Consider the following 45,501-nt stretch of genomic DNA (forward strand, 5'->3'; position numbering starts at 1 on the left):
CCCCCGCCCAGCCCCCCTCTGCGACCCCGGCGGCACCCGCCGCTCAGGCAGCCCCCCAAAAAGCCGCGCCCGCCCCGGCCCGGTCCACCGCTGCCCGCACGCGCCCCAAACGCCTGCCGGTGGCGCAGCGCAAGCTGTTCGTGCTGGACACCAATGTGCTGCTGCACGATTCCTCGTCCCTGTTCCGTTTTGCCGAACATGACGTCTTTCTGCCCATGATCGTCCTCGAAGAACTCGATCACCAGAAAAAAGGTATGTCCGAAGTCGCGCGCAACGCCCGTCAGGTCAGCCGCTACCTGGATCAGTTGATCGGCACGGCCGATCTGTCCAAGGGCGTGCCGCTGGACGCGCTGGGCAATACCGACGCCCTGGGCTCGCTGTACTTCCAGACCCGGCCCACCGACATGAGCCTGCCCCTGGAACTGCCCATGGGCAAGGCGGACAACGTCATCCTGGGCATCGTCCACGGGCTGTGCCAGGAAAACCCGAAGCGCGAGGTCGTGCTGGTGTCCAAGGACATCAACATGCGCCTGAAGGCCCGGGCGCTGGGTCTGCCGGCCGAGGACTACCTGAACGACCATGTCCTGGACGATTCCGACCTGCTTTATGACGGCGTCATGCCCTTGCCGGAAAATTTCTGGAACAAGCATGGCAAGGACATCGAATCCTGGCAGCAGAACGGCCTGACCTGGTACCGCGTGCGTGGCCCGCTGTGCAGCCAGTTCATCGTCAACGAATTCGTCTACTACGAAGGCGAAATGCCGCTGTACGCCCAGGTGCGCGAAGTCACGGGCAAGAACGCCGTGTTGTCCACCCTGCGCGACTTCAGCCACGCCAAGAACAGCGTCTGGGGCATCACCACGCGCAACCGCGAACAGAACTTCGCCATGAACCTGCTGATGAACCCGGACATCGACTTCGTGTCGCTGCTGGGCCAGGCGGGTACCGGCAAGACCCTGCTGGCCCTGGCCAGCGGCCTGGCCCAGACCTTCGAGACCAAGCGCTACACCGAAATCATCATCACCCGCGCCACCGTGCCGGTGGGCGATGACATCGGCTTTCTGCCCGGCACGGAAGAAGAAAAGATGCTGCCCTGGATGGGGGCGCTGGAGGACAACCTGGAAGTCCTGCACCAGGGCGCGGCTGGCGCGCTCGGCACCCCTGGCAGCAGCAACGGCCAGGACTGGATCAAAACGCCCGCCATGGATCTGATCCGTTCCCGCATCAAGGTCAAATCCATGAACTTCATGCGCGGTCGCACATTCCTCAACAAGCTCCTGATCATCGACGAGGCCCAGAACCTGACGCCCAAGCAGATGAAGACCCTGGTCACCCGCGCAGGCCCTGGCACCAAGATCGTCTGCCTGGGCAATATCGCCCAGATCGACACGCCCTACCTGACCGAGGGCAGTTCGGGCTTGACCTACGTGGTGGACCGCTTCAAGGGCTGGCCGCACGCCGGCCACATCACCCTGCAGCGCGGCGAACGGTCCCGGCTGGCCGACTATGCCAGCGACGCCCTCTGATCCCGCGCCGGCGCCCGTCGGCGCGCCTCTGGCCTTCACGCTGGGGGACGCCGCAGGGATCGGCCCGGAACTGATCGTCCGCCTGTTCGCGGAAGGCCTGCCCCACCCCGCCGTGGTCTACGGCGACGCGGGTGCCCTGCGGCGCGCCTGCTCCGTCCTGGGCCTGACGGACCTGCAGGTGCAACCGCTGGATGCGCCGGGCGCGGGCACGGTCGGTGGCGTGATCGGCGTGCTGAATCGCTGGAATGCGCTGCCGGACGACCTGCCCTGGGGGCAGGAAGATCCGCGCGCCGGACGCGGCGCCTACGAATACCTGTGCCATGCCATCGACGACGCCCAGGCCGGCCGGGTGCGGGCACTGGTGACGGCACCGCTGCACAAGGGCGCATTGCACGCAGGCGGCATCGATTTCCCCGGTCACACCGAAATCCTGGCGCAGCGCACCGGCACGGCGGACTACGCCATGATGCTGGCCAACGACGAACTGCGCGTGCTGCTGGTGACCATCCACATCGCCCTGTCCCGGGTTCCTGCAGCACTCAGCCCGGCGGCCGAACTGCGTGCCATCCGCCTGGCACAGCGAGCCTGCCGTCAGGCGGGTATCACCCGGCCGCGCATCGCCGTGGCGGGCCTGAACCCGCACGCAGGCGAAGGGGGCGCCTTTGGCGACGAAGAAGCCCGCCATATCGTGCCGGCCATCGCTCAGGCCCGCGCAGAAGGCCTGGACGCCAGCGGCCCCTGGCCGGGCGACACCGTGTTCATGCGCGCCCGCCAGGGGGCATTCGACATCGTGGTCGCCCAGTATCACGATCAGGGCCTGATCCCGGTGAAATACCTGGGTCTGGATGAAGGGGTGAACGTGACCGTGGGCCTGCCCTTCGTACGCACCAGCGTGGACCACGGCACGGCCTTCGACATTGCCGGACAGGGGATCGCCGACCCGGCCTCGCTGCGCGCGGCCGTGCGGATGGCGTTGCGCATGACGAGCCATGCGCCCGGTCGCGCGCCGGTCGCGCCGAGCGGACCCCCACGCAATCGCGACAGCTAATCCGCTTTGCGCTTGTCGGCAAGAAACGAAAACCGCCTCAGCGTCCGTTCCCTGGCGCGCGCATGGTCCACGATGGGCGGCGGATAGTCGATGCCCAGTCGCAGACCACAGGCTGAGAGCGCCGCCGGTTTCATGGCGGCGGGATAGTGGATGTGCGCATCCGGCACACGCGCCAGTTCGGGCAGATACCGCCGGATGAAGCGACCCTCCGGGTCGAAGCGCTGCGATTGGGTCACCGGGTTGAATATCCTGAACCAGGGCTGCGCATCGCACCCGGTGGAGGCCGCCCACTGCCACCCGCCATTGTTCGCCGCCAGGTCATAGTCGTTCAGATGCTGGGCGAAGAACCGCTCACCACGGCGCCAATCGATCCCGAGATCCTTGGTCAGGAAACTGGCCACCACCATGCGCAGGCGGTTGTGCATATAGCCGGTATGCAGCAACTGCCGCATGGCGGCATCCACCAGCGGGTAGCCGGTACGCGCTTCGCACCAGGCCTGCCAGGCATCGGGCGCCTCATCCCACTGAACCTGATCGAGCTCCGGCCTGAACGACTGTGTGGTCACCCGCGGGTGATGCCACAGAATCATGAAATAGAAGTCCCGCCACGCCAGTTCTGAAAGCCAGGTCTGCGCACCTGGGCACCCGCCGGCCGCCTGCCGGGCAGCCAGCGACGCCAATCGACGAATCGACACGGTGCCAAAGCGAAGGTGGACCGAGAGGTACGAGACCCCCTTGCGACCTGGATAATCGCGAGCCTCATGATAGGCCCCCATGCGCGGCACGAAGTCCTGCAACAATTGCCGCGCCCCGCTGATCCCCGGGGGCAGGGGCAATTCTTGCAGATTCGTCGGAACGAACCCCAGTTGCGACAGCGCGGGGAGCGACTCGCCCCGCGGCGGCGGGGCCAGGTGGCCGGCATGGCGCTCGACCGGGTAGGACTCGAGCTGGAATCCGTCGAGCTTCTCGAGCCAGGCGCGCTTGTAGGGCGTGAATACGCTGTAAGGCCGGCCTTGCCGGGTCAGCACTTCATCCCGATCGAGCAGTACCTGATCCTTATGGTCGCTGAAAGCGATGCCCTGTGCGCGCAAGGCCTCGGCCACACGCTGGTCGCGTGCGATGGTCTGGGGTTCATAATCGCGATTCGCCAGCACTTCGCGGACACCGAGCGCCAGGGCCAGTTGAACGATGCAGGCCGCCGCCAGACCATGGCGCACGATGAGTCCGCCGCCGGGCGCACCGCTTAACGCTGCCAACCGCCGCAAGGCCTCGTCGAGTTCCAGCACGCTGGCATGAATGAACTCCACGCGTCGATCATGCCGGGTGGGCAGCGCGTCCAGAATATCGGTATCGAACACGAATGCACAATAAACACGCCCGTACTTGCGCAGTGCATGATAGAGCGCGGCATGGTCGTCGCAACGCAGGTCCCGGCGAAACCAGACGAGCGCACCGGGAGGATGAACAGCGGCGGTCAAGTCTTTCATTTGGCGGAGAGCGTTTTGCGCAGCCAGCGCATCAGTCGGCCGAGCACGGGCAATTTTTCATACAGTTCCTCTGCCGCGTCCCAATAATCGCGGTGACAGGACACAAGGCCCTGGGCATCGAAACTCACCCAGGTGGCGCCATGGATGCACTGGTCCGCTCCGGCGCGCCACCGCCGCATGCGATAGTGGAGCTCCCAGCACAGAAAGGCCTGATCCCCCTGCGAGCATTGCTGTGTGACCACAAATCGCGGCTGATCCAGTATGGCGAACATGTGCGCAAAGATCCGGGTGATCGCCGGCACGCCGCGCACCTCGTTGAATGGATCTTTGAATCGCGCATCCGGCGCATAGCAGTGTTCAATCTGCGCCAGGCGGTCGGGCGTGAGGTGCTCATAGAGCCACACCAGGCGAGCCAACGCGGCCCGGGTATCGGTGGAAACGTCAGAGTCAGGGGATTTCATGCGCGTCAAAGACCTGTCATGCGATGAACGAGTGCAAAATACCAGCGGTAGGGAAGGATGCGCAGCAGTTTGAGCCAGCACGTGAAACGGCGCGGAAAATGCACCTCGAAACTGCCGCAGGCCCAACCTCGCAGCATGGCCTGTGCCGCTTGCGCCGGTGTGAGCAACGCAGGCATGACGAAATCATTCTGGCTGGTCAAGGGCGTATCGACGAACCCGGGATTCACGATACTGACGCCGATGCCATGAGGCCGCAAATCCAGGAACAGCGTCTCGGCCAGATTGATGAGCGCCGCTTTGGTCGGACCATAGGCCAGCCCTTGCGGCAAACCACGCCAGCCGGCCACACTGGCCACCAGGCTCAGGTGCGGCGCGCATCCGGCCCGCGCCGACTCCAGCAGTCCCGGCACCACGGCGGCGATCACATGCAACGCCCCCGTCAGATTGACCTGCTGGTGCTTCAGCAGCTCGGGCAGCGCCAGCGAATCCGCCCGCATGGGCCGATAGTAGCCGGCGCAATAGCAGACCAGATCCAGAGGGCCTTCGGACCGCAGGCACACGGCGGCTTCCTGCACGGCCTGTGCGTCGGTCACGTCCAGAGCCACCGCCTCGCTTCCCGGGTGGGCCTCGACGAACGCCTGCAGCAAAGGCTGCTGGCGCGCCGACACGATGACCTGGGCACCACGGGCATGCAATTGTTCGGCCACCGCCAGGCCAATGCCGCTGGACGCGCCCACCAGCCACACGCGCTTGCCGCGCCAGTCCGTCAATGAAGGGTTGAGAGACACCGCGCTATTCCTTTGTGAATGACAGCAGCACTTCACCCAGCGTGATGCCGAACTTGCTCATGGTGGCCCGGTTGAGCATCACCTGCTCATCGACGAGGAACATCCAGTCATCGAATTGCACCTCATATTCCTTGCCGTCCACCGGCAGACGCAAGGTGTAGTTCCAGCGGAAGGCATTGCCGGATTCCTGGCCCCGGGCCTCCCCGACCACGTCATCGGCGCGTCCCACGTAGCGCCCGCCGTCGAGCTTGGTCAAATGCCAGACACGACGCTGCGTCGTGCCATCCGAATAGGTGAAGGCCTCGTCGAGCACCCCCTGATTGCCCTCCCAGCGGCAATCCATGATCACGGTGAACCGGCGGGCCACTTCCCCGCTGCGCTTCTGAAAAATGCCATGGGCCCTGACACGGCCATTGAAATAGCGGTCCAGCTCCAGTCTGGGCCGTTGTTCCGCATAGTCGACCACTTTGGGGCCGGCGCATCCCGCCAGCACGGCGGGTCCCGCGATCAGGGCACAAAGAACATGGCGGCGTGTGGTCATGATGTCATCCTTCGGTAGAATGAGAGGCAATGAACAGCCGGTGCAGCAGCCAGGCGGCGCCCAGCTTGAGTACGCAAGGCAAAAGACCGTAGATCCAGGCCAGAAGCTGCAGCGCGTGGGGATCCCGGCTGCCGGGCGCATAGCCCAGCCATTGCAGCAGGGGCAGCGTCACCCCGGCGGCCAGCGCAAGATTGAGTTTGGTGGCCAGATTCCACCATCCCAAGTACGCGCCGTCGCGCATGCCTTGGGCGCCATGGCGTTCGATCAGCAAGGCCAGCATCGCGCCCGGCACGACCAGATCGGCTCCCAGCGCGGCGCCCGAGAGCACGCAGATGATGGAAAAAGCCGCCACCTGACCGCTGTCCAGGCCCGCCACCCAGCCAAAACAGACCACTGCCAGCAGCATGCCGGCGCGCCATGTCCGCTCCAGGCCGAGGCGACGCACGACCCGCACCCAGAGCGGCATGGAAAGCGCTCCGCTGACGAAGTAGAGCACCAGGAAAAGCGCGACCTGGGACGAACCGGCCAGCAGCCGATCCTGCGCGAAGAACAGCATCAGCGCAGCCGGAATGGCGCCGGCAATGCCATTGAAAAGAAACACGGACAGCAGGCGCCGGAATGGCCGCTCCTTGAGCGGCTGCCAGAGTAGAACCGCACCGGCGGCTTTCCCCGCCGGCGACAGGGTCCGCGCCATCGCCGGCGGCCGCGGGGCGTGCCACAACGCGAGCCAGGCGAACAGCAGCGCCAGGGCCAGAACCTTCAGCGTGTTGTGGGGGCTCCCATTCACAGCGATCGCGCTGGCCGTGATCACGCCCACCAGACCCAGGCCCTCGCGCCAGGCGACGATGCGGCTGCGCTGAACGGCATCCCCTCCGAGACGCACCCCCCAGGCCTGATGCGAAATGATCAGCTGGCTGTGGGCCAGACAAGTGAACAGAAGACCTGCGACCATCCAGGCCGCCAGGGGCGCCTCCCCCTGCGTCTGGGGGAAAAAGAGCCCCGTCATGCCCAGCCCCAGCAGCAGCGCCGAGGCGCCCGCCACCCACAACACGGCCAGGATGCCGTGACGATACAAGTGATCGCTCAAACGCCCCAGCAGGGGTTCGACGCCCGCGTCCATCAGGCGCACGAGCAGCAGCAGCGCACCCACCAGCGCCAACGGCAGCCCAAGATCACTGGCGTAATAATGGGGCATCACCACATAGATCGGGATCGCGGCAAAAGCCAGGGGCAGCCCCATCAGACCGTAGGCCAGGCCATCGCTTGGCGCCATGGATCGCGCCGGTTCCAGGACTGCGGGGCGGCTCATGGCCTGGCCTCCGTCAGGCGGGCCAGCAAGGCGCTGCGCAACGCCGGCTCGGACGTTCGGGGGGACAGCCAGATGCCAAAAAACCTCAGCGCCAGTTCGGCGTCCTCGATCGAACCAAGCTGCCGCGACCCCTGCCAGACCGTCATCCCGCGTCCGGGCCGATACAGCCCCGTGAGGCGGTCCCCGGGCTGCACATCGGGCAGCAACCCGGCCAGTTCCGTGCGCCAGCGCAGCGCCTGGCCGGGCGTCAGGCCGCCCTGATGTCCGATCTCCTCGATGGATCGTTTCGCGATGTCGGCGCCGGCGAAAGCCCGGTGATAAGTCAGTTCCAGGGCCAAAGGATAGGCGCCGAAATTGTCCGCTTCGAACCGCCGCCCCACCCACAGGCGGGCATCGTAGATGCGCAGCCCGAAAAAGCGCAGCCGCCACTCCCCCGCCAGTGCCGCGTCGGGCAGCACCCGTCGCACGAAAACCGGCGGGTCGCCCGCCGCGCCTGCCGTCCGGTCCGGCTCAGCGGCCACATCCGTGGCCGCCAGGGCCAGGCCGCAGAAGAGCAGACGGCGTCTCAGCGGGGAGTGCCCGGACGGGGCCGGGCGGCCAGCGGGCATGGGTATCGGTCGTGAGGGCATCGTGTGTTCAATCTTTCACCAGCGTGTACTGGACCACGTCGATGTTGCCGGTATCGAACGCCGCCTCGCAGTAGGCAAGATAGAATTCCCAGGTTCGCAGAAAACCAGCATCGAACCCCTGGGCCAGCACCTCGGCGCGATGTTGCGTGAAACGCTGGCGCCAGCGGCGCAAGGTTTCCGCATAGTCGGTGCCGAAGGCAAATTCATCGGTCACGCGCAGGCCCGCCTGTCGGGCTTGCGCACGAAAATGCGCCGGACTGGGCAGGCAGCCGCCCGGGAAGACATACTGCTGAATGAAGTCGGTGCCCTGCACATAACGTTCGAACAGCGCATCGTCGATGACGATGCTCTGCACGCAGGCCTTGCCGCCCGGTTTCAACAAGCGCGCCAGGGCGCCAAAATAGTCGGGCCAATAGGATTGGCCTACCGCTTCGATCATTTCAATGGAGCAGATCGCATCGAACGGCTCGTCCTGGATATCGCGATAGTCCTGCAGGCGCAAGTCGGCCCGGGACGCGAGCCCGGCGCGCAGCATCCGCTCCCGGGCCCAGGCCAATTGTTCGGAGGACAGGGTGACGCCCGTGACATGGGCCTGGAACTCGCCCGCCGCCATGTCGGCCAGCGCTCCCCAGCCACAGCCGATCTCCAATACACGGCTGCCGGGCCGCACTTCGGCGCATCGCAGTGCGCGGCCGATCTTCGCGCGCTGGGCATGGGCCAGATCGCCCGACGGATCCCCCTGAAACCAGGCGGCGGAGTAATTCATGCCCGGATCGAGCCACAGCTGGTAGAAGTCATTGCCCAGATCGTAATGGGCCTGGATGTTGCGCCGGCTCCCGGGTCGGGTATTGCGATGCATCAAGTGACGCAAGCGATAGAGCAGCCGCCCCCACCAGCTGCCGTACACCAGCGTTTCCAGCGTGTTGCGGTTGGCCACCAGCAGGCGCAGCAGGTCGGCCAGATGCGGCGTGCTCCAGTCGCCCGCGATATACCCTTGCGCCAGACCGATGTCGCCCGAGCGCAGCACGGAGTCGAACACGCGCCAGTCGCGCAGACGCAAGCTGGCGTGAGGCTGCCCCCCCTGGCCCAGCGGCAGCATGCGGCCGTCGGGGGCTTCCAGGTGGAGCGTGCCATGTTGCAGGTGCTGCAACCAGCGCAGGCAGGTGCGCGCGGCGGCCGGCATGTCGGCGGAAAACCCAGATGGAAATGAGGAAGACGTTTTAATGCTCATTGCCAGTCGTCCGAGGGAAAGGAACGGGAAACGGGCTGCGCCGGCGCTTCGGGTTTCGCGTGAACCGGCACCCGTTTCAACCAGAGCAGAAAGGCATTCCAGAGAATGCGGGCCATGACGCCCAGCGTCAGCAGGGGGTAGCGCCAAAGGGCGCGGCGACGGCTGGCGGCAGTCAGCGGTTCGAGTCGACCCGCCACGCCTGTCAGCAGCACGGGACCTGCACTGTCGTGATAATCGATTTTCACCCGGACCGATCGCAGCCCCTGAGGTCCTCTGCGGCGGAATTCGAAGCGGTAGCCGCCTTCCAGGGCACAGAACGGCGAGACATGGAAGACTTTCCGCGCCTGCAGCACCTGACCATAGCGGGCATGGTCCAGCACGTAGACATGCCGTTCGCCGAACGTATTGTTCACCTCGGCCACGATGACGCGCAAACTGTCATCGCACCGGTGGCAATACCAGAAGCTGACCGGCTTGAAGGCGTATCCCAGCACGCGGGGATAGCATTGCAGCCAGATCTCGCCCTGCGCATCGTGGATGCCTTCGGCACTCAACAGTGTCTCCAGCCAGGCCAGCGCCCCCCCCTGCTGCGGACCGCGTCCATCGCCATGGTCGGTGTCCCGAAAAGAAAGCGCACCGTTTCGGTTCAACGCCAGAGGATCCGCCGATTGCGGCTGCCGACGCAAGGTACGCATGGGCAGCATGAGAAAAAACGTCGGCGCGACGAAACGATGGAGGCGCGGACGCAACCGGGCATGCCAGACATGGCCGAAACCGATATACGGCCGATTGGCCGGCGGAACAGGATGATCGAGGCTCAGGTTCATGCCGCCTCCCGGCGCCGCCATTGCGCCAGCAGCAGATCCGCGGCGCGGTAGCCCGACTGCAGGCCATCCTCATGAAAGCCATAGCCGGCCCAGGCGCCTGCATACCAGGTATGCCATACCCCCTGCAACTGCGGCAGACGCCGCTGCGCCGCCATGGCCCCGATATCGAATACCGGATGATCGTAATCAAACTCGCCCAGTACCCGCATGGGATTGATGTCGCGGACCGGATTGAGAGACACCAGCACGGGCTGGGCGAACGGCAGCGGTTGCAGACGATTGAGCCAGTAGTGAAGACAGACGCGGGCAGACTCGCGAACACCATCCGCGGAACGCTCATAGTTCCATGCGGCCCAGGCGGCGCGATGCCGCGGCAACACGGCGGTGTCGGTATGCAGGATGGCGCGATTCGCCTGGTAGCGGATGGCCCCCAGCACCGCCTGCTCTTGCACGGTGGGATGCTCCAGCATGCGCAGAGCCTGATCGCTATGCACCGCCAGCACCACGGCATCGAAACGCTCGGTTTCACCCGCCGCATGAATGTATACGCTGGCCTCGTCGCGCCGGACCCGCTCGACAGGTGTCGCCAGGCGGGCATCCAGGCCCTGGAGCATCCTGGCCACATACTGGTGCGCGCCACCGGTCACGGTATGCCATTGCGGCCGGTCCTGGACCTGGAGGAGCCCATGGTTGTGACAGAATCGCACCATGGTGGCCAGGGGAAATTTCAGCATCTGATCGGTGGGACAGCTCCAGATGCAGCCCAGCATGGGGAGGAAATACCAGTGCCGGAAGGCCTCGCTGAAGCCATGATGATCCAGAAAATCGCCCAGCGGCTGGACCAGGGCGGCATCGTCTGCCCGGGTGGCGAGACGGGTGCACAAGCGGTTGAAGCGCAGCAGCTCGCAGAGCATCCCCAGAAAGCGCGGGCGCAGCAGATTGCGCCGCTGGGCGAACACCGTGCCCAGGCTGGAGCCGCTCCATTCGAGGGCGTGGGCGCCCCCCGGGCCGGCGCCTGGCACCTGGACGGAGAACGACATGTCGGAAGGCGCGGTAGCCACGCGCAACTCCTGGAACAGAGCAATGAGCCCGGGATACGTCCGTTCATTGAAAACCAGGAACCCCGTGTCGACCGCATGAGAGACCCGACGGCCATGGACATCCGGCAAGTCGACCCGCACAGAGTGGGTGTGGCCACCGAAATAGCCTCCCGCCTCGAACAGCGTCACCCGCGCGTGACCTTTCAGGCGGTGAGCAGCCGCCAAGCCTGAAATGCCCGATCCAATGACAGCGACTTTCATGGTTTTTCCGATTCATCGTCACGCACGGGCATCTCCCCGCACGCTACACTGAGGACGTAATATACTAGACAAAACTAGTTTTGTCTTAGACAATTCGATCGACCCATTCTTCAGCCCATCATGAGCCAGATCGCTTCCAACCTCAGCGACACACAGCCTTCCGCGGACGATGCCGGCTTGTCGATCGCCACCGTCGCACGCGAAACAGGCCTGGCCAAAGACACGCTGCGCGTCTGGGAGAAACGCTATGGTTTTCCGAGACCTGACAGGGATGCGTCCGGCGACAGGCGCTACAGCGCCGCGCAGGTTCAACGACTCAAACTGATCGCGCGGCTATTGGATGCCGGCATGCGGCCCGGAAAGGTCGTCGGGCTGGAGATTGAACGGCTGCACGACATGCTGGCGCGGCGTACGACTGACGCCACTTCTGATTTGTCCAAGACAAAACAGAAACATCATGCGACTGACCCATTGATCGAGGAACTGCTCGAGGCCATCGCCGCGCATGATCCGCGGACCCTGCGGCATGGGCTCGGGCATGCCCAGATGCGCATGGGCCTGGCGCCTTTCGTGACCGATCTGGTCGCTCCGCTGACCACCGCCGTCGGCGATGCCTGGTCGCAAGGCCGCTTCGAGATTTACGAAGAACACCTGTACACCGAGATCATTACCGGCGTGCTGCGTCACGCCATCGCATCGCTGACGCCCCAGCCGATTGCGCAGGGCCCCAAGGTATTGCTCACGACGGTGCCGCAGGAGCAGCATGGCCTCGGTCTGCTGATGGTCGAAGCCTTGCTGGTGCTGGAAGGCTGCGCCTGTGTCTCTCTGGGCACGCAGACCCCCGTGACCGATATCGTCCAGGCCGCACAGGCCCACCAGGCCGATGTGGTGGCCCTCAGCTTCAGCAATGTGCACAAAGCCGCGGAGGTGCGCACCCACTTGCGCGAGCTTCGCGCCCAATTGCCCGCCGCGACGGCGCTATGGGTCGGCGGCTCATGCGCGGCCCTGTACCAATGGTCCATGCCCGGCGTCAGCGCCATCCGGCATCTGTCCGGCCTGCAGCCGCTGGTGGCCCAATGGCGGCACGCCCACTGAATCGATCAAGGACATCATGCGCCCGTTTTCCGACATGCTCCGCACCCTGTTCGCAGGCCTTTCCCGCCAGCAAAGGCGGGCGCTTCCCGCCCTGCTGGCCGCCAGCTGCGCGCTGCTGCTGGCGGGTTGCGCCAGCACCCGGCCCCCGCCCGGGGTGACCGCCGTCACCCCATTCGATCTGCAGCGTTACCTGGGGCGCTGGTACGAACTGGCCCGGCTCGATCATTCTTTCGAGCGGGGCATGACCGATGTCTCGGCCGCCTATACGCCGCTGCCAGATGGCGGCGTGCGCGTGGTGAATCGCGGCTTTCTCCCCGCCAAGGACCAATGGCGCGAAGCGGTCGGCCGTGCGCGATTCATCGGTTCACCCACGACGGGCTCACTCAAAGTCTCTTTCTTCTGGCCATTCTACGGTGGCTACCACGTGGCCGCGCTCGATCCCGACTACCGGTGGTCGCTGGTAATCGGACCGGATACAGGCTATGCCTGGATCCTCGCTCGCGACAAACAGCTCGACGCCGGGCAACGCGAAGCCATTCTGGCCCGCGCCCAGGCGCTGGGCGTCGATACTTCGGCACTGATCTGGGTGCCCCAGACGCGCCGGGACCCGGCATCGTAACGAGGGGAAAACACCATGCGCATTCTGCTCACCGGCGGCACCGGCCTGATCGGCCGGGCGCTCTGCCAATACTGGCGGCCACAGGGGCACCAACTGTGGGTCTGGAGCCGCAATCCGCTCCAGGTTCCCGAACTGTGCAGTGGCGCGCGGGGTATTGCGCGGCTGCAGGATCTCGATGACGCCGGCCCCATGGACGCCGTCATCAACCTGGCGGGCGCTCCCATTGTCGACCGCCCCTGGACCGAAGCCCGCCGCACCGTGTTGTGGCGCAGCCGTGTGGATCTCACGCGTACGCTGGTGGACTGGATGGGCCGGCAGACCGTTCCGCCCCGTATCCTGCTGTCGGGCTCGGCGGTCGGCTGGTATGGCGACCGGGGCGATGAATGGCTGAACGAGGACAGCGAGCCGGGACAAAGCGATTTCGGCAACCGCCTGTGCGTCGCCTGGGAGCAGGAGGCGCAACGCGCGAGTCAGTGGGGTGTCCGGGTGGCGCTGCTGCGCACCGCGCCCGTGCTGGCTGCGCAAGGCGGCATGCTGACACGGCTGCTGCCCGTCTTTCGCCTTGGGCTGGGCGGACGGCTGGGTGACGGCCGGCAATGGATGCCCTGGATCCACATCGACGACCAGGTGGCACTGATCGACCACCTGCTGCGGCACGAATGCAGCGGAGCGTTCAATGCCTGCGCGCCCGAGGCCGTGCGCAACAGCGACTTCACCCGGAGGCTGGCTCGAACGTTGCGGCGCCCCGCGATTCTGCCCGCTCCGGCCTGGGCGCTGCGCCTGGCCCTGGGCGAAATGTCCGTGCTGCTGCTCGGCGGCCAAAGACTGGCCCCCGTACGGACGGAAGCGTCCGGGTTTGCCTGGATATATCCCGAGCTGGGCACGGCGCTGATGCAACTGCTGCACGCGCCGCAAGTCCCATCGGCGTCTTGATCTGCGAGGCTCAGGGCTCAGTCCGCCCTCGGCCGCAACGGATCAGAACCCTGGCGCCGCCGAGAAATTCAGGAAGCGGGTGCTGGCCCCCTGGAAGGTCAGGCGCACCGTACCGATAGGGCCGTTACGCTGCTTGCCGATGATGATCTCGGCCGTACCCTTATCCGGCGAATCGGGGTTGTAGACCTCGTCGCGGTAGATGAAGATGATCACGTCGGCGTCCTGCTCGATGGCGCCGGATTCGCGCAAGTCGCTCATGACGGGCCGCTTGTTCGGACGCTGCTCCAGACTGCGGTTGAGCTGCGACAGAGCGATCAACGGGCAGTTCAGTTCCTTGGCCAGGCCCTTGAGCGAACGGCTGATCTCTGAAATTTCGGTGGCGCGGTTCTCGCCGCCGCTGCCGGACATGAGCTGGATATAGTCGATGATGATCAGGCCCAACTGCCCGCACTGGCGTGCCAGGCGCCGCGCCCGTGCCCGCAGTTCCATGGCCGTCAGCGCAGGCGTTTCGTCGATGTAGATCTGGGCTTCCTCGACCTTCTGCACGGCGTGCGTCAGGCGCGGCCAGTCATCCTGGGTCAGTTTGCCGGTCCGCATGCGATGCTGGTCCAGCATGCCGACCGAGCCGATCATCCGCATGGCCAGTTGCACCGCGCCCATTTCCATGGAGAATACGGCCACCGGCAGACCCTGCTCGATGGCGACGTGTTCACCGATGTTCATGGAAAACGAGGTCTTGCCCATGGACGGCCGCCCGGCCACGATGACCAGATCGCCGGCCTGCAGGCCCGAGGTCATGCGGTCCAGGTCGTCGAAACCAGTCGGCACCCCGGTCACATCGGAATCGCCCTCGCGGTGATACAGCTCGTCGATGCGCTCGACCACCTGGGCCAGCAGAGGCCGGATTTCCTGGAACCCGGCCATGCCGCGCGCGCCTTCCTGGGCGATCTGGAAGACGCGGGATTCGGCCTCGTCGAGGATTTCCCGGGCTTCCTTGCCCTGAGGGTTGAACGCGGCGGAGGAAATCTCGTCGGCAATCGAGACCAGCTTGCGCAGCATGGACCGTTCACGCACGATTTCCGCATAGCGGCGGATATTCGCAGCCGAAGGCGTATTGTGCGCCAGCGCGTTCAGATACGGCAGGCCGCCACATTCACCGGACTTGCCGGCCGTGGTCAGGGATTCGTGTACGGTGACGACGTCGGCCGGCCGCGCCAGCCCCACCAGCCGGGTGATGTGTTGCCAGATCAGGCGGTGATCGAAGCGATAAAAGTCGTCCTCGACCAGGACGTCCGCCACGCGGTCGAAAGCGGCGTTGTCCAGCAACAGACCACCCAGCACCGATTGCTCGGCCTCGATGGAGTGCGGCGGCACACGCAGATAATCCAGTTGCGCGTCGGCTTCGATTTCCAAACCTGAACTCCTGAAAAAAAGGCCTCCACGCTGCGCAAGTGGACGCTTGCGTGTCGCCCGCCGGCCATCTGAAGACGGATGGCGGCAAAAGAAAAGGCCGGCAATTACGCCGGCCTTTTTCAGCGACGCCGCGCCATCCCTACATTACCACGAGGCAGGGGGCGCGGCCTTGCAATGGCTTAGGCCATTTCGCCTTGCACGGTGACCGAGATGTCGGCCACCACGTCGGCGTGCAGTGCGACCTGCAGCGGGAACTCGCCCACGGTCTTGATGGCGCCGTCCGGCATGCGGACTTGAGCCTTGTGCACGTCGGCGAAGCCGGCGGCCTGCAGTCCGGCGGCCACGTCCATCGTGGTGACCGAGCCGAACAGACGGCCGTCGACGCCAGCCTTCTGGCTCAGGACCAGCACGTAGCCGGACAGCTTTTCGCCCACGGCCTGAGCCGCGGCCAGCTTGTCAGCCTGGTGCTTTTCGAGTTCGGCGCGACGGGCCTCGAATTCCTTCAGGGCGGCGTCGGTCGCACGGCGGGCGATCTTCTGGGGGATCAGGTAGTTGCGGGCATAGCCGTCGCGCACGCGGACCACATCACCCAGGTTGCCGAGATTGATGACTTTTTCAAGCAGAATGACTTGCATGACAGGAAACCTCGGATCAGTTGTGGTTGTCGGTGTACGGCAACAGGGCCAGGAAGCGCGCGCGCTTGACGGCGGTGTCCAGCTGGCGCTGGTAGTGCGCCTTGGTGCCGGTCAGGCGGGCCGGGATGATCTTGCCGTTTTCCTGGATGAAATCGCGCAGGGTGTCCAGATCCTTGTAGTCGATCTCTTCGACCTTGGCGACGGTGAAGCGGCAGAACTTGCGGCGCTTGAACAGCGGATTCTGTTGCCCGAACTTGCGCTTTTCCTTGGTTTTCTTGAAGTAAGCCATGATGGTTGCCTTTCTCTGTGGCCGGGCCTCTGCCCGGCATGTTCATTTCAGTGTGCCTGCGCGATCCGCTGGATGTGGAACACCAGCCGGTCCGAACCCTGCCGCAACGGCGCCAGGAATCCGATGGCCTGGATCAGTGCGCCGATCGGCGCTGCTGCCAGTTCCTGGGCTACGTCTCCCAGTGCGACCGCCTGCAATTCCATGCGGACGATGCGAAGAGAGCCGGCCTCGAGGACCTCGGATTCGTGTGCCATCCGGAGCCGCAACACCGGCGTACCTGCCGGCGTGTGGCGCAGCGGCTCGGCCTCGGCCAGACGCGCTGCGATTTCGACCCGGTTCACGGAACGCGCAAACTCCGGATCAGGAATTCGTGGACTCGGTGGCGGTCGCCTTGCGGGCTTCCTCGCGCTCGACCGACTTCATCATGATGGACGGTTCGGTGTGAGCGTGCTTGGTCTTGACGAACAGGTGGCGCAGGATCGCGTCGTTGTAGCGGAACGAGTGCTCGAGTTCGTCCAGGGCGGTCTGGCCGCACTCGATGTTGAAGCACACGTAGTGGGCCTTGACGAGCTTCTGGATCGGGTAGGCCAGTTGGCGGCGGCCCCAGTCCTCGACGCGATGGATCTGGCCGCCATTGCTGGTGACCATGGCCTGGTAGCGCTCGATCATGGCGGGCACTTGCTCGCTCTGATCGGGGTGCACGATGAACACTACTTCGTAGTGGCGCATGTAAAGACTCCTTGTGGATATCTGTGGTGTTGACAGACAGCCCGCCGGCACGATGCAGCCCCCTTCCTGGGAAACCACGGACGCGCCAAAAAACGGCGCGCCACAAGCACGGTCGAGCAAGTAACCCGGCATTCTAGCACATCGACCTGATTTAAGGCTAAGACGCTGACTGGCCATTGACTAAAGTCCTGGCCAGCCTCCTGGCGTCAGGTCCGGGCCGAGGATCGGGGCGCCAGTGTTCGAGCTGCCCTGATCTCCCCTATTTTGGGGACGAAATCAAAAACAAGGTTCAGTAGCATATTCCTTCTGATAGCGGGGCCGCTGATGGATGCGAGTCCGGCAGATTCTCAGCACATCGGGGGGGATACATGATGCATGAACATAATGATCGTGGCGGGTGGCTGCGGTCGGTCGGACTGGCTGTATCCGGTGTGGCGCTGGCCCTGTTGGGCGGTTGCGCCACCCATGTGGCCAATCTGCCTGCCGAGATGAACCCCCAGCCCGTCGCGCATCAGATGCAGATGCCGGAAGGCGCCATTGTCAGCATCCAGTTTCCGCTGGTCACCTCACCGGAGGCGCTGGCCCAGCTCAAGGAAAAATATGCCTGCCGATACAACGATTTCCTGAACCATCCGTTCAGCAGTTGCGGCAACTCGTCTTTTAGCAGCCGCTATGTGCCCTTGCTGGCCGAGCAATCCACGTATTACGCAGCCGAGCTGAAGACCATTCTGGGTCGCTACATGGATATCGACCGGGTCCGGCTGGAGCCTTTCGTGCTGGACTACGCCCAAGGCCGCTTCGTCAATCGCCCCGTGCTGGCAGCACCCGGCGTTTCGACGCTGATCATCGAGCTGTACGACCTGCCCAGCGCGTTGACGGCAACTGCCGGATCGGGCTACACGCCCACCTTCAACATCCGCACCGCTGCGTCGCAATCCCCGGCAACCTGCGGCAATCTGGTCATGGTGGCGGGGCATCACCAATTTTACAAACCACAGGCCGAGGACTGCCGGAACCTGGCAGTGCGCGACGCGCCCGCGTTTGCGCCGCTGCATTATTACTCCGCCAAAACCACCCCGTTGACGGACTATCCCAAGCATAAAAAGGCCTTGCAGGCGGGCTTCGTCACCACCTCAGAAAGTGTGTGGGAGAAAAACCAGGACATGTACCTGAAACGGAGTATCGAGGAAGGTTTCACGGTGACATCCGACACTATCCAGAATGACACCTCGGACTGGATCGCGCGCATGGCGGTCCATGCGCTGGGGCAGATCGACCTGCCTGCGGTGTACCGGCAGAGCCTGACCGGATACGTGCACCGCTACGACCCGGCGCTGGCCGAGCGGGTCGCAAACCAGACGCCCCAGCCCAATGACGCGCGCAACCTTGCCATCATCGAAAAGCTGCTGAGCGCGGAAAACGATTGGCTGCTCGCGCAGGACAATGCCCTGCAGCAATCCATCCTCAATGGCAATTACGGCAAGAGCTTCCGCCAAAGCCGACGCCTGTTGGCCGATGGCTACGACAAAGCACAAGGGCTGGGCTGGATGAAGGTCGGTGCCGTGCTGGCGGGCGGTTTCAGCTCCGGCCTGTTTGGCGGCGCAGGGGCTTACAACCCGACGGCCTTGACCAGTCATGTGCTGAATACCGAAGCGCTGTTTGACCAAAGAACCGAGGCTCTGTCGCAAGCCCTGCTGCAAGAGCTGGTGCCCGGCGCTGAACTGCGTGCCAAAGCCATCGACGTGACGATCGAGGGGATGAAAACCACAATCAGCGGTGAAAGCCAGGATGATATTTATCGCCAATTGCAGACGATTTATAAAAAATTGCGTACATGACGCCGCTCAAAATGACGCTGCTCAATACGGTCTGCGTGTCTACGAGACACCCGGAGGTCGCCCGGCGAGGGGGCCCCGCCCCACCCCGGCGATTGCGCTGCACGGCCACAGGACCGGCGGCTGTCGTTCTGGCCCTGTCCGGTGCCCTGGCCGGGTACAGTACGCCGGCCTCAGCGGCCCCGGCTGCCTCGACGGCCTCATGCGAGGCATCGCAGAAAGAGTTTGCGCTGCTGGCGTCCATGGGCATGCGTGACGAGGCCGCCAGCGCCTGGAAAGCCTTGCCTGCATCCTGCCGCAAGGCGCTTGGGAAAACCGGCAAGCCGCCCGCCGCGAATGCCGCCGCCGGTGCGATCCTGCACTATGGTGCGCAACTGCATGCGCAGTATAAAAATCAGCACCTGCGCCAACTGCAGCAGCCGCTGGCCACGATCGAAGTCCCCGAGGTCAATCAGTCAGCCCTGGCGGGCTTGGGTCCGGACAATATGGCACGGGCCATCGGCGGCATGGTGCTGGATCTGGCAGCCACCGGACTGTCCTCCCATCAGCAGCACGACCTGTCCAAGGCCGCAGCCCAACTGGGCGATGCCGTCCGGGGCGACGAGCAACGCTGGTGGGATAATCCGCAATCATCGGGCGTCGGCCATGGCGCGCCAGGCCAGGGAGGCGCCGATGGCGCGCCGGTTTCCCGGATTCCCCTGCCCGCCGGGATGTCCTCGGCGTCGTGCCGGGGGACCTTCGCTTTTCTGGCGCCTGCCATGCATGATTTTCCCGACGCGACCTTGCGTCAAGCCCGCACGGACCTGCTCGCCCAAAGCATTCCCGATACCTTTCAGCAGATCCGCAGGCAGGTCCCCAATAAGAATCAGGCGATGCAGGCCCTGAAAACGCAGCTCGCCAGCATCGAAGCGACCGTCGCGAGGGCCAAAGCGCAGGCAGACGAGAGCGACGGACGGGGCGACCAGGTCAGCACACGCGAAGTCGAAAACAACAAGATCGGCTTTGCCCTGCAATGCACACCCGGCGTGGCCACCATCCACATGGGCGGGGTGTGTGACTACATCTTGTGGCGCTGGCAGAGCCTGATCTATCGGGCGATGATCGACCTGTATCCGCGCTGCTGAGGCGCTCCCATCCGTTCCCCAAGCCCTTGGCTGGACATCCGGCCACGGGCCGGTCCCTGTGTTTACCCTAGTATCCTGGCTGTCCTGTTGGATGAAACATGAAGCGATGCCTTGATGCAAGCCGCCGCGCAGGTCAACGCGTCCTATCTCTGCGTCACCACGCAAAACGAACCGACCAAACAGCTTGATGTGCTGGAGCCGATCCAGTTACCGCAAAGCACGGTCGACACCTGTCTCAAGGATTTTCAGGCGCTCAACCCCAGCAATCTGTTGCACGTCATGCCTCAGGAAGGGGTGGAATATCTGGACTGGGACGCTGTGTGTAGCGATCCCGCTGGGAAAAAGCGGATCCGCTGCCCAACTGCGATCCATCGAGGAATCCACCGTGCGCTCACACGTCAAATCCATTTCCCGCAAAATGCACGTGCACAGACAGCACGATCTGGCGCGCCTGCTGACGGAACTGGCTACGGTGAAAAGCCCTGATCAACCTCGGCGCACGCATCGTCCCGCCGGGAATTGAGGCGTCAGCGTGCTGATGACTGCTGTTCTAGTGGCTGCTGACCACCGCGTAGGCGGAGTGGTTGTGGATGGACTCGAAATTTTCCGCCGTGACCCGATAGGACGCCACCCCGGGCAGGCGTTGCAGCATCACGGCCACGTCGCGCACCAGATCCTCGACGAATTTCGGGTTCTCGTAGGCGCGCTCGGTGACGAATTTTTCGTCGGGCCGTTTCAGCAGGCCCCACAGCTCGCACGAGGCCTGGGATTCCACACCGCGGATCAGGGCATCCAGATCGACGGCCTGGACCGCATCGTATTCCAGGTCTACGGAAACGTGCGAACGCTGGTTATGGGCGCCGTATTCCGAGATCGCCTTCGAGCAGGGGCACAAGCTGGTCACCGGCACCTGGACGGACAGGGAAAAGCGCGGCGTCTCGCCCCGGCGGGCGTGGACGGACCAGCGCACCTGGTAGTCCATCAGGCTGCGCACGCCGGACACCGGCGCGGCCTTGTCGATGAAATAAGGAAAGTCGGCCGCAAGATCGCCGGCATCCGCATGCAGCAGGTCCAGCATGGATTGCCCCAGTTCACACAGGGCGGCGGGCGTCATCGGCTGGACGCGATGCGATTCCAGCAGCGCGATGAAGCGCGACATGTGCGTGCCTTTTTCCTCGGCTGGCAGGGCCACGGTCATTTCCCACAGGGCAATCGTGGCCTGGGGTTGACCAGTGCCGGTCGCCACCAGGAGGGGATGACGCACACCGCGCACCCCCACTCGCTGGATGGCGATCCGACGCGTATCCGGTCCGCTTTGCACGTCTGGCATCGCCGTCGCGACCGGATCCAGCAGGGTGTTCATGACGCATTCCTTTTCAAGCGTTGACGGATCGACGCCTCGATTCCGTCAGCATTCAGACCGAGACCGGCCAGGATGGCCTTCTGGTCCCCGTGATCGATGAATTCATCCGGCAAGCCCAGTTGCAGCATCGGCCGGATGATCGCTTCCCGGTTCAGCCACTCGGCCACGGCGCTGCCTGCGCCACCCATGATGGCGCCCTCCTCGATCGTGACGAGCAGTTCGTGGGTGTCGGCCAGACGCCGCAGCAGCGCCTCGTCCAGCGGTTTGACAAAACGCATGTCCACCAGCGTGGCATCCAGTGATTCGGCCGCGCGCGCGGCCTCGGGCAGCAAAGTGCCGAAGACCAGCAGCGCGATGCCCCGGCCCTCGCGGCGCACCACGGCGCAGCCCAGTTCGACCGGGTCCAGGCTGTCGCCCGGCTCGGCACCGCAACCGGCGCCACGCGGGTAGCGGACCGAGGCGGGGCCGTCGTGCAGGAAGCAGGTGTTGAGCAGCAGCCGGGCCTCGCGTTCGTCCGAGGGCGTGGCGATCACCATGTTCGGGATGCAGCGCAGGTAGGCAATGTCGTAGTTGCCGGCGTGAGTCGCCCCATCGGCACCGACGATGCCGGCCCGATCCAGGGCGAAGGTCACATCCAGGTTCTGCAAGGCCACGTCGTGGATCAACTGGTCGTAGCCGCGCTGCAGGAAAGTGGAGTAGATCGCCACCACGGGCTTGCAACCCTCGCAGGCCAACCCTGCGGCAAAGGTCACCGCATGCTGTTCGGCGATGCCGACGTCGAAATAACGCTGCGGAAAGCGGCGCTCGAATTCGACCATGCCGCTGCCCTCGCGCATGGCGGGCGTGATGCCCACCAGACGGGTGTCGGCGGCGGCCATGTCGCACAGCCAATCACCGAAGACCTGGGTGAAGGACCGGCGCGCGGGAGCGGTGGGTTTCTGGATGCCGACCGAGGGATCGAATTTCCCCGGGCCGTGATACAGGACCGGATCGGCCTCGGCCAGCTTGTAGCCCTGGCCCTTGCGCGTCACGACGTGCAGGAACTGCAGGCCGCCGAGCCGGCGTACGTTTTCCAGGGTGGGGATCAGCACGTCCAGGTCGTGACCGTCGATCGGCCCCATGTAGTTGAAGCCCAGTTCCTCGAACAGCGTGGCCGGCGACAGCATGCCCTTGGCGTGGCCTTCCAGCTTGCGCGCCAGCGCCAGCACGGGCGGCACGTGTTGCAGCACGGCCCGCCCCATGTTCTTGGCGTGTGCATAGAACTGGCCCGACAGCAGGCGGGCAAAGTAATAGTTCAGCGCCCCCACCGGCGGCGAAATCGACATGTCGTTATCGTTCAGCACCACCAGCAGGTTCACGTCGGACGTGACGCCGGCGTTGTTCAGAGCCTCGAAGGCCATGCCGGCCGTCATGGCCCCGTCGCCGATGACGGCGATGTGCTGGCGGTCGATACCGGCGTTGCGCGACGCCACCGCCATGCCCAGCGCGGCGGAGATCGAGGTCGAGGAATGCGCCGTGCCAAAAGCGTCGTACGGTGATTCGGTGCGCTTCGGAAACCCGGAGATGCCGCCGTGCTGGCGCAGGCCGGACATGGCCTCGCGGCGCCCGGTCAGGATCTTGTGCGGATAGGATTGATGGCCCACATCCCAGATCACCCGATCATCGGGCGTGTTGAACGCATAGTGCAGCGCCAGAGTCAGTTCCACCGTCCCCAGGTTCGAGGACAGGTGCCCCCCGGTGCGCGATACGGAATCCAGCACGAACGCCCGCAGCTCGGCGGCCAGTTCCTTGAGATCCCGACGGTCCAGCCGACGCAGATCTGCCGGCGATTGGATGTCTTCCAGTAGTCTAGTCATGATGCTTTGAATCCAGGGCCTGTCCACGCTAATGGGACCGCCCGATGATATAGTCGGCCAGTTCGCGCAGACGGCCCGCAGACGGCCCCAGCGGCAGCAGCGCGATGTACGCCTGTTCGCGCAGGCTGTCCAGCAGTTCACGCGAACCCTCGAGCCCCATGATGGAGACGTAGGTCGGCTTGCCCTGGGCGGCGTCCTTGCCGGCGGTCTTGCCTAGCGTGACCGAATCGGCGGTCACGTCCAGGATGTCGTCCACTACCTGGAAAGCCAGCCCCATGGCCGCAGCGTAGGATTCCAGGCCGGCACGCGCCGTGCTGCTGGCCCCCGCCACTACCCCGCCCAACAAGACGCTGGCTTCCAGCAGGGCACCGGTCTTCATGCGATGCATGTGCTGCAGCGCCTCGATCGGCAGCGCCTGGCCGACGCTGGCGCAGTCGATGGCCTGACCGCCCACCATGCCATCGCTGCCGGCCGCGCGGGCCAACAGTTGAACGGCCTGAACGGTCAGGGCCGGCGCAATCGGCATCTGCGCCAGACAGTCGAAGGCCAGCGGCTGCAAGGCATCCCCGGCCAGCATGGCCAGGGCCTCGTCGTCGAACTGGCGATGGACCGTGGGTCGGCCGCGCCGCAGGTCGTCGTCGTCCATGCAGGGCAGATCATCGTGGATCAGCGAATAGGCGTGGATCAATTCCACCGCGGCAGCGGCGGCGTCCAGCGCCAGATCCTGGGCGGCGGCCGTCCCGGCTGCACGACTGGCCTCGCCGGCCGCGTAGACCAGGGCGGCGCGGACCCGTTTTCCCGGCCCCAGGACGGCGTAGCGCATGGCCTCGTGCAGGCGCGCGGGGTCGTCCTGAACTGGCGGCAGCAGGTCGTCGAGCACTGCTGCGACGTGATCCACCCGGCCGCCGAGCCAGGCGTCGAAATTTCCTGGTACAGCGCTCATGTCGCGTCCCGCGCCGTCGCGTCGTCGTCGAAAGGCTGGAGCAACTGGCCCTGCAACACCTGGACCTGCTGTTCCACCGTTTCCAGCCGCCGCTGGCACACCTGAGCCAGCGCCACGCCACGCTGATACAAGGCAATGGATTCGTCCAGGCCCAGATTGCCGTCGTTCATACGGCCGGCCAGGCCTTCGAGTTCGGCCAGCGCCGTTTCGAAGTCCTGGGGCAATGGATCGGCGGGCCGGAGCGTGGAGTCCGGCGAGGTTTGATCGTTGACCATGGGTTTCATCTGAGCATTCCAGACTGAATTGTACGGGAACCCCGCCGGACCACGAAACCGCCCCCGCCCCCGCTGGCGGGGGTGGGGTACAATTTCGGCCCCTGCCCCGGGCCGCGCCACGCGCCGGGCCGGGGAGCCCGGACGGCGCTCCGGACAGTCTCATTCTTGCGGGGGGAACCAATGACCAACCCTTATATCCCTTCCGACACGGATCTGGCCAGCCAGCTTCCGGTCCAGCACTATTTCGACCCGGCCATCCTGGCCCGGGAACGCAGCCACATCTTCGAACGCAGCGCGCGCTACGTAGGGCACGAAAAAATGGTGCCCGACCCCGGCGACTGGCGCACCCTGACGCATGAAGGGAACGGACGCGTCCTGCTGCGCGACCGCACTGACGTGCGCCTGCTGTCGAACGTCTGCCGTCACCGTCAGGCCCTGATGCTGGGCGGCCAGACCGGGCGGGACGCGGACTGTGCAACGGGAAATCTGTGCAGCACGGGTGGGCGCATTCTGTGCCCCATCCACCAATGGAGCTACGACACGCAAGGCCGCCTGCTGAACGCCCCGCTGTTCCCGGAAAAACCGGACCTGCGGTTGCGGGACTTCCCGCTGCGCGACTGCCACGGCCTGCTGTTCGAAGGCGCACGCGACCCCCTGGCCGACATCGGCAGCCTGTTCGAGCGGCCTGAATTCGATTTTTCAGACTACGTGCTCGATCACGTGGAAGTCCACCCCTGTCATTACAACTGGAAAACCTTCATCGAGGTCTACCTGGAGGACTACCACGTCGGCCCCTTCCACCCAGGACTGGGACGCTTCGTCACCTGCGACGACCTGGAATGGGAGTTCGGAGAATTCCACAGCATGCAGAAGGTCGGCGTGCACCAGGCCCTGGGTCAGCCAGGCACCGAGGTCTATCGCCAATGGCACGACCGCCTGCTGCAATACCGGTCTGGCTCAACGCCCGAGTTCGGCGCGATCTGGGTCACGTATTTTCCCACCCACATGATCGAACTCTATCCCCACGTCCTGGTGCTGTCCACGCTGCACCCCGTCAGCCCCCAGGAAACCGTCAACGTGATCGAGTTCTACTACCCCGAGGAAATCGTCGCCTTCGAGCGCGAATTCATCGAAGCCCAGCGCGCAGCCTATCTGGAAACCGCGATCGAGGATGATGAGATCGGCGAGCGCATGGATGCCGGCCGCCGCGCCCTGATGGCGCGCGGCGAGAGCGAATGCGGCCCGTACCAGAGCCCTCTGGAGGACGGCATGGCACATTTCCATGCCTGGTACCGGCGGATGATGAGCCCGGACAGGGATCAGTCCCCTACGGACTGATCCCTGCCAGGCGAATCGGAGCGCCTTGCAAGGCGCGAGGCGGGGGATCGCCCGCAGGTTCAGTCGCCTTTCGCGACCGGCCGGGCCGCATCCGCGCACCATTCGCTCCAGGAACCCGGATACAGGGCCGAACCGCGCAGGCCGGCCAGTTCCATGGCAAACAGATTATGGCAAGCGGTGATGCCCGAGCCGCACTGGTGGACGATGCCATGGTCCAGGCGGTGGCCCAGTTGAGACTCAAATTCCGCGCGCAGTTCGCTGGCCGGCTTGAAGCGCCCATCCTCCCCCAGATTGCGGGCGAAGGGCCGGTTCAGGGCCCCCGGGATGTGACCGCCCACCGGATCCATGGGTTCGACCGCGCCGCTGAAGCGCTCGGGCGCACGCGCGTCCAGCACCGTAAAACGCGGTTCGTCCAGATTGGCCAGGACGGCGCGGGCGTCGACGACGGGCATGGTCGGCTTGCCCGCAGGCGTCAGACCCTGGATTGCCTGGGCCTCGCTGAGAGACGGTGCGCGCACACCGGTCTCGGCCGCCCCGCCTGCCGCCTGCCAGGCAGCCCAGCCCCCGTCCAGCACCGAGACAGCATCGTGTCCCAGCCAGCGCAGCATCCACCACAGATGCGCCGCGAACATGGCATTGCCGGCGTCATAGACCACCACTTCGGTGCGGGCCGTCAGGCCCTGGGCACGCATCAGGGCGGCAAAATCGGCGCGATCCGGCAAGGGATGGCGGCCGTTGCGCCCGGTCTTGAGGGCGCACAACTGGGTTTCATGGTCCAGGAACAGGGCCCCGGGCACGTGACCCGCTTCGTAGGCCCGTCGGCCCGCCTGATGGTCCGCCAGATCGTGGCGCACGTCGAAGACCAGGCAACCCGGCCGGGCCAGGCGGTCGCGCAGGGCATCGGGCTGTATCAACAATGCGGTCATGACGGGTTTACCTCCTTCGTGGGAATGCCTGCGCCTTCGGGCCGCGCCGCACCATCTCCCCGCAGAGCGCGGGCCTCGGTGTACGTGCGCCAGACCGACAGCAGGCCGGAACCGATGATCAGCGCCATGCCTGCCCAGGCCAGCGGCGTCGGCCGATCGCCCCAGAACAGGACGCCGATCAGGGCGGCAAAGATGATGGTCATGTACTGCAGCGCCGCCGTCAACAGGGTAGACCCCAAGCCGAAGGCCCGGGTCATGGCCAACTGGCCCACCAGCCCGGCAGAACCCAGGCCGATCAGGGCCAGCAAGACCAGCGGATCGCTCGTGCGCCAGCCCTGCAGCGCGATGCCGACCACACCGCTGAAGCAAACCCCCAGCGAAAACAGCAGCACCGTGCGCCATTCAGGTTCGCCGATCTGTCCCAGTTGGCGGATCTGCATCATGGCGATCGCCGCCAGCCCGCCTGCCCCCAGTCCCATCAGGGCCGCGAGCCACTGGTCGTGTTCGATGCTGGGACGCAGCACGCCCAGTACCCCCAGGAAACCGGCCAGCACCGCCAGCACGCGCATCGGATCGCGCTGAGCACCGCCGAAAAACAGCAGCCAGCCCGCGATGAACAGCGGCGCAGTGTAGTTCAGGCTGACAGCCGTGGGCAGGGCCAGATGGGCCAGTGCGAAGAAGCCCAGCCACATGGATGTGATGCCGCTGAGATTGCGCCAGATGTGCAGGCGCCAACTGGACGGGCGTATCGTGCGCCGCGTGTAACGCGCCCAGCCATACAGCACCAGGACGGAAGGAATCCCCCGAAACAGGACGATTTCCGGCAGCGTGGCGCCAAGGTCGGCGGAAACCTTCACGAAGGCCCCCATCATGGCGAACATGGCGCAGGCCAGCAACATCCACAAAGACTGCATGCGTCACCAAAGACAGGGATACGAGCCGAAAGCCAATACTATACACTTTGAGACATCATCACCCTCTTCCTTGTCATCCCTTCTGCGGAGCCCCGCCCCCATGAAACGCATCATCCTGTTCCTCGTGACCAATATGGCGGTCATGCTGGTACTCAACATCACCATGAACCTGCTGGGCGTCGGCCGCTACCTGACCGCCAACGGCATCGATCCGGTCGCGCTGCTGGTGTTCGCCGCAGTACTGGGCTTCACGGGTTCGTTCATCTCGCTGCTGATGAGCAAATGGATGGCCAAGTCCAGCACCGGCGCCCGGGTCATCGACCCGCAGCGGCCCGCCGACCAGCGCGAGGCCTGGCTGGTCAACACCGTGCACCAGTTGGCCGACCGGGCCGGCATCGGCCGCCCCGAGGTCGCCATCTACGAAGGCGCGCCCAACGCGTTCGCCACCGGCGCCTTCCGCAACGATTCCCTGGTGGCCGTCTCCACCGGCCTGCTCTCGTCCATGACCGAGGAAGAAGTCGCCGCCGTGCTGGGCCACGAGGTTTCGCACATCGCCAACGGCGACATGGTGACTCTCACCCTGATCCAGGGCGTGGTCAACACCTTCGTCATCTTCCTGTCGCGCCTGGTCGGCTATTTCATCGACCGTGCCGTGCTGAAAAACGAGCGTGGCGTGGGCATGGGCTACTACGCCAGCGTCTTCATCTGTGAAATCCTCTTCGGCGTGCTTGCCTCGATCATCGTGGCCTGGTTCTCCCGCCAGCGCGAATTCCGCGCCGACGCGGGTGCGGCCCACCTGATGGGTGCGCGCGAACCGATGATCCGCGCCCTTGCCCGTCTGGGCGGCGTAGAGGCCGGCGAACTGCCCAAGTCCTTCGCAGCCTCGGGCATCGCAGGCGGCGCCATCGGCGCCCTGTTCGCCTCACACCCGCCCATCGAGCAACGCATCGAGGCCCTGCGCCGCCAGTCGGCCTGAAACGAACGGTCCGGATGTGCGTGAACTCCAGGTCCTGATCGCCTTCGGTGGCTACGTCGCTCTGCTGCTGTGGGGCGTCCATATGGTGCAGACCGGGGTGCAGCGGGCCTTCGGCAAGACGCTGGGCCTGTGGATGGGACGCGCCATGGGCTCGTCCCCGCGCGCTTTCGGCACGGGCTTGCTGATCACCGCCGCCATCCAGAGCAGCACGGCCACCGGCCTGATGATCACCGGCTTCGCCCTGGACGGCCTGGTGCCCCTGGTGCCGGGCCTGGCAGCCATGCTGGGCGCCAACGTCGGCACCACGCTGATTGTCCAGGCGCTGTCCTTCGACCCGACGGCCCTGGCGCCCGGTCTGGTGCTCGTGGGCGTCTGGATGTTTCGCCACTACGAGCCGGGCCGCGCCCGCGACCTGGGACGGGCACTGATCGGCCTGGGCTTGCTGCTGCTGGCCCTGCACCAGTTGGTGACCCTGTTCGAGCCGCTGCAGAACGCACCGCTGCTGGGCAGCGCCCTGCAGGCCCTGGCCGGCGCGCCGGTCATCGCCCTGGCGGTCAGCGCAGCGCTGACCTGGGCCTCGCATTCCAGCGTGGCCGTGGTCGTGCTGATCATGTCGCTGGCCCATCATGACCTGGTCTCGCCGGAACTGGCCTATACGCTGGTCCTGGGCGCCAACCTGGGCACCGCCATCAATCCGGTCCTGGAAGGCGGCGGCGACGGCAATCCGGCTTCCCGCCGCGTGCCCATGGGCAATCTGGGCACCCGCGTCGCCGGCTGCCTGCTGGGCATGGCCCTGCTGCCCTGGGCCGGAACCATCATGGCGGCGCTGGGCGATGCCTCACACGGCGTGGCGAACTTCCACCTGCTGTTCAATCTGGTGGTAGCCGCCTGCTTCATGCCGGCGCTGCAGCCCTATGCCCGGCTGCTGCAGCGGCTGCTGCCGATGCGCGTCGACCCCCACGACCCGGCCCGCCCCCAGTATCTGGACGAATCCGCCCGCGAAGTCCCGGCCGTAGCCCTGGGCCAGGCCGCCCGCGAAGCCCTGCGACTGACGGACTTGCTGCGCGAGTCGCTGCAACTGACCGGACAGGCCCTGCTGCGCGAGGACCCCAGGGCCACCAGCCAGGCGCGCTACCTGAACGGAGCCATCAGCCAGCTCGACCGTTCGGTGACCACCTATCTGGCAACCCAGGATCAGGAAAGCCTCAGTGCCGATGACGAGCAGTACCTGAAGTCCATCCTGGCCTTTTCCATGAACATCGCCTATGCCGCCGACGTGTCCGGCATGGGCCTGCTGGGCCACGCCGGCAAACTGCACAAGAAGCACTGGGCACTGGACGCCGAGCAGCAGGCTGAACTGGCCGAGGTCCTGGAACGGCTGCAGCGCAACCTGCGCCAGGCCGCCGCCCTGCTCGTCTCGGGCGACCGCGCCACAGCCCGCGCCCTGGCGTTTGAAAAGGAACACTTCCGCGCCCTGGAGAGCCGGGCGGCCGAGCGTCACCTGAACCGCATCAAGACCGGCCGCCTCGAAGTCGCCGAAGTCGGCGCTTTCTACCTGGAAATCCTGCGCGACGCAGGCGGGGTGAACGCCTGCCTGGTCAACGCGGCGGCCTACCCCATCCTGGACCGCCACGGCGAACTGCGCCCCAACCGGCTGCGCGAATCGGAGTAGGCTCCCGCACTCAGTGCGCGGCGCCCCAGTCGGGACCGACTCCGACCTCGGCGACCAGCGGCACCGCCAGTTCCGCCACCCCTGCCATCAGCGCCGGCACCCGTTCGCGCAGGATATCGACCTCGGCCTCGAGCGCATCGAACACCAGTTCGTCGTGGACCTGCATCACCATCAGGCTGCGCAGACCCTCGGCGTCCAGCCAGTCCTGGACCGCCACCATGGCACGCTTGATGAGATCGGCCGCCGTGCCCTGCATGGGCGCATTGATGGCGGCGCGCTCGGCGGCGGCCGCGCGCGGCCCCTTGGCGCCAGCCAGTTCCGGAAAATACAGACGCCGCCCGAACACGGTTTCCACATAGCCCTGCTCGCGAGCCTGGCGGCGCACGCGGTCCATATAGTCGGCCACGCCGGGATAGCGCATGAAGTAGCGATCGATATAGGATTTGGCCGCCGCCCGGGTGATGCCCAGATTGCTGGCCAGACCGAATTCACCCATGCCGTAGATCAGGCCGAAATTGATGGCCTTTGCCGCGCGGCGGTGTTCTGCGTCGACCTGGTCCGGGGGCAGACCGAAGACTTCGGCCGCCGTGGCGCGGTGGATGTCCTGCCCCTGGGCAAAGGCCCGGCGCAGGTTCTCATCACCCGACACGTGCGCCATCACGCGCAGTTCGATCTGCGAGTAGTCGGCCGACACGATCTTCCCCAGGCTGGACACGAAGGCTGCACGCACGCGACGGCCCTCGGCCGTACGCACGGGAATGTTCTGCAGGTTCGGATCGGACGAAGCCAGCCGCCCGGTCACCACGGCAGCCTGGGCGTAGCGCGTGTGCACGCGGCCCGTGCGCGGGTCGATCATGCGCGGCAGCTTGTCGGTGTAGGTGGATTTCAGCTTGGCGATACCGCGATAGTCGAGCAGCAGGCGCGGCAAGGGGTAGTCGGCCGCCAGCCGGGTCAGGACATCCTCGTCGGTGGACGGCGCGCCGCCCGCCGTCTTGCGCAGCACCGGCAACTGCATGCGCTGGAACAGGATCTCGCCCAGTTGCTTGGGTGAATTCAGATTGAAGGGCTGGCCCGCCAGGACGTGGGCCTGGGCTTCCAGATCGATCATCTGCCGGCCCAGCTCGTGGCTCTGCGTCGCCAGGACTCCGGCATCGATGGCCACGCCGTTGCGTTCGATGCGCGTCAGCGCGTCGGAAACGCGGATCTCCAGTTCGTACGTGTCATTCAGCCCCGTTTCGGCCTGAACCTGCGGATACAGGACCTGATGCAGGCGCAGGGTGAAATCGGAGTCCTCGGCGGCATAGTGCGCGGCCTGATCCAGTGCGACCTCGTCAAAGCCGATCTGGCGCACGCCCTTGCCGCACAAGTCCTCGTAAGTCGTACCCGTCAGCCCCAGCCACTGAATGCAGAGATCCTGGAGGTTCACCCGTCGATGGGACTGCAGGACATAGGCCTGCAGCATGGTGTCATGCCGCACCCCACGCAGGGCAACCCCTTCGTTGGCAAATACGTGGGCATCGTATTTGGCGTGGTGCAGCAGCTTGGGCGCTGCCGGGTCTTCCAGCCAGGGACGCAGGCGTTCCAGCACCAGGGCACGGTCCAGTTGATCGGGCGTGCCCGGCGCGCGATGCCCCACCGGAACATAGGCGGCATGGCCGGGTTCGATGGCAAACGACAGCCCCACCAGGCGGGCCGCCATCGGGTCCAGACTGGTGGTTTCCGTGTCCAGGGCTACCAGGGGCGCGGCTTGCAGCCGTGCCAGCCAGGCGTCCAGCGCCGCCTCGTCGAGTATCGTTTCGTACTGCACCGTGTCCGGCGCAGGGGGCGCCTCGTGCGCCACACGTGCATCCTGGTCCGGGATGCGGTCCGGTTCGCCTGTTTCCTCGCGCAGCCAGGTCCGAAAGCCGTAGTTCTCGTACAGTTGCACCAAGGCCTCGCGGTCTGGCGCGCGCAGGTCCAGCGCGGCAGGTTCCCAGCCGGCTTCCAGGTCGCAGTCCAGGCGGACGGTCAGCAGTTCGCGCGTCAGGGGGAAGTTCGGGGCCGCCGCACGCAGGTTTTCTCCCGCCACGCCGCGGATTTCCTCGGCGCGCGCGACCAGCGTATCGATGTCGCCATATTCACCCAGCCATTTGACGGCGGTCTTGGGGCCGACCTTGGCCACACCCGGCACATTGTCCACCGTGTCGCCGACCAGCATCAGATAATCGATGATGCGCTCGGGCGGCACGCCGAACTTGCGGATCACACCCTCGCGATCCTGGCGTTCGCCCGACATGGTGTTGATCAGTTCGACCCGGTCATTGACCAATTGGGCCAGATCCTTGTCACCCGTCGAAATGATGGTATAAAAGTCGTTTTCGCCCGCCTGGCGCGCCAGAGTACCGATGATGTCATCGGCCTCCACGCCCGGCGCCGCAATCACCGTCCAGCCCAGCGCAGCGGTGGCCTGATGGATCGGCCCGATCTGGGCACGCAGATCCTCCGGCATCGACGGACGATTGGCCTTGTAATCAGGGTAGATCGTCTCCCGGAACGAACCACCGGGCGCGTCGAACACGCAGGCCCCATGCGTGGCCACGTCCTTGTAATCCAGCAACAGCCTCCGTAACATGGAGATGACGCCATACAAGGCTCCGGTGGGCTCGCCGCGCGCATTACGCAGATCAGGCATCGCATGGTAAGCGCGGTACAGGTAGCTGGACCCATCCACGAGCAACAAGGTTTTTTTCATGACGAACAATAAGACGAAACGCGCTTCGGCCGAACAACAGATTCCCACGATTATTGCAGAGATGCGCGCGGCCGCCGCCGCTTTTCAGAAAATCGGTCTGGGGGTCAGCCTTTTCGGCAGTGCCCGCATTCCCCACGACCACCCCTTCTATGCCGTGGGCATGGAACTGGGCGAGCGCATCGCCCAACTGGGCCTGCCGGTGATCGCCGGCGGCGGCCCCGGCCTGATGGAAGCCGCCAACCGCGGCGCCTTCGAGGCGGGCGGACGCAGCGTCGGCCTGAACATCCGCCTGCCGCGCGAAAAAACGGACAATCCCTACCAGACCGACAGCCTGCACTTCGAATTCTTCAATGCGCGCAAATCGGCGTTCTTCATGTACAGCCTGGCCTACGTGGTGCTGCCCGGCGGCTTCGGCACGCTGGACGAACTGTTCGAAGCCATCACGCTGATCCAGACGATGAAGCAGCCGCCCGCCCCCATCATCCTGGTGGGCGTGGAATTCTGGTCCGGTCTGGTGGACTGGGTTCGCGACCAGTTGCTGACCCACGGCATGATCGGGCCCTTCGACCTGGACCTGCTGCTGGTCACCGACGATCTCGACGAAATCGTCCGTGTCATTCAGGAAGCCGCCCAGATCGAGCAGCGCCGCGAACCCGCACTGCCGACCTGAACCACGCCGCACACCCGGACTCCGGGCGCACCACCGCGAAAACCGGGACTGAACCTAAGGGTAACGCTGGATGCGCCCGGGCGAAAACCTGGGTTAACATCACGCCTTGTTACCGTCGGCTGGCCATCAGCCACCCGACTCCCCAGGAGAAAATTCGATGAAAACCACCCTGCTTGGCGCCGCGCTGCTGATCGCGGCCGGCCTGATCCCTGCTGTCGGCTCCGCCGCCGACGCCAAGGAACTCAAGATCGCCACCGAAGCCGGCTATCCTCCGTTCGAGTACCGCAACCCCAACGGCCAGCTCGAAGGCTTCGACATCGACATCGGCAACGAAGTCTGCAAGCGCATGAACCACACCTGCGTGTGGATCGACATGTCCTTCGACAGCCTGATCCCCGGCCTGCAGGCGCGCAAGTTCGACCTGGCCAACTCCACCATGACCGCCACCGAAGCCCGGAAGAAAGTCATCGACTTCTCCACGCCCATGTACATCGTGCCGGTCAAGCTGATGGTCAAGAAGGGCAGCGGCCTGGAGCCCACCGCCGAATCCCTGAAGGGCAAGCGCGTCGGTGTCCAGCAGGGCACCACGATGGAAACCTACGCCCGCAAGCACTGGGCGCCCAAGGGTGTCGAGGTCATCGCCTATCCCAGCTACACCAACGCTTACGTGGACGTCACGGCCGGCCGCCTGGACGCCACGTTCCAGGAAGCCCAGAGCGCAGTCGACGGCTTCCTGAACAAGCCCGAAGGCGCCGGCTACGAGCTCGCCGCGATGACGCTGGACGATCCGATCCTGAACGAACCCATCGCCATGGGCATCCGCAAGGGCAACGCACTCAAGGCCGACGTGGACAAAGTCCTCAAGGCCATGCTGGCCGACGGCACGATCCAGGGCTACGCGAAGAAATACTTCGCCGAGGGCCTGATCAAGTTTCCCGCCCAGTAATCCCGCGCCGCCGCGCCATGTCACCTGACCGCGCGGCCAGCCCATCCCAATCCGGGCGCGGCCGCCCCGGCGCATGCGCCGGGGCGGCCCGCTCTTTCGCCTACCCCCGATTTCCATGTTTCTAGACGGCTACGGCCCCCTGCTGCTGGCGGGGACCTGGGTCACCATCAAACTGGCGTTGCTGTCCCTGGCCGTGGCCGTGGGGCTGGGACTGCTGGGCGCCTGGGCCAAGCTCTCGACCTCATGGAGCGCCCGCCTGACCGCCACGGCCTATACCACCCTGATTCGCGGCGTTCCTGACCTGGTGCTGATGCTGCTGATCTTCTTCAGCATGCAGATCTACCTGAACGAGCTGACCGATCTGCTCGGCTTGGACCCGATCGACATCGATCCCTTCGGCGCCGGCGTGCTGACGCTGGGCTTCATCTACGGTGCCTATTTCGCCGAGACCTTCCGGGGCGCCTTCATGGCCGTACCCCACGGCCAGATGGAAGCCGCCACCGCTTACGGGATGCGTGAATTCCAGGTCTTTCGCCGTGTGCTGTTTCCGCAGATGATGCGCCACGCCCTGCCCGGCATCGGCAACAACTGGCAAGTCCTGCTGAAATCCACCGCCCTGGTGTCCTTGATCGGCCTCTCCGATCTGGTCAAGGTGGCCCAGGACGCCGGCAACGTCACCTTCCGGGTGTTCCTGTTCATCAGCCTGACCGGCCTGATCTACCTGGCCCTGACGACGGTATCCAACGGCATCCTGTTCTGGTTGAACCGCCGCTACAGCGCAGGCGTGCGCGAGGCGCAGCTATGAGCGACGTACTCGAACAATTCTGGCGCGCCTTTCTGTACACCAACAACGGCAGTCTGTCGGGCATGGCCGTCACCCTGTGGCTGCTGGTGCTGTCGGTGTCGATGGGCTTTTTCATCTCCATCGGCCTGGCCGTGGCCCGGGTATCCTCGCGTCGCTGGCTGTCGGTCCCGCTGTGGATTTTCAGCTATATATTCCGCGGCACGCCGCTGTACGTACAGATCCTGTTCATCTATGCGGGCATCTACAGCCTGGATTTCATCAAGGAAACACCCCCGCTGGCGGCGTTCTTCCAGTCCGGGTTCAACTGCCTGGTGCTGGCCCTGACGCTGAATACCGTCGCCTACACCATGGAAATTTTCGCCGGCGCCATTCGCGCCACCAACGCAGGCGAAATCGAAGCCGCGCGGGCCTATGGCATGACGCGCTTCGCGATGTACCGCCGGGTGATCCTGCCTTCTGCCCTGCGCCGCGCGCTGCCGGCCTACAGCAACGAGGTCATCTTGATGCTGCACGCCACGTCCCTGGCCTTCACCGCCACCGTGCCCGACATCCTCAAGGTGGCCCGCGACGCCAATTCGGCCACCTACCAGACCTTTGCCTCCTACGGACTCGCTGCCCTGCTCTACCTGTGCCTGTCGTTTACACTGATCGGGCTGTTCCGTCGGTTCGAACGCCGCACGCTGGCCTATCTGGGCACCCACCGCTGATCCCCATGTCCAAACTCGACGTACTCAACATCCACAAACGCTATGGCGACAACGAGGTCCTCAAGGGCGTCTCGCTGACGGCTAACGCCGGCGACGTGATCTGCATCCTGGGCTCCAGCGGCTCGGGCAAATCGACCTTTCTGCGCTGCATCAACTTCCTGGAAAAACCCAACCAGGGTTCAGTTTCGCTGAACGGCGAACTGCTGAAGATCGTCCAAGACAAGCATGGCGAACCCCACGCGGCCGATCTGGACCAGTTGCGGCGCCTGCGCTCGAAGCTGGCGATGGTGTTCCAGCACTTCAACCTGTGGGCGCACATGAACGTGCTGGGCAATGTGATCGAGGCCCCGATCCAGGTGCTGAAACTCAGCCGGGCCGAGGCCGTCGAACGCGCCCGCCACTACTTGGCCAAGGTCGGCCTGGACCCCAAGGTCGAGACCCAGTATCCCTCGTCCCTCTCGGGCGGCCAGCAACAGCGCGTGGCAATCGCCCGTGCCCTGGCCATGGAACCCGAGGTCATGCTGTTTGACGAGCCGACCTCCGCCCTGGACCCCGAGCTGGTCGGCGAAGTCCTGAAAGTCATGCAGAAGCTGGCCGAGGAAGGCCGCACCATGCTGGTCGTCACTCACGAAATGGGCTTTGCCCGCAATCTGGCATCCCAGGTCATGTTCCTGCACCAGGGCGTGGCGGAAGAAACCGGCGCCCCGGCCGACATCTTCGACAACCCGCAAAGCCCACGGTTGCGACAGTTCCTGTCAGGGAACTTGAAGTAAGCCCCCCTCATCGCGGCGCCCTTGGGCGCCGTTTTCTTGAGTGCCTGTTGGTGAAAACCCCGAGCGATTCATTCAAATGAATGAATCGCTTTTGCACGTCGTTTGCTAGACTTCCCGAAAGAACACAATCGGGGGCGACATGGAAGGCAAAGGCACAGCCCTGGCGCTGAGTGCCATGGCCATCACGGTCATCCTGGCGCTGTCGCTGATCACCATCGCCTGGAAACGCACCGACATCCACGACCACATGCTGGGCGCGGTGCTGGGCATCATCCTGCTGGCCGCCGTGCTGGCCATGATGTTCCTGTTCTTCGCGCTGCCGGACAACCGGAGGCCCGTCGTCTTTTTTCTGACGTTCTTCGTCCTGCTGACCTTGCCGGGCAACGTCTTTCTGCACGCGCGGGCCTACACCGGGTTCAGCCTCAATGCCTACGACCTCGATGCGCCGGGCATGCCTTCGCCGCTGCCCTATCTGCTGCTCTACGCTCTGGTAGTCGCCCTGATCTTCATCCGCCTCGTCAGTTGGTCCATGACCTTCGATCCCGAACCGGGATCCCGCCCGATCACCCTGCAGGATCTGCGGCAACGCCTGCAGACCATCAACGACGGCGCTCAGTTTCCCTTCACCGTCGCCCCCGGCAAGCACCCGGACGAAATCATCGTGGACTGGAAATACGCCGACGCTGCCTGGCTGGACCTGCTGCGGGCGCACAAGATCACGAAACTCACCCGGCTGACGATCCGTCTCGACAAGTCCGATCACACGGCGCGGGTGCGCGAGACCCAATCCCAGTTCAACGCCTCGGCCGGCGCGGGCGGTGCCGGCCTGTCGTTCGACAAGCAGTGGGGCGCCATCACGTTCTACGAAACCAAGCGGGAAACGCTGTACGGCATCCAGATCGAGAACGGCCGCCCGGTGCCCAAACTCAGCTACAGCTATGAATTCGACATCCGGGAAATGCGCGATCCCCTGTTGAAACTGATCACGGCCAACGGCTGGACATTCAAATGTGTCACGCTACCTATCAAGTGGCTGACCGGCTAGGTGGGCGATGCCCTCAGCCCCACCAGCCCTGACCTTCGTGAGAACGCTTATGACACAGCCGCCCCCCACCGCCCGCTTCCGCCTCTGCCTGCGCCAGGTTTTTCTGACCGTCCTGCTGATTGCGCCGGCATGGGCGGCATGGCCCGCCGCCGCGCAGGACGACGAACAGCCCCGCTGGTTCGGCAACCGTCACGACGACCAGGCGACCCTCGCCTATGGCGTTCCAGACAGCGACTACGTCATGCTTTCTTTCGGCTGTACGCCTGGCGCAGGCACCGTGGACATCAATATCCAGGACGAACACAGCGGCACCCAGGCAGACCAGCAAACACCCATCCGCCTGCAGGCGGGCGGCCGGCACGTCGAATTCTCCGCCAGAGGCACTGAAAATCAGGACTCGGGCGGGGTCGATTTCAACGCCACACTGCCCCTGGACGACACCCTGCGCCACATGTTGAGTGCCCGCGACAGCCTGGACATCACCATCAAAAACCACACGGAACGCTATCCTCTGACCGGCGCCACCGAGCCGGCAGCCAGACTGCTGGCCGCCTGCGAGGCGCCCAAGCCGTCCAGCGGGCCCGGGTCGTCATCCGCAGCGGCGCAAAGCATCCCGGCCAGCTTCGACTGCGCCAAGGCCGAGCGCCCTGTCGACCGCCTCATCTGCGGACACGCTGCGCTGCGCTGGCAGGATCTGGCCCTATCGCGCGCCTACACCGCAGCCAAGACGGCGGCGACCGGCTCTGCCCGCGACGATCTGGTCCGCCAGCAACGCGACTGGGTGCGCGAACGCGACCGCCGCTGCATCGCCGACCGCTCGTTCAAGGAACTGTCCAGCGCTTCCAGCCCGCTGGCGAAACTGGCCTACGACTGTCTGGACACGGTGTATCTCGACCGCCGCCGTGTCCTGCAGGATCTGGGATCCCCGCCGCTGATGCCCTCGAAAATCGCACCGCTCGACCTGGCGCCAATGGTGGCTGCACGCCCGGACATCCGGATCGAGTCCGACCTGCGCATCGCCGACATCCAGGTCTCGCCCGATGACACTCTGCTGGCGATCCTGCTGCCCAGCCAGGAAATCGACGGCCCCGATCAAGTCTGGCTCTACCGGGTCGCCGACGGCAAACTCACCGAGGCCACGCCCCGCCCCGACCAGCAGCAGCCCCACCCCGACGGCGCGCCGATGGCGATCCAGGCACTGGCCTGGCAGGACGGCACGCTGTACGCGCGCGTCGCACTCTGGGGCAAGGGCGACAACCCGGAGCGCAACGCAAGCGCCGTCTATGCCGCGACCATCGAAGGGCACCGTCCGCTGGACACAGTGCCAAGCACCATCCAGACCTTGCTCGACCAGGCGGCCGCATCCACCGCCGTCGAAACAGACCAGATGCCGGAAAGCGACCAGGACGCCCTCGGTACCCTGCGGGGCAATCGCGACTTCCTGGCCTGGACCGTCGACCTGGGCCACGGCACGCTCGAACTCAGAACGCGCAAGCGCACGCCTGATGCCCCGGTCTACCGGGCGGCCTGGGGCGCCTGGGAACTCGGTTCATTCCTCTTTGACGCCCGCCGCTCGCGGATCGTGTACGCGGCCGACACAGGGATCACCCTGCTGGATCTGGCGACGCGCGGCGCACAGCGCATCGCAGGGACCTCGCGCGGTGACCTTCCCTATGCACACGCTGCGGATCAAAAGCTGTTCGTCTGGTCCACACGCAACGCCTGCGGCGACGAATTCCTGGCGCCGCAGGACGACAGCGCGCCGCAACGCTACTGCCTGGCGCACCTGGCGGCCCCCAAGGCACGCCCATGACCCCGCGACGGCTGGCCGTTGGCTGCAGCATCGCGATCCTGTCGACCTGCCTCCAGGCCGCGCCTGCAGGCGCGTCAGAAGCCGCCGCGACCGATACGGCGGATGCGATGATACGCGGCAATGCCGCCGAAGGCCCGCTCTTCAAACTGCCCGCCGACGTGCGCGTCACACAGCAAGACATCGAGATTGCCCCGCGCAGCATCAGGCTCTCTTACGTGTTCCAGGCTGCGCATCGCCACACCGTGCCATTCAGCTTCAACTTTCCCGAGATGCCGGTGGACGCCAGCCCCGACGGTGTCGGCCTGCCGGCCGGCAGCGGCATGGCCGAGGGGCTGGCCGCCGAGCGCAAACCCGTCAACTATCTGAATCTGTCCGTGCGGGTGAACGGCGCGCCGCTGACGCCGACCGGTCAAGGACAGGCCCGTCTGGACGGCGTGGACGTCACGCGGACCTTGCTGGACGCGGGCGTGCCGCTGCTCTACGACCTGGACGGCGAAGCGCCCTGGCCGCACCTGCCGGCAGAAACCCGGACCATGCTCGAGGCACATGGCTTGCTCGTCCACGGCGCGGCATCCTGGACCTATCAGACCCGCTACACCTGGGATCAGGTCTTCGAGCCGGGCGAGACCCGCGTCGAAATCCGCTACGTGCCCGAGGCGTTTTACTGGAGCGACATCAATCTCGACCATTTCCCCGCCATCGCCCCCGGCGGCTGGGCCGCTCGGGCCTATTGCATCGACGAGGCGTGGCGCCACGCGTTCTTCCGCCTCGCCGGCGCCGGACATGAGCTTTACGCCGTCATGCACGTCCTGGCCCCCAAGGGCGCCCCGCCACCGCCCGCCGCCGCGCAGTACCGCCTGATGGCCGACAAGTACGCGCCCTCCAATCTGGTCGCGTTCTGCCCGGCCGAATCCCAAAAAATCTCGCCAAGCACCTTCGAATGGCAAGCCCGCGACATCTCGCCCACGCGAACGATTCAGGCCCTGTTTCTCATGAACCCCAATGCCTGGCCCGACTGACAGGACACAGCCCCCATGGACGACACGCACGACCGTCAACATCACGACCGGGACAGGACAACTGTCCGGATGTCCGGATACTCCCTCGCCACGGCCCTGCTCATCCCGCTGCTGCTCTGGGGTACCAGCGCAGCAGTTGCTTCAAGCACCGGAACACCTGACATGACCATCACACACATTGCTGCCGGCGACATGCACAGCATGCTGCTCACCGACGACCATCAGCTCTGGGCCATGGGCAACGGCAACGATGGCCAGTTGTGCGATGGCGAAACCACGGCCCAACGCACCCCCATCAAGACCCTGGCCGGCGTGCGCAGCGTCGCACTGGGCGGCAAGCACAGCCTGATCCTGAAAACCGACGGCAGCCTGTGGGCCTGCGGCAATAATGAATTCGGCCAACTGGGCGATGGCGGCTCCGGCAAAATGAGCACCCCCGTACGCGTGATGGACGGCATCGCCGCCATCGCCGCCGGCGGTGCCCACAGCCTGGCGCTGAAAACCGACGGCAGCCTCTGGAGCTTCGGCCAGAACACCTACGGTCAACTGGGCACGGGGGACACCGACCCGCGCCGCACTCCGGTCAAGATCATGGACGGCGTGCACGCCGTCGCTGCCGGCCCGGACCACAGCCTGATCCTCATGAACGACGGCGCCCTGTGGGGTGTTGGACACAATAACAACAGCCAGCTCGGTGACGGCAGCACCGCCAATCATGCGCAGCCGATCCGCATCCTGGAATCCGTGCAGGCCATGGCCGCCGGCAACGGCTACAGCATGATGCTCAAGACCGACGGCAGCCTGTGGATGGTCGGCTTCGATGGCGGCGGTCAACTGGGCGACGGCGGCAACATCAATCGCAAGACCCCCTTCATGCTGCGTGACGGCGTCCACGCGATCGACGCGGGCAGCGCGCATTCCCTGGCCTTGGACACGGCCGGTGCGCTGTGGACGTTCGGCTATAACGACAGCGGACAACTGGGCAGCGGCCACAGCGACACCCTGCGGCAGCCGCTGCGGGTGCTGCAGGACGTTGCGGCCATCGCCGCCGGCGGCTACCACACTCTGGCGCTGCGCACCGACGGCTCGGTCTGGGTCACGGGCAGCAACGGCTCGGGGCAGATCGGTCTGGGCCGTGGCACGCAAAGCGTGTCCGCCTTTCAGGCCCTGACCTTACCCGAGACGCCATGACCCTCGACATGCTGCTGCGCTGGATCACCTGGTTCCTGCTGGGTTCCTGGGTGTTCTTCGCCCTGAGAATCATGCTGCACATCAGCGAACAGCCTGCTGGAGAACGCGCCCAGGCGCTGCGCACCATCCTGCTCGGACTGATCTCGGTCGCGCTCGGCTGGTGCTTCATCGGCATCGTGTTCCTGAGCATCGGCATCGGATCCATGTTTCCCACGCTGACGATGATCGGCGCCCCGCTGTCCTGCCCCGCCCCTGGCCAGTTCGAATTGTTTTCCCAGAGCTATTCCTACAAACCCGGACAGCACGGCGTCGTCCGCGAATATTATTGCCTGCTGCCCGATGGCCAGCGGGAGACCGTGACCTTCCTGACCCTGCTGTATGCGGGCCTGCTCTACAGCGCCCTGCTGATGACCGTCACAATGTGGCTCGGCCGCTTCGGCCTGCGGATTGTGAGGATCAAGCCCAAGGATCTCAGTCCGAAAGGCGTGCAGTCCGGCACCACGGGGACCGCCGCTGTGCAGACGGCTACGGGCACTCCGCCCTCTGCCCATTCTGCCGGAACTCGGACCGGCCGGACCGGCAGCCTGGAGTCTCGTCTGAGCGAACTGAAGGCACTGCACGAGTCCGGCTTGATCGACGACAGCGCCTATCAGACGCGGCAGATGGAGATCCTGAAGGAGTTATGAGGGTCGTGAGGGTCGTGAGACCCATACACAGATCCGGCGAATCACAACGACGCAATCCAGCAGATATCTCCGCGAGGGTCGAGAATCAGTCCTTGATCACCGGATAACAGGCCTCACCCCAGAGCGTCCCGGGGTGATCCAGCATCAGTTCGATCAGCAGCGGCACCAGACCGCTCAGCAGTTCGGTACAGTCACGCAATTGCTTGCGATTGACCGCCCCGTTCCAGGTGGCGCCGCCATGGACCAACTGGTTGCGCAAGGTATAGAGCCGATTGAAGACAACGCCCAGCAGCATCGGCGTATTGCCGCTGCCCAGCGCATGATGCGCCTTCTGCTTGCCGCGCTCAAAGCGCTGCTTCCATTCATCCTCGCCGATACGACCGCTCTGAAAATCCCAGAAACTCTGGAACACATAGGGATTGTCCAACAGTACGCGGATGCGCCCCGAAAACTCCTGCCAGACCAGCGCGTCGAGACGCTTTTCCCGATCCAGACTGCATAGCTTTTCCAGGAAAGCCTTGAAAGTCGCAGATTCGGACAGACGGCTCTGCTCGTCAATCTGGGTCGCATACGCGGCATTGAACGCGATCCAAAGAAAGATGTAGCGCCCGTCGGCATCGTCCGCCATCAGGGCTCGTTGCCACCAACTGAGCGCCCGGTGGATGCGCAGGTTCAGGTCTTCTGGATAACCGCCGCGGACTTCGCGATGGCGCTGTTTCAGAGCACCGTATGACATGGGATGTTTCAATTGGTTAAAAGAAACAGCTTACCACCCATGGCCGACCATGAAACCGGCAAGTCCCGCCATCACGACACCAAACACAAACATCAGCATCCAGAAAGGGGCGATCACGTGCTTTCTGAAGCCCCGTAGCGAGGTCTCGATAGCATCCACTATTTCGACCTTTGCCACGCGGATCGTGTCGTCGAACTCGCACTTGGCGAACTGGATCTGCTCATGCAGTTCGCCGGAGAGCATCTGGATGTTGTTGCCGGCTGCCTGATCGAGCTGGGTAGCCGCCTGTGTGATGGAATTTTCGAGGACTCCTTCAAGAACACGTTGAACCTTGGGCAGGCTGTTGTCAACGAGCTCATCCCCGGATTTTCTGAAGTTATCCGCCGTCTCTTTAAAATCGAACACGATAAGTTCCCTGAGTGATTGACTGGACGACGTTCACTGTAACCATTCAGTCCTCATCCCTTCGCCTGCGCAGATACTCGTTCTCCTCGCGCATGGCTTCGTAGCTTTCGTACAGTTCCCAGCCCTTGCGCAACACGGCGTACAAGCCAATCACAGCCAGCAGGTTTCTCATGGTCAGTTCCCAGGTTTCGTGATGTCCACAAACCCATGCTATCGGAGAGGGACGACATAATGTGTCGCATCAAAACGTGCCGAGCGGACTTCATCTCCGCAACCTTTTCATCCAATAGGATTTCCCAGAATGGGGGTCAACACCCCTCAAAACCGCAACCGCATCACCCGATGCGGGATCCCCGCATCGATGAAGGTCTCGCCCTCTTCCACGAAACCATGACGGGCATAGAAAGGCCGCGCCTGCAGTTGCGCGTCCAGCACGACCTCTGCATCGCCCCGACGGCGGGCGGCATCCACCAGCGCGGTCAACAACAGCGAGCCGACGCCCTGCCCGCGCCAGGGTTTGCGCACCGCCATGCGGCCGATATGTCCGTCGGGCAGCAGGCGGCCGGTGCCCATGGCCTGGCCGTCGGCATCGTAAGCGATGGCGTGCAGGCACTGGACGTCGCGGGTGTCCAGTTCCTCTTCCAGCGGCACCTGCTGCTCTTCGACGAAGACTTCCAGGCGAATGCGGCTGGCCTCGTCACCCAGTTCGGTCCAACTGCCCGTGACGACGCAATGCCCCTGCGTCCGAGGGTGCGTCACAGGATCGCCCAGGGCGAAATCCAGGACCTCGGGCAGCCAGTCGGCGAAATCCGAAATACCATGGTCGCTGCCTTCGATGATGCGCTGGCGGCTGCCCGCGAAACGTGCCCGCATTTCCCGCCAGTCCAGGACTTCGTCACCGGTCGCGGCCAGCAGAAAATAGCGCTCCGGCCGCGTCAGGACCGGGATGTCGGCTTCGGCCCGTGCCAGTTCGTCCACATGGCCAGGCAGGAACTCGAACGGCGCGTCGCCGTGGAAGGTGCGGTGCGAGCCGACCTGGGTCGCCAGATCGCGCGCCGCGTGGACGACAGGGTTTAGCAGCACGGCCCGGCAGCCCAGGCGCTCGGCCAGCCAGGTGGCGTAGAAGCCGCCCAGGGACGAGCCGATGACGGTCAGACGGTCCGCCGCAGCGCCACCCAGGCCTGTCTCGGCCAGCTCCAGAGCCAGTTTCAGCGCGGCGTCCGGACTGGCAGGCAATTGCGGACAGCACCAATCGGCCTCCAGACCACGCTTGAGCATCGCCTGCGCCATCAGGCGGGCCTTGAGGGAATCGGGAGAAGATCGGAATCCGTGCAGATAGAGAATCATGGCGAGGCGCAGCGCGGCATTCCGGGCGCCCGGCGGCGCGCGTCGGAGCCAGAACCCCATTTTAAGCAGTAAGATCCTTCCATTCCGCTCTGTATTGCCGTTCCATTCCCATGTCGCTTCTCGAACCGGTCAGCACGCTGCGCACCTACGATGGACAGGCCCACGTCCACGCGCACGACCATGCGCAGATCATGGCGCCGCTGGCCGGCCGCATGGACCTGGAAGTCGATGGGCACGCGCTGTTCGCCGACCCGTCCTGCGGCATGTTGATCCCGGCGGGTGCCCGGCACGCCTATTGCGCGCAACCCGGCACCCGTATCCTGGTGATCGACGCACCGGAATCGGCCGGCCTGGAACGGCTGCGGCGCTTTGCCCTGACGCCCGCCTGCCGCGCACTGGGCGACAAGGACGCTGGGCGACAGCTCGCGCTGCTGCTGGATCTACCCACCGTGCTGTCCTCGCGCCGGGGCCTGGATCTGGCGCGCCTGGACGCGGCGCTGACTGCCGCGCTGCATGAATCCTGGCCGACGGCCCGCATGGCGCA

Annotated in this window: 46 protein-coding genes and 2 pseudogenes; 22 read left to right on the forward strand and 26 right to left on the reverse strand. The window is 65.0% G+C overall.

What is annotated here, in order from left to right; translation table 11 throughout:
* A partial coding sequence (locus WA983_RS00450) for a PhoH family protein (RefSeq protein WP_424311460.1) occupies positions 1 to 1,526 on the forward strand: 1,526 nt, incomplete at its 5' end.
* Positions 1,507 to 2,574, forward strand: a complete 1,068-nt coding sequence (pdxA, locus tag WA983_RS00455; RefSeq protein ID WP_424311461.1) for a 4-hydroxythreonine-4-phosphate dehydrogenase PdxA — start codon at positions 1,507 to 1,509, stop codon at positions 2,572 to 2,574. The genes WA983_RS00450 and pdxA, both read left to right, overlap by 20 nt.
* On the opposite strand, the gene WA983_RS00460 is transcribed toward pdxA, so the two are convergent.
* From WA983_RS00460 to WA983_RS00500, 9 genes are read right to left on the reverse strand one after another with little or no spacing between them, the layout of a single operon-like run.
* The gene (locus WA983_RS00460) at positions 2,571 to 4,061 is read right to left on the reverse strand and encodes a cryptochrome/photolyase family protein (protein ID WP_424251244.1); all 1,491 of its coding nucleotides are present in this window, start codon (positions 4,059 to 4,061) and stop codon (positions 2,571 to 2,573) included. The genes pdxA and WA983_RS00460 overlap by 4 nt on opposite strands.
* Positions 4,058 to 4,522: a nuclear transport factor 2 family protein gene (locus WA983_RS00465; RefSeq protein ID WP_424251242.1), complete on the reverse strand. Its 465-nt coding sequence runs from the start codon at positions 4,520 to 4,522 to the stop codon at positions 4,058 to 4,060. The genes WA983_RS00460 and WA983_RS00465 overlap by 4 nt, the downstream gene beginning before the upstream one ends.
* Before the next feature lie 5 nt (positions 4,523 to 4,527).
* Positions 4,528 to 5,310, reverse strand: coding sequence for an SDR family NAD(P)-dependent oxidoreductase (locus WA983_RS00470; protein WP_424251240.1), 783 nt, complete (start codon positions 5,308 to 5,310; stop codon positions 4,528 to 4,530).
* A gap of 4 nt (positions 5,311 to 5,314) precedes the next feature.
* On the reverse strand, positions 5,315 to 5,851 hold the full coding sequence (locus tag WA983_RS00475) for a DUF3833 domain-containing protein (protein ID WP_424251238.1): 537 nt from the start codon (positions 5,849 to 5,851) through the stop codon (positions 5,315 to 5,317).
* 4 nt (positions 5,852 to 5,855) lie between these two features.
* Positions 5,856 to 7,160 (reverse strand): MFS transporter, encoded by a 1,305-nt coding sequence (locus WA983_RS00480; RefSeq protein ID WP_424251236.1) that lies wholly within the window; start codon positions 7,158 to 7,160, stop codon positions 5,856 to 5,858.
* Positions 7,157 to 7,768 (reverse strand): chalcone isomerase family protein, encoded by a 612-nt coding sequence (locus WA983_RS00485; RefSeq protein ID WP_424251234.1) that lies wholly within the window; start codon positions 7,766 to 7,768, stop codon positions 7,157 to 7,159. Before WA983_RS00485 ends, WA983_RS00480 begins: the two co-directional genes overlap by 4 nt.
* A 28-nt stretch (positions 7,769 to 7,796) precedes the next feature.
* A complete protein-coding gene (locus WA983_RS00490) occupies positions 7,797 to 8,972 on the reverse strand; it encodes a class I SAM-dependent methyltransferase (RefSeq protein WP_424251232.1) in 1,176 nt (391 codons plus the stop codon).
* A gap of 44 nt (positions 8,973 to 9,016) precedes the next feature.
* A complete protein-coding gene (locus tag WA983_RS00495) occupies positions 9,017 to 9,847 on the reverse strand; it encodes a DUF1365 domain-containing protein (RefSeq protein WP_424251230.1) in 831 nt (276 codons plus the stop codon).
* Positions 9,844 to 11,148, reverse strand: a complete 1,305-nt coding sequence (locus tag WA983_RS00500; RefSeq protein ID WP_424251228.1) for an NAD(P)/FAD-dependent oxidoreductase — start codon at positions 11,146 to 11,148, stop codon at positions 9,844 to 9,846. Before WA983_RS00500 ends, WA983_RS00495 begins: the two co-directional genes overlap by 4 nt.
* Before the next feature lie 120 nt (positions 11,149 to 11,268).
* Between WA983_RS00500 and WA983_RS00505 the strand changes: the two genes are divergently transcribed.
* Genes WA983_RS00505 through WA983_RS00515 form a run of 3 tightly spaced genes read left to right on the forward strand, consistent with a single transcriptional unit; the run spans position 11,269 to position 13,795 of the window.
* Complete coding sequence (locus WA983_RS00505) at positions 11,269 to 12,243, forward strand: MerR family transcriptional regulator (RefSeq protein WP_424251226.1); 975 nt, start codon at positions 11,269 to 11,271, stop codon at positions 12,241 to 12,243.
* 16 nt (positions 12,244 to 12,259) lie between these two features.
* A complete protein-coding gene (locus tag WA983_RS00510) occupies positions 12,260 to 12,862 on the forward strand; it encodes a lipocalin family protein (protein ID WP_424251224.1) in 603 nt (200 codons plus the stop codon).
* Between the two features lie 15 nt (positions 12,863 to 12,877).
* Positions 12,878 to 13,795, forward strand: a complete 918-nt coding sequence (locus WA983_RS00515; protein WP_424251222.1) for a TIGR01777 family oxidoreductase — start codon at positions 12,878 to 12,880, stop codon at positions 13,793 to 13,795.
* A 42-nt stretch (positions 13,796 to 13,837) separates the two neighbouring features.
* Here the strand turns inward: WA983_RS00515 and WA983_RS00520 are convergent, their stop codons facing one another.
* From WA983_RS00520 to rpsF, 5 genes are all read right to left on the reverse strand, one after another.
* Positions 13,838 to 15,208: a replicative DNA helicase gene (locus WA983_RS00520; RefSeq protein WP_424251220.1), complete on the reverse strand. Its 1,371-nt coding sequence runs from the start codon at positions 15,206 to 15,208 to the stop codon at positions 13,838 to 13,840.
* A gap of 179 nt (positions 15,209 to 15,387) precedes the next feature.
* Complete coding sequence (rplI, locus tag WA983_RS00525) at positions 15,388 to 15,843, reverse strand: 50S ribosomal protein L9 (RefSeq protein WP_424251218.1); 456 nt, start codon at positions 15,841 to 15,843, stop codon at positions 15,388 to 15,390.
* Positions 15,844 to 15,859: 16 nt separating this feature from the next.
* The gene (gene rpsR / locus WA983_RS00530; protein WP_376814327.1) at positions 15,860 to 16,132 is read right to left on the reverse strand and encodes a 30S ribosomal protein S18; all 273 of its coding nucleotides are present in this window, start codon (positions 16,130 to 16,132) and stop codon (positions 15,860 to 15,862) included.
* Positions 16,133 to 16,179: 47 nt separating this feature from the next.
* Complete coding sequence (priB, locus tag WA983_RS00535) at positions 16,180 to 16,473, reverse strand: primosomal replication protein N (RefSeq protein WP_424251216.1); 294 nt, start codon at positions 16,471 to 16,473, stop codon at positions 16,180 to 16,182.
* Between the two features lie 19 nt (positions 16,474 to 16,492).
* A complete protein-coding gene (gene rpsF / locus WA983_RS00540; protein ID WP_343838842.1) occupies positions 16,493 to 16,861 on the reverse strand; it encodes a 30S ribosomal protein S6 in 369 nt (122 codons plus the stop codon).
* 368 nt (positions 16,862 to 17,229) lie between these two features.
* On the opposite strand from rpsF, the gene WA983_RS00545 reads away from it, so the two are divergent.
* The 3 genes from WA983_RS00545 to WA983_RS00555 all read left to right on the forward strand — a co-directional run bounded on the left by WA983_RS00545 (position 17,230) and on the right by WA983_RS00555 (position 20,306).
* Positions 17,230 to 18,699, forward strand: a complete 1,470-nt coding sequence (locus WA983_RS00545; protein ID WP_424251213.1) for a hypothetical protein — start codon at positions 17,230 to 17,232, stop codon at positions 18,697 to 18,699.
* Entirely contained in the window at positions 18,696 to 19,820 is a 1,125-nt protein-coding gene (locus tag WA983_RS00550; protein ID WP_424311462.1) for a hypothetical protein, read from the forward strand. Before WA983_RS00545 ends, WA983_RS00550 begins: the two co-directional genes overlap by 4 nt.
* A gap of 111 nt (positions 19,821 to 19,931) precedes the next feature.
* Entirely contained in the window at positions 19,932 to 20,306 is a 375-nt protein-coding gene (locus tag WA983_RS00555) for a hypothetical protein (protein WP_424251209.1), read from the forward strand.
* Between the two features lie 64 nt (positions 20,307 to 20,370).
* Here WA983_RS00555 and folE2 read toward each other — a convergent pair whose 3' ends face one another.
* The 4 genes from folE2 to WA983_RS00575 are packed head-to-tail and all read right to left on the reverse strand — an operon-like array spanning position 20,371 to position 24,257.
* Positions 20,371 to 21,183, reverse strand: a complete 813-nt coding sequence (gene folE2, locus WA983_RS00560; protein WP_424251207.1) for a GTP cyclohydrolase FolE2 — start codon at positions 21,181 to 21,183, stop codon at positions 20,371 to 20,373.
* Positions 21,180 to 23,042: a 1-deoxy-D-xylulose-5-phosphate synthase gene (gene dxs, locus WA983_RS00565; RefSeq protein ID WP_424311468.1), complete on the reverse strand. Its 1,863-nt coding sequence runs from the start codon at positions 23,040 to 23,042 to the stop codon at positions 21,180 to 21,182. Before dxs ends, folE2 begins: the two co-directional genes overlap by 4 nt.
* 25 nt (positions 23,043 to 23,067) lie before the next feature.
* The gene (locus WA983_RS00570; protein ID WP_424251205.1) at positions 23,068 to 23,982 is read right to left on the reverse strand and encodes a polyprenyl synthetase family protein; all 915 of its coding nucleotides are present in this window, start codon (positions 23,980 to 23,982) and stop codon (positions 23,068 to 23,070) included.
* Positions 23,979 to 24,257: an exodeoxyribonuclease VII small subunit gene (locus WA983_RS00575; protein ID WP_424311463.1), complete on the reverse strand. Its 279-nt coding sequence runs from the start codon at positions 24,255 to 24,257 to the stop codon at positions 23,979 to 23,981. The genes WA983_RS00570 and WA983_RS00575 overlap by 4 nt, the downstream gene beginning before the upstream one ends.
* A gap of 180 nt (positions 24,258 to 24,437) precedes the next feature.
* On the opposite strand from WA983_RS00575, the gene WA983_RS00580 reads away from it, so the two are divergent.
* Positions 24,438 to 25,595: an aromatic ring-hydroxylating oxygenase subunit alpha gene (locus WA983_RS00580; protein ID WP_424311464.1), complete on the forward strand. Its 1,158-nt coding sequence runs from the start codon at positions 24,438 to 24,440 to the stop codon at positions 25,593 to 25,595.
* Between the two features lie 59 nt (positions 25,596 to 25,654).
* On the opposite strand, the gene WA983_RS00585 is transcribed toward WA983_RS00580, so the two are convergent.
* Together WA983_RS00585 and WA983_RS00590 are read right to left on the reverse strand one after the other, a co-directional pair.
* Positions 25,655 to 26,521 (reverse strand): sulfurtransferase, encoded by an 867-nt coding sequence (locus WA983_RS00585; RefSeq protein WP_424249127.1) that lies wholly within the window; start codon positions 26,519 to 26,521, stop codon positions 25,655 to 25,657.
* A complete protein-coding gene (locus WA983_RS00590) occupies positions 26,518 to 27,435 on the reverse strand; it encodes a DMT family transporter (protein WP_424249126.1) in 918 nt (305 codons plus the stop codon). The genes WA983_RS00585 and WA983_RS00590 overlap by 4 nt, the downstream gene beginning before the upstream one ends.
* 100 nt (positions 27,436 to 27,535) lie before the next feature.
* Between WA983_RS00590 and htpX the strand changes: the two genes are divergently transcribed.
* On the forward strand, positions 27,536 to 28,411 hold the full coding sequence (gene htpX, locus WA983_RS00595; RefSeq protein ID WP_424249124.1) for a protease HtpX: 876 nt from the start codon (positions 27,536 to 27,538) through the stop codon (positions 28,409 to 28,411).
* Between the two features lie 16 nt (positions 28,412 to 28,427).
* Positions 28,428 to 30,083 (forward strand): Na/Pi cotransporter family protein, encoded by a 1,656-nt coding sequence (locus WA983_RS00600; RefSeq protein WP_424249122.1) that lies wholly within the window; start codon positions 28,428 to 28,430, stop codon positions 30,081 to 30,083.
* Between the two features lie 10 nt (positions 30,084 to 30,093).
* Here the strand turns inward: WA983_RS00600 and polA are convergent, their stop codons facing one another.
* Positions 30,094 to 32,814, reverse strand: coding sequence for a DNA polymerase I (gene polA / locus WA983_RS00605; protein WP_424311465.1), 2,721 nt, complete (start codon positions 32,812 to 32,814; stop codon positions 30,094 to 30,096).
* On the opposite strand from polA, the gene WA983_RS00610 reads away from it, so the two are divergent.
* The 10 genes from WA983_RS00610 to WA983_RS00655 all read left to right on the forward strand — a co-directional run bounded on the left by WA983_RS00610 (position 32,813) and on the right by WA983_RS00655 (position 42,469).
* Positions 32,813 to 33,484: a TIGR00730 family Rossman fold protein gene (locus tag WA983_RS00610; RefSeq protein ID WP_424249118.1), complete on the forward strand. Its 672-nt coding sequence runs from the start codon at positions 32,813 to 32,815 to the stop codon at positions 33,482 to 33,484. The genes polA and WA983_RS00610 overlap by 2 nt on opposite strands.
* Before the next feature lie 157 nt (positions 33,485 to 33,641).
* A complete protein-coding gene (locus tag WA983_RS00615; RefSeq protein ID WP_424249116.1) occupies positions 33,642 to 34,430 on the forward strand; it encodes a transporter substrate-binding domain-containing protein in 789 nt (262 codons plus the stop codon).
* Positions 34,431 to 34,545: 115 nt separating this feature from the next.
* Positions 34,546 to 35,235 (forward strand): ABC transporter permease, encoded by a 690-nt coding sequence (locus WA983_RS00620; protein ID WP_424248673.1) that lies wholly within the window; start codon positions 34,546 to 34,548, stop codon positions 35,233 to 35,235.
* Positions 35,232 to 35,942, forward strand: a complete 711-nt coding sequence (gene hisM / locus WA983_RS00625) for a histidine ABC transporter permease HisM (RefSeq protein WP_424248669.1) — start codon at positions 35,232 to 35,234, stop codon at positions 35,940 to 35,942. The genes WA983_RS00620 and hisM overlap by 4 nt, the downstream gene beginning before the upstream one ends.
* 5 nt (positions 35,943 to 35,947) lie before the next feature.
* Complete coding sequence (locus WA983_RS00630; protein WP_424248667.1) at positions 35,948 to 36,715, forward strand: ABC transporter ATP-binding protein; 768 nt, start codon at positions 35,948 to 35,950, stop codon at positions 36,713 to 36,715.
* A gap of 139 nt (positions 36,716 to 36,854) precedes the next feature.
* The gene (locus WA983_RS00635) at positions 36,855 to 37,760 is read left to right on the forward strand and encodes a hypothetical protein (RefSeq protein ID WP_424248666.1); all 906 of its coding nucleotides are present in this window, start codon (positions 36,855 to 36,857) and stop codon (positions 37,758 to 37,760) included.
* 49 nt (positions 37,761 to 37,809) lie between these two features.
* The gene (locus tag WA983_RS00640; protein WP_424248664.1) at positions 37,810 to 39,573 is read left to right on the forward strand and encodes a lysozyme inhibitor LprI family protein; all 1,764 of its coding nucleotides are present in this window, start codon (positions 37,810 to 37,812) and stop codon (positions 39,571 to 39,573) included.
* A complete protein-coding gene (locus tag WA983_RS00645; protein WP_424248662.1) occupies positions 39,570 to 40,592 on the forward strand; it encodes a DUF4424 family protein in 1,023 nt (340 codons plus the stop codon). The genes WA983_RS00640 and WA983_RS00645 overlap by 4 nt, the downstream gene beginning before the upstream one ends.
* Positions 40,593 to 40,754: 162 nt before the next feature.
* Entirely contained in the window at positions 40,755 to 41,783 is a 1,029-nt protein-coding gene (locus tag WA983_RS00650) for an RCC1 domain-containing protein (RefSeq protein ID WP_424311466.1), read from the forward strand.
* Complete coding sequence (locus WA983_RS00655) at positions 41,780 to 42,469, forward strand: hypothetical protein (RefSeq protein WP_424311467.1); 690 nt, start codon at positions 41,780 to 41,782, stop codon at positions 42,467 to 42,469. The genes WA983_RS00650 and WA983_RS00655 overlap by 4 nt, the downstream gene beginning before the upstream one ends.
* Before the next feature lie 85 nt (positions 42,470 to 42,554).
* On the opposite strand, the gene WA983_RS00660 is transcribed toward WA983_RS00655, so the two are convergent.
* The 5 genes and pseudogenes from WA983_RS00660 to WA983_RS00680 all read right to left on the reverse strand — a co-directional run.
* Positions 42,555 to 43,205 carry a hypothetical protein gene (locus tag WA983_RS00660; RefSeq protein WP_424248657.1) on the reverse strand — a complete coding sequence of 217 codons (651 nt, stop codon included), beginning with the start codon at positions 43,203 to 43,205 and terminating at the stop codon, positions 42,555 to 42,557.
* Positions 43,206 to 43,235: 30 nt separating this feature from the next.
* Complete coding sequence (locus WA983_RS00665) at positions 43,236 to 43,610, reverse strand: hypothetical protein (protein ID WP_424248655.1); 375 nt, start codon at positions 43,608 to 43,610, stop codon at positions 43,236 to 43,238.
* A gap of 46 nt (positions 43,611 to 43,656) precedes the next feature.
* Complete coding sequence (locus tag WA983_RS00670) at positions 43,657 to 43,782, reverse strand: hypothetical protein (protein WP_424248653.1); 126 nt, start codon at positions 43,780 to 43,782, stop codon at positions 43,657 to 43,659.
* Between the two features lie 146 nt (positions 43,783 to 43,928).
* Positions 43,929 to 44,369, reverse strand: coding sequence for a GNAT family N-acetyltransferase (locus WA983_RS00675; RefSeq protein ID WP_424311469.1), 441 nt, complete (start codon positions 44,367 to 44,369; stop codon positions 43,929 to 43,931).
* Positions 44,370 to 44,957 (reverse strand): annotated as a pseudogene (locus tag WA983_RS00680) (YqiA/YcfP family alpha/beta fold hydrolase); the annotation flags it as partial. It abuts the gene before it with no gap.
* A 110-nt stretch (positions 44,958 to 45,067) separates the two neighbouring features.
* On the opposite strand from WA983_RS00680, the pseudogene WA983_RS00685 reads away from it, so the two are divergent.
* A pseudogene (locus WA983_RS00685) lies at positions 45,068 to 45,501 on the forward strand (cupin); the annotation flags it as partial.

This window comes from Castellaniella sp. (genome assembly GCF_049650445.1).
Taxonomy (GTDB): Bacteria; Pseudomonadota; Gammaproteobacteria; order Burkholderiales; family Burkholderiaceae_B; genus Castellaniella.

Coding starts and splice junctions, on each gene's coding strand:
- pdxA (WP_424311461.1), top strand. CDS start 1,507: ATGCCAGCGACGCCCTCTGATCCCGCGCCGGCGCCCGTCGGCGCGCCT.
- WA983_RS00460 (WP_424251244.1), bottom strand. CDS start 4,061: ATGAAAGACTTGACCGCCGCTGTTCATCCTCCCGGTGCGCTCGTCTGG.
- WA983_RS00465 (WP_424251242.1), bottom strand. CDS start 4,522: ATGAAATCCCCTGACTCTGACGTTTCCACCGATACCCGGGCCGCGTTG.
- WA983_RS00475 (WP_424251238.1), bottom strand. CDS start 5,851: ATGACCACACGCCGCCATGTTCTTTGTGCCCTGATCGCGGGACCCGCC.
- WA983_RS00480 (WP_424251236.1), bottom strand. CDS start 7,160: ATGAGCCGCCCCGCAGTCCTGGAACCGGCGCGATCCATGGCGCCAAGC.
- WA983_RS00485 (WP_424251234.1), bottom strand. CDS start 7,768: ATGCCCGCTGGCCGCCCGGCCCCGTCCGGGCACTCCCCGCTGAGACGC.
- WA983_RS00490 (WP_424251232.1), bottom strand. CDS start 8,972: ATGCCGGCCGCCGCGCGCACCTGCCTGCGCTGGTTGCAGCACCTGCAA.
- WA983_RS00495 (WP_424251230.1), bottom strand. CDS start 9,847: ATGAACCTGAGCCTCGATCATCCTGTTCCGCCGGCCAATCGGCCGTAT.
- WA983_RS00500 (WP_424251228.1), bottom strand. CDS start 11,148: ATGAAAGTCGCTGTCATTGGATCGGGCATTTCAGGCTTGGCGGCTGCT.
- WA983_RS00505 (WP_424251226.1), top strand. CDS start 11,269: ATGAGCCAGATCGCTTCCAACCTCAGCGACACACAGCCTTCCGCGGAC.
- WA983_RS00510 (WP_424251224.1), top strand. CDS start 12,260: ATGCGCCCGTTTTCCGACATGCTCCGCACCCTGTTCGCAGGCCTTTCC.
- WA983_RS00515 (WP_424251222.1), top strand. CDS start 12,878: ATGCGCATTCTGCTCACCGGCGGCACCGGCCTGATCGGCCGGGCGCTC.
- rplI (WP_424251218.1), bottom strand. CDS start 15,843: ATGCAAGTCATTCTGCTTGAAAAAGTCATCAATCTCGGCAACCTGGGT.
- rpsR (WP_376814327.1), bottom strand. CDS start 16,132: ATGGCTTACTTCAAGAAAACCAAGGAAAAGCGCAAGTTCGGGCAACAG.
- rpsF (WP_343838842.1), bottom strand. CDS start 16,861: ATGCGCCACTACGAAGTAGTGTTCATCGTGCACCCCGATCAGAGCGAG.
- WA983_RS00545 (WP_424251213.1), top strand. CDS start 17,230: ATGATGCATGAACATAATGATCGTGGCGGGTGGCTGCGGTCGGTCGGA.
- WA983_RS00550 (WP_424311462.1), top strand. CDS start 18,696: ATGACGCCGCTCAAAATGACGCTGCTCAATACGGTCTGCGTGTCTACG.
- folE2 (WP_424251207.1), bottom strand. CDS start 21,183: ATGAACACCCTGCTGGATCCGGTCGCGACGGCGATGCCAGACGTGCAA.
- WA983_RS00570 (WP_424251205.1), bottom strand. CDS start 23,982: ATGAGCGCTGTACCAGGAAATTTCGACGCCTGGCTCGGCGGCCGGGTG.
- WA983_RS00575 (WP_424311463.1), bottom strand. CDS start 24,257: ATGGTCAACGATCAAACCTCGCCGGACTCCACGCTCCGGCCCGCCGAT.
- WA983_RS00580 (WP_424311464.1), top strand. CDS start 24,438: ATGACCAACCCTTATATCCCTTCCGACACGGATCTGGCCAGCCAGCTT.
- WA983_RS00585 (WP_424249127.1), bottom strand. CDS start 26,521: ATGACCGCATTGTTGATACAGCCCGATGCCCTGCGCGACCGCCTGGCC.
- WA983_RS00590 (WP_424249126.1), bottom strand. CDS start 27,435: ATGCAGTCTTTGTGGATGTTGCTGGCCTGCGCCATGTTCGCCATGATG.
- htpX (WP_424249124.1), top strand. CDS start 27,536: ATGAAACGCATCATCCTGTTCCTCGTGACCAATATGGCGGTCATGCTG.
- WA983_RS00610 (WP_424249118.1), top strand. CDS start 32,813: ATGACGAACAATAAGACGAAACGCGCTTCGGCCGAACAACAGATTCCC.
- polA (WP_424311465.1), bottom strand. CDS start 32,814: ATGAAAAAAACCTTGTTGCTCGTGGATGGGTCCAGCTACCTGTACCGC.
- WA983_RS00615 (WP_424249116.1), top strand. CDS start 33,642: ATGAAAACCACCCTGCTTGGCGCCGCGCTGCTGATCGCGGCCGGCCTG.
- WA983_RS00620 (WP_424248673.1), top strand. CDS start 34,546: ATGTTTCTAGACGGCTACGGCCCCCTGCTGCTGGCGGGGACCTGGGTC.
- hisM (WP_424248669.1), top strand. CDS start 35,232: ATGAGCGACGTACTCGAACAATTCTGGCGCGCCTTTCTGTACACCAAC.
- WA983_RS00630 (WP_424248667.1), top strand. CDS start 35,948: ATGTCCAAACTCGACGTACTCAACATCCACAAACGCTATGGCGACAAC.
- WA983_RS00635 (WP_424248666.1), top strand. CDS start 36,855: ATGGAAGGCAAAGGCACAGCCCTGGCGCTGAGTGCCATGGCCATCACG.
- WA983_RS00640 (WP_424248664.1), top strand. CDS start 37,810: ATGACACAGCCGCCCCCCACCGCCCGCTTCCGCCTCTGCCTGCGCCAG.
- WA983_RS00645 (WP_424248662.1), top strand. CDS start 39,570: ATGACCCCGCGACGGCTGGCCGTTGGCTGCAGCATCGCGATCCTGTCG.
- WA983_RS00650 (WP_424311466.1), top strand. CDS start 40,755: ATGACCATCACACACATTGCTGCCGGCGACATGCACAGCATGCTGCTC.
- WA983_RS00655 (WP_424311467.1), top strand. CDS start 41,780: ATGACCCTCGACATGCTGCTGCGCTGGATCACCTGGTTCCTGCTGGGT.
- WA983_RS00660 (WP_424248657.1), bottom strand. CDS start 43,205: ATGTCATACGGTGCTCTGAAACAGCGCCATCGCGAAGTCCGCGGCGGT.
- WA983_RS00670 (WP_424248653.1), bottom strand. CDS start 43,782: ATGAGAAACCTGCTGGCTGTGATTGGCTTGTACGCCGTGTTGCGCAAG.